Source organism: Streptomyces sp. 5-10, assembly GCF_014712245.1.
GTDB lineage: Bacteria > Actinomycetota > Actinomycetes > Streptomycetales > Streptomycetaceae > Streptomyces > Streptomyces violaceusniger.
Window position 1 is genome coordinate 1 of the sequence record NZ_JACVYG010000058.1, and the last position, 57,671, is coordinate 57,671.

The 57,671-nt window shown below is 72.3% G+C and carries 43 protein-coding genes (1 of these 43 running past the window's edge); 8 read left to right on the plus strand and 35 right to left on the minus strand.

Annotated features, from left to right (window positions below; translation table 11 throughout):
• From IEJ02_RS39900 to IEJ02_RS40025, 26 genes are all read right to left on the minus strand, one after another.
• Nucleotides 1-300 (minus strand): flavodoxin-dependent (E)-4-hydroxy-3-methylbut-2-enyl-diphosphate synthase (locus IEJ02_RS39900; protein WP_223865227.1); only part of this gene is annotated, 300 nt, incomplete at its 3' end.
• A 4-nt stretch (nt 301-304) separates the two neighbouring features.
• Nucleotides 305-1,330: an adenosyl-hopene transferase HpnH gene (hpnH, locus tag IEJ02_RS39905; protein WP_137980246.1), complete on the minus strand. Its 1,026-nt coding sequence runs from the start codon at nt 1,328-1,330 to the stop codon at nt 305-307.
• On the minus strand, nt 1,281-2,057 hold the full coding sequence (locus tag IEJ02_RS39910; RefSeq protein ID WP_191069265.1) for a phosphorylase family protein: 777 nt from the start codon (nt 2,055-2,057) through the stop codon (nt 1,281-1,283). Before IEJ02_RS39910 ends, hpnH begins: the two co-directional genes overlap by 50 nt.
• Complete coding sequence (shc, locus tag IEJ02_RS39915; RefSeq protein WP_191069266.1) at nt 2,057-4,003, minus strand: squalene--hopene cyclase; 1,947 nt, start codon at nt 4,001-4,003, stop codon at nt 2,057-2,059. The genes IEJ02_RS39910 and shc overlap by 1 nt, the downstream gene beginning before the upstream one ends.
• A 105-nt stretch (nt 4,004-4,108) precedes the next feature.
• A complete protein-coding gene (locus IEJ02_RS39920) occupies nt 4,109-5,206 on the minus strand; it encodes a polyprenyl synthetase family protein (RefSeq protein ID WP_191069267.1) in 1,098 nt (365 codons plus the stop codon).
• On the minus strand, nt 5,203-6,678 hold the full coding sequence (gene hpnE / locus IEJ02_RS39925) for a hydroxysqualene dehydroxylase HpnE (RefSeq protein ID WP_275562269.1): 1,476 nt from the start codon (nt 6,676-6,678) through the stop codon (nt 5,203-5,205). Before hpnE ends, IEJ02_RS39920 begins: the two co-directional genes overlap by 4 nt.
• Entirely contained in the window at nt 6,675-7,637 is a 963-nt protein-coding gene (gene hpnD, locus IEJ02_RS39930; protein ID WP_191069268.1) for a presqualene diphosphate synthase HpnD, read from the minus strand. Before hpnD ends, hpnE begins: the two co-directional genes overlap by 4 nt.
• Nucleotides 7,634-8,497: a squalene synthase HpnC gene (gene hpnC, locus IEJ02_RS39935; RefSeq protein ID WP_191069298.1), complete on the minus strand. Its 864-nt coding sequence runs from the start codon at nt 8,495-8,497 to the stop codon at nt 7,634-7,636. Before hpnC ends, hpnD begins: the two co-directional genes overlap by 4 nt.
• Nucleotides 8,498-8,941: 444 nt before the next feature.
• Nucleotides 8,942-9,682: a TetR/AcrR family transcriptional regulator gene (locus IEJ02_RS39940; RefSeq protein WP_137980242.1), complete on the minus strand. Its 741-nt coding sequence runs from the start codon at nt 9,680-9,682 to the stop codon at nt 8,942-8,944.
• 731 nt (nt 9,683-10,413) lie between these two features.
• Nucleotides 10,414-11,847: a cytochrome P450 gene (locus IEJ02_RS39945; RefSeq protein WP_191069269.1), complete on the minus strand. Its 1,434-nt coding sequence runs from the start codon at nt 11,845-11,847 to the stop codon at nt 10,414-10,416.
• A complete protein-coding gene (locus IEJ02_RS39950; protein WP_191069270.1) occupies nt 11,844-12,770 on the minus strand; it encodes an SDR family NAD(P)-dependent oxidoreductase in 927 nt (308 codons plus the stop codon). The genes IEJ02_RS39945 and IEJ02_RS39950 overlap by 4 nt, the downstream gene beginning before the upstream one ends.
• Nucleotides 12,767-13,204: an ester cyclase gene (locus IEJ02_RS39955; RefSeq protein WP_162001940.1), complete on the minus strand. Its 438-nt coding sequence runs from the start codon at nt 13,202-13,204 to the stop codon at nt 12,767-12,769. Before IEJ02_RS39955 ends, IEJ02_RS39950 begins: the two co-directional genes overlap by 4 nt.
• Before the next feature lie 11 nt (nt 13,205-13,215).
• Entirely contained in the window at nt 13,216-15,618 is a 2,403-nt protein-coding gene (locus IEJ02_RS39960) for an SDR family NAD(P)-dependent oxidoreductase (RefSeq protein WP_191069271.1), read from the minus strand.
• On the minus strand, nt 15,615-21,668 hold the full coding sequence (locus IEJ02_RS39965; RefSeq protein WP_191069272.1) for an SDR family oxidoreductase: 6,054 nt from the start codon (nt 21,666-21,668) through the stop codon (nt 15,615-15,617). Before IEJ02_RS39965 ends, IEJ02_RS39960 begins: the two co-directional genes overlap by 4 nt.
• Before the next feature lie 36 nt (nt 21,669-21,704).
• Nucleotides 21,705-23,279: an acyltransferase domain-containing protein gene (locus IEJ02_RS39970; RefSeq protein ID WP_191069273.1), complete on the minus strand. Its 1,575-nt coding sequence runs from the start codon at nt 23,277-23,279 to the stop codon at nt 21,705-21,707.
• A 234-nt stretch (nt 23,280-23,513) separates the two neighbouring features.
• The gene (locus IEJ02_RS39975; RefSeq protein ID WP_191069274.1) at nt 23,514-24,887 is read right to left on the minus strand and encodes an NAD(P)/FAD-dependent oxidoreductase; all 1,374 of its coding nucleotides are present in this window, start codon (nt 24,885-24,887) and stop codon (nt 23,514-23,516) included.
• Between the two features lie 81 nt (nt 24,888-24,968).
• Complete coding sequence (locus IEJ02_RS39980; RefSeq protein WP_137980234.1) at nt 24,969-26,432, minus strand: MFS transporter; 1,464 nt, start codon at nt 26,430-26,432, stop codon at nt 24,969-24,971.
• Nucleotides 26,433-26,524: 92 nt separating this feature from the next.
• The gene (locus IEJ02_RS39985) at nt 26,525-26,827 is read right to left on the minus strand and encodes a response regulator transcription factor (protein ID WP_191069275.1); all 303 of its coding nucleotides are present in this window, start codon (nt 26,825-26,827) and stop codon (nt 26,525-26,527) included.
• Nucleotides 26,828-27,017: 190 nt separating this feature from the next.
• Nucleotides 27,018-27,791, minus strand: a complete 774-nt coding sequence (locus IEJ02_RS50060) for an IclR family transcriptional regulator (protein WP_275562264.1) — start codon at nt 27,789-27,791, stop codon at nt 27,018-27,020.
• 214 nt (nt 27,792-28,005) lie between these two features.
• Nucleotides 28,006-28,839 (minus strand): ABC transporter ATP-binding protein, encoded by an 834-nt coding sequence (locus IEJ02_RS39995; protein WP_317986038.1) that lies wholly within the window; start codon nt 28,837-28,839, stop codon nt 28,006-28,008.
• Complete coding sequence (locus IEJ02_RS40000; protein ID WP_191069277.1) at nt 28,832-29,767, minus strand: ABC transporter permease; 936 nt, start codon at nt 29,765-29,767, stop codon at nt 28,832-28,834. Before IEJ02_RS40000 ends, IEJ02_RS39995 begins: the two co-directional genes overlap by 8 nt.
• A 79-nt stretch (nt 29,768-29,846) precedes the next feature.
• On the minus strand, nt 29,847-30,719 hold the full coding sequence (locus tag IEJ02_RS40005) for a glycosyltransferase family 2 protein (RefSeq protein ID WP_137981022.1): 873 nt from the start codon (nt 30,717-30,719) through the stop codon (nt 29,847-29,849).
• An 11-nt stretch (nt 30,720-30,730) separates the two neighbouring features.
• On the minus strand, nt 30,731-31,522 hold the full coding sequence (locus IEJ02_RS40010; RefSeq protein WP_191069278.1) for a CDP-alcohol phosphatidyltransferase family protein: 792 nt from the start codon (nt 31,520-31,522) through the stop codon (nt 30,731-30,733).
• Nucleotides 31,488-32,561 carry an iron-containing alcohol dehydrogenase family protein gene (locus IEJ02_RS40015; RefSeq protein WP_191069279.1) on the minus strand — a complete coding sequence of 358 codons (1,074 nt, stop codon included), beginning with the start codon at nt 32,559-32,561 and terminating at the stop codon, nt 31,488-31,490. The genes IEJ02_RS40010 and IEJ02_RS40015 overlap by 35 nt, the downstream gene beginning before the upstream one ends.
• Nucleotides 32,549-33,286: a phosphocholine cytidylyltransferase family protein gene (locus tag IEJ02_RS40020; RefSeq protein ID WP_191069280.1), complete on the minus strand. Its 738-nt coding sequence runs from the start codon at nt 33,284-33,286 to the stop codon at nt 32,549-32,551. The genes IEJ02_RS40015 and IEJ02_RS40020 overlap by 13 nt, the downstream gene beginning before the upstream one ends.
• Nucleotides 33,283-35,640 carry a DUF5941 domain-containing protein gene (locus IEJ02_RS40025; protein WP_317986039.1) on the minus strand — a complete coding sequence of 786 codons (2,358 nt, stop codon included), beginning with the start codon at nt 35,638-35,640 and terminating at the stop codon, nt 33,283-33,285. Before IEJ02_RS40025 ends, IEJ02_RS40020 begins: the two co-directional genes overlap by 4 nt.
• A 346-nt stretch (nt 35,641-35,986) precedes the next feature.
• Between IEJ02_RS40025 and galE the strand changes: the two genes are divergently transcribed.
• The 3 genes from galE to idi all read left to right on the plus strand — a co-directional run bounded on the left by galE (nt 35,987) and on the right by idi (nt 38,649).
• Entirely contained in the window at nt 35,987-36,973 is a 987-nt protein-coding gene (gene galE / locus IEJ02_RS40035; protein ID WP_191069281.1) for a UDP-glucose 4-epimerase GalE, read from the plus strand.
• Between the two features lie 73 nt (nt 36,974-37,046).
• Nucleotides 37,047-37,970, plus strand: coding sequence for a cation diffusion facilitator family transporter (locus IEJ02_RS40040; RefSeq protein WP_191069282.1), 924 nt, complete (start codon nt 37,047-37,049; stop codon nt 37,968-37,970).
• A 64-nt stretch (nt 37,971-38,034) separates the two neighbouring features.
• Entirely contained in the window at nt 38,035-38,649 is a 615-nt protein-coding gene (gene idi / locus IEJ02_RS40045; RefSeq protein ID WP_191069283.1) for an isopentenyl-diphosphate Delta-isomerase, read from the plus strand.
• On the opposite strand, the gene IEJ02_RS40050 is transcribed toward idi, so the two are convergent.
• Entirely contained in the window at nt 38,624-39,124 is a 501-nt protein-coding gene (locus IEJ02_RS40050; protein ID WP_137980229.1) for an ATP-binding protein, read from the minus strand. The two genes, idi and IEJ02_RS40050, sit on opposite strands and share 26 nt — an antisense overlap.
• Before the next feature lie 379 nt (nt 39,125-39,503).
• On the opposite strand from IEJ02_RS40050, the gene IEJ02_RS40055 reads away from it, so the two are divergent.
• From IEJ02_RS40055 to IEJ02_RS40070, 4 genes are all read left to right on the plus strand, one after another.
• Nucleotides 39,504-40,262 (plus strand): enoyl-CoA hydratase/isomerase family protein, encoded by a 759-nt coding sequence (locus tag IEJ02_RS40055; protein WP_191069284.1) that lies wholly within the window; start codon nt 39,504-39,506, stop codon nt 40,260-40,262.
• Between the two features lie 419 nt (nt 40,263-40,681).
• Nucleotides 40,682-41,545, plus strand: a complete 864-nt coding sequence (locus IEJ02_RS40060) for an SCO6745 family protein (RefSeq protein ID WP_191069285.1) — start codon at nt 40,682-40,684, stop codon at nt 41,543-41,545.
• 900 nt (nt 41,546-42,445) lie between these two features.
• Nucleotides 42,446-42,586, plus strand: coding sequence for an LPFR motif small protein (locus IEJ02_RS40065; RefSeq protein WP_162001938.1), 141 nt, complete (start codon nt 42,446-42,448; stop codon nt 42,584-42,586).
• 141 nt (nt 42,587-42,727) lie between these two features.
• Nucleotides 42,728-45,106 carry a Tex family protein gene (locus IEJ02_RS40070; RefSeq protein WP_191069286.1) on the plus strand — a complete coding sequence of 793 codons (2,379 nt, stop codon included), beginning with the start codon at nt 42,728-42,730 and terminating at the stop codon, nt 45,104-45,106.
• Nucleotides 45,107-45,744: 638 nt separating this feature from the next.
• Here IEJ02_RS40070 and IEJ02_RS40075 read toward each other — a convergent pair.
• The 4 genes from IEJ02_RS40075 to IEJ02_RS40090 form a co-directional block, all read right to left on the minus strand.
• Nucleotides 45,745-46,788: an oxidoreductase gene (locus IEJ02_RS40075; RefSeq protein WP_191069287.1), complete on the minus strand. Its 1,044-nt coding sequence runs from the start codon at nt 46,786-46,788 to the stop codon at nt 45,745-45,747.
• A 285-nt stretch (nt 46,789-47,073) separates the two neighbouring features.
• Nucleotides 47,074-48,831 carry a BCCT family transporter gene (locus IEJ02_RS40080; protein ID WP_317986040.1) on the minus strand — a complete coding sequence of 586 codons (1,758 nt, stop codon included), beginning with the start codon at nt 48,829-48,831 and terminating at the stop codon, nt 47,074-47,076.
• A gap of 254 nt (nt 48,832-49,085) precedes the next feature.
• Entirely contained in the window at nt 49,086-50,408 is a 1,323-nt protein-coding gene (locus IEJ02_RS40085) for a M14 family metallopeptidase (protein ID WP_191069289.1), read from the minus strand.
• A gap of 107 nt (nt 50,409-50,515) precedes the next feature.
• Nucleotides 50,516-52,561: a Xaa-Pro dipeptidyl-peptidase gene (locus tag IEJ02_RS40090; RefSeq protein ID WP_317986041.1), complete on the minus strand. Its 2,046-nt coding sequence runs from the start codon at nt 52,559-52,561 to the stop codon at nt 50,516-50,518.
• A 185-nt stretch (nt 52,562-52,746) separates the two neighbouring features.
• On the opposite strand from IEJ02_RS40090, the gene IEJ02_RS40095 reads away from it, so the two are divergent.
• Nucleotides 52,747-54,237, plus strand: a complete 1,491-nt coding sequence (locus IEJ02_RS40095; RefSeq protein ID WP_191069290.1) for a M1 family metallopeptidase — start codon at nt 52,747-52,749, stop codon at nt 54,235-54,237.
• A 183-nt stretch (nt 54,238-54,420) separates the two neighbouring features.
• Here the strand turns inward: IEJ02_RS40095 and IEJ02_RS40100 are convergent, their stop codons facing one another.
• The 4 genes from IEJ02_RS40100 to IEJ02_RS40115 form a co-directional block, all read right to left on the minus strand.
• Complete coding sequence (locus tag IEJ02_RS40100) at nt 54,421-55,230, minus strand: ABC transporter permease (protein ID WP_191069291.1); 810 nt, start codon at nt 55,228-55,230, stop codon at nt 54,421-54,423.
• Nucleotides 55,227-56,216 (minus strand): ATP-binding cassette domain-containing protein, encoded by a 990-nt coding sequence (locus tag IEJ02_RS40105; RefSeq protein WP_191069292.1) that lies wholly within the window; start codon nt 56,214-56,216, stop codon nt 55,227-55,229. Before IEJ02_RS40105 ends, IEJ02_RS40100 begins: the two co-directional genes overlap by 4 nt.
• A 79-nt stretch (nt 56,217-56,295) precedes the next feature.
• Entirely contained in the window at nt 56,296-57,132 is an 837-nt protein-coding gene (locus IEJ02_RS40110) for a DUF4097 family beta strand repeat-containing protein (protein ID WP_191069293.1), read from the minus strand.
• Nucleotides 57,133-57,215: 83 nt separating this feature from the next.
• On the minus strand, nt 57,216-57,671 hold the 3' portion of the coding sequence (locus IEJ02_RS40115) for a hypothetical protein (RefSeq protein ID WP_191069294.1). Its footprint extends 114 nt past the window's final position; 456 of the gene's 570 nt are visible here — the last part of the coding sequence; the start codon falls outside the window, past its right edge; the stop codon is at nt 57,216-57,218.

A 57,671-nucleotide genomic window follows, 5' to 3' on the forward strand; every position in this document is an offset into this window, starting at 1 on the left:
ATGAATGTCCGCGATCACCGGAATCTGCGACTTCTTCGCGATCACCGGCAACGCGTCCGCGTCATCCTGCGACGGACACGCCACCCGCACGATCTGGCACCCCGACGCCGTCAACTCCGCGATCTGCTGCAACGTCGCACCGATGTCCGCCGTCACCGTCGTCGTCATCGACTGCACCGAGATCGGCGCGTCGCCACCCACCGCCACCGACCCGACCTGGATCTTCCGGCTGACCCTGCGCTCGGCGAGCCTGGCCGGTACGGACGGCAGGCCGAGTGCGACCGGTTCCACCGCGCTCATCCCGTCACCCATGGCTTCCGGCGGCGGTGTCCCGGGCGGCGCGCAGCGACTCCTTGAGGGAGCCCATGGTCGCCAGGACCGCGGTGGGCTCATAGCCGCAGTGGGCCATGCAGTTGTCACAGCGCGGGTCCTTGCCGCGGCCGTAACTGTCCCAGTCGGTCTCCTCCACCAGCTGGCGGTAGGTCGGGACGTAGCCGTCGCTCATCAGGTAGCAGGGGCGCTGCCAGCCGAAGAGGGAGTAGTTGGGGATGCCCCAGGCGGTGCACGGGAAGTCCGTCTTGCCCTCGAGGAAGTCGAGGAAGAGCGGGCTGTGGTTGAGCCGCCAGCGGCGCCGGTTGCCCCCGGCGAACGCCTTGCGGAACAGCTCGCGGGTCTGCTCGACGCCCAGGAAGTGCTCCTGGTCGGGCGCCTTCTCGTAGGCGTAGGCGGGCGAGATCATCATCTCGTCCACCTGGAGCTCGTCATTGAGGAAGTCGAGCACGTCGATGACGGTCTGCGGGGTGTCGGTATTGAAGAACGTGGAATTGGTGGTGACCCGGAAGCCGCGCCGCTTGGCCTCCTTGATGGCCTCCACCGCCTCGTCGAACACCCCCTCCTTCGCCACCGACTCGTCATGCCGCTCCCGCAGTCCGTCGATGTGCACCGCGAAGGCGAAGTACGGGGAGGGCTTGAACAGATGCATCTTCTTCCGCAACAGCATCGCGTTGGTGCAGAGGAAGACGTACTTCTTCCGCGCCACCAGCTGCCGTGCGATCTCGTCGATCTGTGGATGCATCAGGGGTTCGCCGCCGGCGATGGACACCATCGGCGCACCCGACTCCAGCACCGCGCCCACCGCCTGGGCGACCGGCATGCGCTGCTTGAGCACCCCGGCCGGATGCTGGATCTTTCCGCAGCCCTCGCATTTGAGATTGCACGCGAACAGCGGCTCGAGCTCGACGATCAACGGGAACTTGTCCCGTCGCTTGATCATTTTCTGTTCAAAGAGATACGTCGCGACCCGGATGGTCTGGCGGAGAGGCATGGCCATCTAGCTCACCTCCTGGGAGCAGCGAAGAACGGTGCCAGTGAAAGAAAGCGGGAAGAACGGTCCTCAAGACCCGGAAAGCCGATATTCCACCGCGTAGTGTGCCGATTCGGACGAGTTCATGTTCAGGAGCGTCCACGACCACCCGGACGGCCGCAACCGGACGGATGCCGTGGCCGACGGCGGTGCGCAGGGTCGCGGCGGACTCCATGTCCACCGCGATGGCGCCGGTGCTGTGCAGCGCGGCCCGCTCCGCGCCGCGCACCACATGGTCGGAGCCCACCACCGGGCCGATGTGGACGGCCCGGCGGGGGCCGCCGGAGAGGGGATGTGACAGGGCGTGGGCGAGGATCCGGGTGCCGGTGCACACCGTGCGGCCCGCCGGATCGCGGGTCTCGTCGGCCACGACGAGGTCCCCGGGGTGCATCCCCGGGGCCAGCCCGGCGCAGAAGCCGGTGGCGATGACGGCGGTGGCCCGCTCCCCGGGCGCGGCGGGCCGCTCCCCGGGCTCACCGGGCTGACCGGGTGCCCCGGCCTCACCGGACCTCCCGGTGAGCGCCCGGGTCACGGCGCGCTCGGCCGACCGCGGCCCCATGCCCGTGCGCAGCACGGTCACGGCCCCGGCGGCGGCGCCGAGGTCGGCGCCGCGCAGGGCGAACCGCTCGATGCCGAGCGCGCAGGCGATCAGCAGCGCCGCACCGCCGGCCTCCGCGGCCGAATCGGCGGACATCAACTGCTCCGCGGTCGCGCCCCGGTGGGCTCGCCGTGGACATACCGGCCCAGTGCCGTGACCGGGAAGACCTGCCGGTACAGGTGGTAGTTGATGGAGAAGTCCCAGGGGAAGCCGGTGCCGGTGAAGTACGGCTCGTCCCAGGAGCCGTCCTGCCGCTGGGTCCGGGCGAGCCAGGTGATCCCGCGCTCGACGGCCGCGCCGTCCCGCTCCCCCGCCGCCAGCAGCGCGAGCAGCGCCCACGCCGTCTGCGAGGCGGTGGAGGCGCCCCGGCCCATCCACTCGGCGTCGAGGTAGGAGCGCTGGTCCTCGCCCCAGCCGCCGTCCTCGTTCTGGACGCTCTCCAGCCAGCGGACGGCCCGGCGGACCGCCGGGTGGGAGGCGGGGACGCCCGCGGCGATCAGCGCGGGGACGACGGAGCCGGTGCCGTAGACGTAGTTGGTGCCCCAGCGGCCGAACCAGGCGCCGCTCGGCTCCTGCTCGGACAGCAGCCAGGAGATCCCGCGCCGGGTGCGGGCGTCGTACGTCCGCCCCTCGTGCGCCAGCATCTCCACGACATGCGCGGTGACATCGGCCGACGGCGGGTCGATGACCTCACCGAAGTCGCAGAACGGCAGCTTGTTGGGGAGTGGACTGGTGTTGTCGACGTCGAACGCGCCCCACGCCCCGTTCTTCGACTGCATGCCCAGGGTCCAGCGCATGGCGCGCCGCACGGCCGCCTCGATCCGCTCGGGCTCGGGGTGGTCGATCCGGCGCAGCGCCAGGATGACCTCGGCGGTGTCGTCGATGTCGGGGTAGTTGTCGTTGTGGAATTCGAACGCCCAGCCGCCGGAGGGCAGCCCGGGCCGCCGGACCGACCAGTCGCCGGGCCGGTCGATCTGCTCGGTCAGCATCCAGTCGGCGGCCTTGACCAGCGCCGGGTGGTCCGGGGCGAGACCGGCGTCGGCGAGCGCGATGGCGGCCAGGCAGGTGTCCCAGACCGGGGACTGACAGGCTTCGATCATCCGGCTGCCGTCCTCGCGCCACACCGCGAACCGGTCCAGCGACTCCAGACCGGCGCGCATCACGGGGTGGTCGAGGTCGTAGCCGAGCAGGTGGAGGGCGATGACGGAGTAGACGGCGGGTGGCTGGATGCCGCCCCAGCAGCCGTCGTTCTCCTGCCGCTCCACGATCCAGCGGGCACAGGAGCGCAGCGCGGCCCGGCGCAGCGGGCGGAAGGCGACCTTGTGGTAGGCGTGCAGCGCCCGGTCCAGCCGCTGGAAGACCCCGTCCCAGGAGGCGACGGGGGCGAGCGGGCGCGGCGGATTGGGCCTGCGGGGGTCGGTGTGGAGCTCGTCGAGGGGGAAGGGGGCCGGGCGCACGGGGCGCTTGGCCGAGACGATGGTGAGGGGCACGATGGTCTGCCGGGCCCAGCAGCCGAAGTCGTAGATGTTGAGCGGAAGCCACTTCGGGAAGTAGATGATCTCCGGTGGCAGCTCGGGCAGGTCCTCCCAGCGCCACCAGCCGAAGAGGGCCAGCCAGATCCGGGTGAACACCCGGCTGCTCGCGATCCCGCCCCGGGAGCGCACCCAGGCGGAGGCGGCGGCCATATGGGGCGCGTCGGGCTCATCGCCGGCCAGCCGCAGGGCGACGTACGCCTCGATGGTGGCGGAGAGTTCGGGCGGCCCGCCGTGGAAGGTGGCCCAGGTGCCGTCGGTGGCCTGCTGGGAGCGCAGATAGCGGGCCGCGGCGTCGAGGGTGTCGGGGTCCTGGACGCCGAGGAACTGGCGGAGCATCAGGTCCTCGGCGTCCATGGTGACGTTGGTCTCCAGGTCGCCCTTCCACCAGCCCCGCTCGTCCTGGCGGGACAGCAGGTGGTCCACCGCGCGGGCCATCGCCTCACGGGCGACGCTCAAGGTCTTGGACTCGGATGACTCGGAGGGTTGGACGGTCGGTGTCGCTGTCAATGGCTTCCCCTCTGCAGTGTGCTCATCTGCCGTCTTTGGGGCTTCCGTCGGCCGACACCCCGGCTGGGTGCCGGCCGGCGACTGCGAACTAGCGGTCCATGGCGATCATCTCTTTCGTACGACGACGAAGTCGGCGAGCGCCACGAACCGCGCCCGGATCTCGGCGGGCATGTCCACCGAATCCAGCGCCTCCATGGCGGTCGCATGCTGTCTGCGGGCCTCCTGAGAGGTCCAGTCCCGGCCACCCGCTTGCTCGATCAACGCGGCGCGCACGGCGAATTCTTCCTCCGAGAAGTCGGCGAACTCCTCCTCCGGCTTGTGCGCGTCGGCCGCGAGGATCTCGGCGAGCCGCTTGGAGTCGGGGCCGCCGGCGTCGAGCGCGGCGACCACGGGGAGGGACTTCTTGCGCTGGCGCAGATCGCTCCAGGTCCGCTTGCCGGTCGCCTCCGGGTCGCCCCAGATGCCGAGCAGGTCGTCGACGGCCTGGAAGGCGAGGCCCAGGTGGTGGCCGTAGCGCTCCAGGGTGTCGGCGGTGCGGTCGTCGGCGCCGCCGAGCACGGCGCCGATGGAGGCGGCGCAGGCGAGCAGGGCACCGGTCTTGTTGCCCTCCATCTCCAGGCACTCCGCGACGGTGACCCGCTCGCGGTGCTCATAGGACATGTCCTGGGCCTGGCCGTCGATCAGCTTCCGGGTGGCGGCGGTGAGCCGGCGGGTGGCCCGCCCGGCCTCGGCGGTGCCGATCTCCAGCAGTATCTCGTTGGCCAGCGCGAACAGGGCGTCACCGACCAGGATGGCCTGGGCCGGGCCGTGCACCCGCCAGACGGTGTCGCGGTGGCGGCGCTGCTCGTCCCCGTCCATGAGGTCGTCGTGGAGCAGCGAGAAGTTGTGCACCAGCTCGACCGCGACCGCGCCGGGCACCCCGGTCTCGGGGGCGGCGCCCGCCGCCTCGGCGGACAGCAGGGCGAGCGCGGGGCGGACGGCCTTGCCGCCGTCGCCCGCGGCCGGGTTGCCCGCGGCGTCGATCCAGCCGAAGTGGTACGCGGCGACGGTGTCCATGGGCGGGGCCAGCCGGTCCACGGCGGCGCGCAGCACCGGCGTGGTGAGCGTACGGCCGCGCTCCAGCAGCGCCATGACGCCTGCGGTGTCGACAGCGGGGGTCGCCGGAGTCACGGTCTCTCCTCTGTTTTTGGTGGTGGTGCTCATGCCGCCTCCTTGGGCGTCCCCCCGCCCGGGGCGGGGAGAGGGTTCACATGCGGGCGGCCCAGGGCCGCGCGGGCGGCGGAAAGCCCGCTGCGCACGGCGCCCTCCATGGTCGCGGGCCAGCCGGTGGCGGTCCACGCGCCGGCCAGGTAGAGGCCGGGCGCGTCGGTCGGGGCGGAGGGCCTGAGGCGGCCGACGCCGGGGACGGGGGCGAAGGTGGCGGTGCGCTCCCGGGTGACGAAGAAGTCGCGCACCCGCGCCCCTCGGGCGACCGGGAGCAGCCGCTCCAGCTCGGGCAGATAGCGGGCGCGCAGCTCGGCCACCGGGCGGTCGATGTCGTCGTACGCGGCGGACTGCGAGACCGCCAGGTACTGGCTGTCCCCGGCCCCGGGCGCGTCCCTCAGCCCCGAGGCGTCCGTACGGTCGAAGACCCACTGGACGGGGGAGCCGATCGCGGCGAAGAAGGGGCGGCGCAGCACCGTGCGGTCGTAGACCACGTGCAGGTTGAGGATGGGCGCGGTGCCAATGCGCAGCAACCGGTCGGGGTCCTCCAGGGCGCCGTCGGGCAGCAGGGCGTGCGCCTCGCGCTGCGGTACGGCCAGCACGAGAACGTCCGCCTGGACCTGCGGCTCCTCCCCCGGCCGCCCGGCGGTGGCCGCCCTCCAGCGGCCCTCGGGGGTACGGGTGACGGCGGTCACCCGGGTGCGCAGCTCGGTGGTCACGCCCGCCGCGTCCAGGGCGCGGCGGGCGTGGGTGTGGTGCAGCTCGCCGAGCGGGGCGCGGGCCCAGCCGATGTCGGCGGCGCCGGGCCGGGAGAGCAGCCCGGTCTTGAAGACCATCGCGGCCAGGCCCAGCGAGACGTTGGGCGCGGTGGCGTTGAGCGTGGCCACGCCGACCAGGTCCCACAGCGCCTCGACGGCGCGTGGCGACTGGCCGTGGCGGCGCAGCCAGCCGGCGAAGTCCACCCCGTCCAGCGCCGGGTCCTCGGGGTCCAGCCGCCCCAGGGCGAGCGCGGCGCGGCCCACCTGGGCGCGCTCGGCGAGGGAGAGATGGGGGTAGGTGGCCAGGCTCGCGGACAGATGGAGCGGCACCGGCAGGCCGGTGCGGCGCAGCCGGCCGAGCCGCCGCCCGCTCCGCCCCCGGGCGTCGAGGACGGGGACGTCCAGCCGGCCCTGGAGCGGGGCGAGCCGGGCCGCGCCGACCCGCTCCAGGAACCACTGGTAGGCGGTGCAGCAGCGCAAGTGCACATGCTGGCCGTTGTCGACGCTGAGCACGCCAGCCGGGGAGGAGCGGTGGAAGGAGAAGGCGAGGCCACCCAGGCGGGGGCGGCCCTCGACCAGGGTGACCCGCAGCCCGGCGTCGGCCAGCGCGAGCGCGGCCGTCGTACCGGCGAGCCCACCGCCGACCACCAGCGCGCTCCGCCCGGCGGGGCGTCGCCCGGCGGCCGGGGCGGGGTCCAGGGTCGAGTGGGTCACACCGGCCTCCCGGTGCCCCGGCGCTCCACGGCGCGGGCGTCGAGACCGGCCAGCCCGCGCACCGCCACATACGCCTTCTCATGGCCGGGCAGCGAGACGCGGCCGCGCAGGACGGCCGCGGGGTCCTTGGCGATCCGGTCCAGCAGCCTGCGGTAGATGCCCGCCATGGCGGACACACACGCGCCGCTGCGGCGGTCCAGCAGCGGCAGCAGCCGGAAGCCCTCGGCGAACAGGGCCCTGGCCCGCCGCACCTCGAAGTGGACCAGACCGGTGAAGTCGGCGTCCGGCGGTGCGGTGGAGCCGTGGAACGCGGCGGTGCAGCCGAATTTGGCCAGGTCGTCGGCGGGCAGATAGGTGCGCCCGGTGGCGGCGTCCTCGCGGACGTCGCGCAGGATGTTGGTCAGCTGGAGGGCGAGCCCGAGGGTGTCGGCGTAAGCCGGGGCGCGCTCCAGCTCGTCCTCGCTGTGGCCGGTACGGGGGGCCGTCCCGAAGACGCCGAGCGAGAGCCGTCCGATGGCGCCCGCCACACAGCGGCAGTAGCCCTTGAGGTCGTCCCAGGTCTCGTAGGTCTGCCCGGCCACGTCCATCAGCACGCCGTCGATCAGCTCGTCCAGCGCGTCCAGCGGGATCGGGAAGCGGTGTGCGGCATGGGCGAGGGCGACGGCGACGGGGTCGGTGTCGTCCTCCTCGATGCCGCCGCGCCGCATCCGGTCCAGCAGGGCGCGGGTGTCCGCCAGCCGGGCGCGCTTGGCCTCCGGGTCGAGGGGGCCGTCGCCGATGTCGTCGACCCGGCGGGAGAAGGCGTACAGGGCCGACATCGCATGGCGCTTCTCCGTCGGCAGCAGCCTGATGCCGTAGGCGAAGTTGCGGGCCTGGTGGCCGGTCACGGCCTCGCAGTAACGGTACGCCGCGAGCACTGGTGCGGACGCGTGCGGAGATCCCTTCACGGTCCGGCTCACCCCTCTCTTCGCAGTGTCGCCCCCACCTCGCGCAGCAGGCTGAGCTTGGTGGGCCTGGGCGGTCCAGGGAGTACGTCATGTCCCGCGGCCGCGACCGCCCGCAAGGCGGCCCGCCCCCCGGCCACGAATCCGGCGAGCAGCACCTTGAGCCTGCCGTGGACGCTACCCACCAGGGGGGTGCCTTCATTCAGCAGGGCCGCGGCGCGTTCCGCCTCCTTCGCGACCAGCGCGCGCAACCGTACGCCGCCCCTGGGGGCGGCGAGGTCGGCCTCGGTCACACCGAAGCGTTTCATGTCCTCGGCGGGCAGGTAGACGCGGTCCCTGCGAAGGTCCTCGGCCACGTCCTGAAGGTGCTCGATGATCTGCAGGGCGGTGCAGATGGCGTCCGAGCGGCGGATCCGCTCGGGGCTCGCGGTGCCGGTGATGCCGAGGACGAGCCGCCCGACCGGGTTGGCGGACAGCTCGCAGTAGTCGAGCAGATCCTGATAGGTGGCGTACCGCCGGATCCGCTGGTCCTGGCGGTTGGCCTCGATCAGCCCCAGGAAGGGCTCTTGGGCAAGCCCATGGCGCTGGACGGTGGGGCGCAGCGCCCGCAGCAGCGGATGGCGCGGCTCCGCGGCGGGCCGGAAGACCCGGCGGAGGTCGGCCTCGAACGCGTCCAGCATCGCGAGCGCGTCGTCCGCCCGGTGGCGGTCCAGTCCCAGCAGCTCGGCGTCGGCGCCACCGGGGGCCAGATCGCCGTCGCCGATGTCGTCGACCAGCCGGGCGTAGCCGTAGACGGCCATCAGATCGGTGCGCCAGGCGCGGGGGAGGAAGAAGGGGGCCACGGGGAAGTTCTCGTGGGCGGCCTTGGCGAGCACGGCGCGAGCGGCTTCCTGCCCGCCGCTCCGGCTGCCCGACGTGGTATGGGACCCGCTGCGCTCGTCCTCGACGGTCACCGTGGACAGCCAGGCGTACGGGCGAGACCCAGGACGCCACGTGGGTCCCGGCGACCGGGCCCCCCGGGAGCGCTGGAGATGGGCCGTGTAGCCAATGCCGTCACATCCCCCGTTCTACACCGGTTACCAGGGTCGGCACGATCCGGACACGCCGCTCCGTCTTGTCAACGGGCCCCGGCCCCTGACCCCCGAACAGGCGACAAGGGCCCGGCTCCGGCATGATCCGGACGGGCATTGCCACAGCTTACGCCTCTCGGTGTACACATGTACGGAGCGATACCCCGATGTGACCTTCGACGGGGCGCCGGACGGGTGACCGGCGAAGGCCCCCCCGGGCCGGTGTCCCGGGGGGGCCTTCGGACGACCTCAGACGACCTCTTCGTAGAACTCGGAGATGTCCAGCACCCGGCACAGGTCGCGGAGCTCGAACTCGAAGAAGTGCTGGCCCTCGGAGAGCGCGAAGGACATGTGGCCCAGCGCCTCCATGGAGATCACCCCGTACAGCCGCACCCAGCAGCGGAGCATCACGGCGATGGCTCCGGGGGGCATGTCGACGTCCTGGTCCTCGCTGAGCGCGGTGAGGGTCCGCGCGAGGCCCGGGTCGAGCTCCTCGACCTCGGGGGCGGGGAAGCCCCGCACCCGCCACAGGTCGGAGACCAGATCCGAGTAGACGGAGCCGAAGACCCAGCTCATATGGCGCTCGGGCTTGGTCTCCTCACGGCCGAGTCCCGGGGCCCAGGGGCCGAGGATGAGCCCGAACTCATGGGGGTGCTTGATCGCCCAGACGCGCAGCGCGCGGGCGCCGCTGATCCACCGGCGGCCCGGCTCCTCCTCGGGATGCTGGCCGAGGACACCGCGCATGAAGCGGGCCATCTCCTCGAAAATGTCCACACGCAGCTGAAGGATCAGCGCATCCCGGCTACTGAAGTAGCGGTAGACGGCCGGCGCGGTCATGCCCATCTCACGGGCGATGGCCCGGATGGTCACATTCTCCGGGCCCTCCTGGACCAGGAGCGTCCGGGCGACGTCCTTGATCTCACGGATGGTCGCGATGCGCAGCCGCTCGCGCCGTGAGTACGGTGCGACGTGCGCTTCCCCTGGCGACACGCGTCCCCCTCCCTGATGCTGCGCCGTTCGACAACCCGGCGTACACGCACACGATACAGCGCCTCCGTTTAGTGAACAGCGGCGGCGACAGTGCCTCTGGTTCAACTGCTGGCCCCCTGACCCTGCCACAGATCCGCGGGGATGCCCCGCCGGATGGCTCAGCGACCACCATCCGGGTCACTCGGGGGCGCGGGGGAGCGTCCGCACATACGTCGGACATTCATTCGGAGGCATTGTGCGCGAGTGATCTCGGGGGCGGAAGGGGGACGGGGGACGACCGCACTCGGCGCCGCCTGGGAGTAAACGGCCTTAGCGATCGTGAAATGACGTTCCTGCCCGCCCCGGCGCACCCGGCGAAAGGGGCCGCCCCACCCTTCCACCAGGAGCGTCAAGAAAACCGACCGGTCGGCGCGGTGGATTTCCGGCCCCGGCCCGGGGACGGATTCCGCGGCTCGCCGGAGGGCGTCGTCCCGGCGCCGGAGCGCTGTCGCGCGGTCGGCCCGGGCCTCGTCCTTCGCGTCCCGCCGCGCACCTTCCGCATTCTCGTGCGGATCACCACGGGACGCGTTTTCGTTGAAAAGCGCCCGCGTCCCGTGGATAACGCCCCACCGCCACGGACCCCGGCTTCTGACGGTGTGCCGGGTTTCCCGGACGGGGTCGCGCGGGCGAAATCGGGAAAGGCGACGGAGCCGACCCGGCCCGGAGCTCCGATTCCGCTTCCGCCCTCCGGACTACGGGTGATGGGGGCAGGCGGCGGGGGCGGCCGGAGCGGTCCGGCGGGACGGGCGGGGCGCGGCGGTGGAGCGCTCGCGCGGAGTCACCGTCACCATCACGTCCTCGAGCGGCCGCAGCGAGATCACCGGTGAGCCGTACCGCAGTTCGGTCCCCGGGATCCGGCTGACCCGGAAGCGCTGGTTCACCATGGCCACGATGGTGCGCAGCTCCAGCAGCGCCATGAAGTTGCCGACGCACTGCCGGGGCCCCGAGCCGAACGGGAGGTACGCCATCCGCGGCCGCTCCTTGATGGCCTGCGGGGTGAACCGGTACGGGTCGAAGGCCAGCGGGTTGTCCCAGTGGCGCGGGTTGTGGTGGGAGACCAGCGGGGACAGCAGGATCGAGGAGCCCGGCTCGATGTCGTAGCCGCCGAGGGTGTCCGCCTCCACCGCCGCCCGGGGGAAGATCCAGATGGGCGGGTGCATCCGCAGGCTCTCGTCGACGACCATCTTGGTGTACGTCAGCCCCTCGGCGCTCTCCGCGTCCGGCAGCCCGCCGCCGAGCACCGTGGCGATCTCGGCGTCCAGCTCCTCCTGGACCGCGGGGTGGGCGGCGACCGACAGCAGCGTCCAGCACAGGGCGACGGCGGTGGTCTCGTGGCCGGCCAGATAGACCGTGAGGAGTTCGTCCTTGATCTGCTGATCGGTCCAGGGCTCACCGGTGGCCGGGTCGGTGGCCCGCTCCATCAGCGCGATCAGCGGCCCCTCCCCCGTCTCGGCGTAACTCCGGCGCACATCGGCCACGATGCGGTCGAAGACCCGGTGGATCCTGAGGATCTTGCGCTGACGGTCCGTCGGTACCCAGGAGGGCAGCATCTCGGTGGCGGTGCCGCGGCGGAACATCACCTCCACCACATCGTCCACGATCGTCTTCAGCAGGGCCGAGTCCGGCTTGATGTCGTAGGCGAACAGCGAGCGGGAGAGGGTGACCAGGGTCAGCCGCAGCATGTCGGTCATCAGGTCGACCGGCTCACCGGCGGCGGCCTTGCGCTCCCAGGTCTCCAGCATCTCCTCGGTGGCCCGGACGATGTTGGGGATGATGTCGGTGATGGCGTTCTTGAGGAAGACCGGCTGCACCGCCCGCCGGTGGGCGCGCCAGAACTCGCCGTCGGTGGTGAGCAGTCCCTTGCCCATGACGACGCCGAACTGCTCGTAGAGCGGGCCGCGGACGTAGTTGCCGTTGTTCTCCACCAGCACCCGGCGCACCGCCTCGGGCTCGGTCACCTGGTGCACCAGGAACGGGCCGAGCCGCATCCGGACGATCTCGCCGTGGTCGCGCTGCAGACCGAGCAGGAATTCGGCGGTGTTCCGCTTCCAGGGGCCCAGGCTGCCCAGCAGCGGGGCGCCCTTGGGGCCGGGTGCGATGCGCGGCGCGGAGGTCGCTGTGGTCATCGGTGGTCTCCTTGCTTTCGCGGCCGCGGCCCGCGGGGCACCGGAAACAGGCGGCGCACGAAGAGATGGTCGAAAAGGACGTCGGAGGTGAGGCGCCGCAGGGCGATCGTGCTGTGGGCGAGGAGTCCGACGGGGTAGCGGGCGCGCGGCCGGGAGCCGCGGGCGCCCTTGGCCACCACCTTCGCCACCCGGCGGGCCACATCGTCCGACTGGATCGCGAAGGTGCCCGCCAGGGTCCGGCGGCTGCCGGTGTAGATCGCCTCGAAGTACTCGGCGCTCTCCCGGCGGAAGGTCTCGTACGTCCGGCTCACCGGCCGCAGATTGGCCACGTAGGTGGCGCCGAAGCGGGTGGTGCGCACCGGGCCCGGCTCGACGAGCACGACCCGCACCCCGAAGTCGGCCACCTCGTTGCGCAGGGAGTCGCTGAGCGCTTCCACGGCGTGCTTGGTGGCGTTGTAGAACCCCGACCCGGGGACGGCGTAACGGCCGAAGATGGAGGAGATGTTGACGATGGTGCCGCCGCCGTGGGCGCGCATCGCGGGCAGCACCAGCTGGCTGAGCCGGACCAGGCCGTACACATTGGTCTCGAACTGCTCGCGCACCTCGGCCAGGGAGGCCTCCTCGATACAGCCCGACATGGCGTAGCCCGCGCTGTTGACCAGCGCCCCGACCGCGCCGTGTTCCGCCTCGACCTTGGCGACCGCGGTGGCCATGGACTCCTCGTCGGTGACGTCGAGGGCCATGGTGCGGATGTCGAGCGCCGCGAGCTCCGCCAGCGTCTCGGGCCGCCGCGCGGTGGCGTACACGGCGTGTCCGGCCCGGTGCAGCCGCAGCGCGCACGCGCGGCCGATTCCGGAGGAGCAGCCGGTGATGAGGACCGGGATGCCGGCCCCGGAGCCCGGGGCCGGCTCGTGGCCGGTCACGCGGGGGGCGCGTCGAACGCCCCGAGCTGGGTGGCGAGGTCGTAGGAGTCCATGGAGAACCAGCTCTCCACGATCTTGCCCTCGTCGTTGAACTCGTCGATGACGATGCCGGGGATCTCCAGCTTGCGGCCCTGCGCCGGGATGAGTCCCGCGTAGTCGTCGCCGGTGTGGGTGCCGCGCGCGGTGAAGCGGCTGACGACCTTGTTCCCCTCCAGGATCCAGTCGTCCACGGTGACGTGGAGGTCGGGGAAGGAGGCGCGCTGCAGCCGCACCCACTCCTTCAGGTGTTCCACGCCCTCCTTGCCGTTGGCGGCGGTGCCGTGGCTGATGTGGTCCTCGGTGGCGCCCTCGTAGATGACGTCCAGGTTGCCCTTGTTGAGGCACTCCTCGTAGTAGCGCTCGAGGACGGCCTTGTTCTGCTCGGGAGTGGACATGAACTGCCTTTCTATTCCGTCGTGTTTCCCAGCGGGCCGGAGAGTCCCGAGACGGTCGCCACGGGGTCCCCGGAGTCTGCGTCGGTGATCCGCCAGACGCCGAGCGAGGGATCGCCCTCGACACGGGTGGGTCCGCGCTCGGCGGAGTGCGGTGCGATCCGGCCGAGGATCAGGGGGTCGGCGGTGACCGAGAGGCCGTCGCCCCGGGTGGTGCACCGCCGCACCACGTTCTCCAGCGCGGCGATCGGAAGGGCGGTCCCGGGTACGTACGGCGTCGCCCACAGGTCGACCGGCAGGCAGCGCGGGACCTCGGCCACCAGGCGGCCGCCCTCCGGCGCCGCCGACCCCGCCGACCCCGCCGTCCATGCGCTGAGCGGCACCACGGCGCCGCGCCAGTGCAGGAAGGGCGGCCCGGAGCGGAGGGTGGTGGTCTGCTGGACGTCGGGGCGCGGCGGCGCGGGCGGCCGCGGCGCGCCGGTCTCGTGGACGATGCGCAGGCTCGCCTCCGGGCCGCCCTCCGCGCCTTCGTGGCGGTAGCGGACCTCCACGATCCAGTCGTGCCCCTCGTGGAAGCCGCGGATCTCGCGGACCAGCCGGATCGCGGGGCCGTCGAGGCGCAGCAGCGCCAGCGGCACCACGATCTCCTCCAGCGCACCGGCCCGCAGCGCGGGGAAGTCCTCCGGGACGATCCATTCGGCGGCCCGCAGGGCGTTCTCCAGCAGGAGGGAGGGCGGCAGTGCGGGGGCGCCGTCGATGCGGAAGTCGCCGAGCGCGGGGGTGTGTTCGGGGTCGAGGACGACGCGTGCCGTCAGATGGGCGTGCGGCTGGTAGGAGGTCACCTCGCCGAGGTGGAAGATCTTCGGATAGGCGGTGGCGAAGCCGGGCAGCGCGGGCACCACCGGATAGCCGATGGCCTGCCCCGGGTCGATGGCCTTGCCCAGCGGCCCGACGAAGGTGACCTCGCCCTCGGACCCCGCCAGCAGTTCGGCCCGCCAGCGCTCAAGACCGTCGGCCACGTCGATCGCGGCCATGTAGCGCAGGGTGGCGGCGAAGTTGGCGATCAGCCCGATGCGGTCCCAGGTGGGCCAGGCGAGGGTCATCACGGGGAACGCGGCGCGGCGGGCGGCCCACTGGCCCAGCCGCGCGAGACCGTCGTTGGCCGCCGCGTACTCGAGCTGGCCGACCATGCCGCCGAGCCGTCCGGTGAGGGAGCCGACGCTGCAGAAGAACTTCAGGTCGCGCCCCCGCACCTCCTCGAAGACGTTGAGGAAGCCCTCGATCTTGACCTCGACGGTGCGCAGGATCTCCTCGTCGGTCTTCTTCGGCAGCCGGGCGGAGGTGTCCACCCCGGCGTTGTGCACCACTCCGGCGAGCCGGCCGCCCTCCAGCGCGTCCTCGCGCCGGAGGAGCGCGCGCACCTGGGCGCGGTCGGTGAAGTCGCAGCGCGCGTACTCGATGCGCAGCCCCTCCCGCCGGGCGGAGGTCACATGGGTGGCCAGCTCCCACAGCCGGCGGGTGCGGGCCAGCCGGCCGCGGACCACGGCGGGTGACTCGCCCTTGGCGCGGCCCGCCCAGACCTGCTTCTCGTAACGCCTCCACCCGGCCTCGTCCACGCCGAACCAGGGCTCGTCCCCGCTGGGGAACGGCTCCCGGCCGGTCACCACGACCCGTACGCCGTGCCGGGCGGCCAGCGACCGGGCCAGCTCCCAGCCGATGCCGCGGCCGCCGCCGGAGATCAGCACGGTGTCCTCGGGGCCGAGGGTGAGGGCGGGCGCGGCCACGGGCCGGTCCTCGGGGGTGAGGGTGTACCGGCGGCCGTCGCGGTAGCCGACCTCGATCTCACCGGTGCGTCCGAGTTCGGCGGCGACGATGCCGGGGAGTTCGGCGGAGGCGGCCAGGTCGATGTCGACGACGCGGGCGGCCACGTTGGGGAACTCCCGGTGCAGGGTCTTGGCGAGCCCCGCCCAGATGCCGCCCAGCGGCTGCTCGAGACCGTCCCGCGGATGCTGGCCCATCCCGCCGCCGAGGTAGCTGACGGCGAGGTAGCACAGCCGGTCCGCGGCGGTCTCGGCCGCCCAGTCGTCGTAGACCCCGCGCAGGGCGGTCACGGTCTCGGTCAGCGGCCGCCGCCAGGACCCGGCGGAGGCGGCCCGGTCCGGGTCGTACGCCCGGCCCACGGTGAGGTCGACGACGGCGTCCACGGGGCCGGGGCCGTCGGGCCCCCGGCGCACCAGCGCGCCGTGCTCCTTCAGCTCGCGCTCCACACCGGCGGCGATGTCCTCCTCGCCGCCGATCAGCAGCACCCGCAAGCCCACCAGCCGGGGGTGCGGCCCGGCGGGGCGGGGCAGCTCGGTGAGCCGCCACACCATCCGGGTCACCGGCTGGACCGGCGCGTCCTTCTGAGTCGCGGTCATGTCCGGTCCTCCCCCGCCGGTGCCTGCTCCAGGGGGACGGCCTCGCCGGTCTCGGCGTCGATGTAGCCGATGAGGGTGGCCCGCATGTCCTTCATCTGGAGCAGCATCCGGCCGTCGGGCCGCACCGCCACGAAGCGGTTGCTGATGGTGTCGGCCGTCAGATCGAAGCCGGGCGGGGTGACGAAGAGGTCGATGCCCTCCCCGGAGGCGGCCAGGTCGTGGTCGCTGATCTCCTCGTACAGATCGATCCGGCGGATGGACAGCGGCGCGGCCACCGGCACCAGATGGCCGTCGACCAGGTCCAGCACGCCCACCCGGGCCAGCCCGTCGAGCAGGATGCTCGGCACGGTGAAGCGGGACCACACCGGGTCGCCGGCCGGGATGCCGGGCGCGTAGCGGGCGCGCTTGCCCCGGGGGTGGATCCGGGTGTCGGTGGTGGAGACGAAGGGGCCCGTCAGCCGCACCGGGGAGCCGGGCTGGTGGTACGGGTCGGGCACCGGGGTCTCCTCCCCCGTCGGCCACTCCTCCCAGCGCGGCGCGGTGGGCGACTCGCTGTCGAGCAGCACCCGGGCCAGGAAGTGCACCCGGTCCTTGACCAGGACCACCCCGCTGGGCGCGACCACGTCCTCGGTGATCCGCACCTGGACGACGGTCACGTCCCCGGGGGTGTCCACCAGCTCGGCGCGGATGCGCCTGGGGCCGGCCGGGATGTCGCGGTAGACCCGCAGGAAGTGCTCGAAGCGCAGGTCCTCGAAGGCGATCACCCGCTTGCCGGGGACCAGGGCACGGGCGGCCTCGGCGGCCAGTTCGGTGACGAAGGTGCCGGGCAGGGTGGCCTCGCCGCGCACCGTGTGGTGTTCGAGATAGCCGTCGGTGTCCAGGTCGAAGGGGCACTCGTAGACCACGGACCGCTCGTCGGACTCCACCAGCCGGCGCAGGAAGAACCCGGGCCGCTCCGCCTCGCCGGTGGTGCCCAGGTAGCCGGGGTAGAAGCGCTCCACCGTGGCGCGCTCGGCATCGCCGAGGTGGACCACGGAGGGGCGCCGCACGGGGGCGTGGAGCTCCTGGACGAAGTGGTGGATGCCCTCGGCGATGGCCATGTTGCTGTACGAGCCCGCGCGCTCGTAGTACGCCTTGGTCAGCTCGTTGGCGCCCATGCCGACGCCTTCCCACAGCGTCCAGCCGATGGTGAACTCGTCCGTCGGCGCGTCGGTGGCGCGGGTGTGGGTCGCGGCGGCGGCCAGGAAGTCGTTGGCCGCGGCGTAGTCGGCCTCCCCCAGCTGTCCGAAGTAGCCCAGCAGCGAGCCGAAGTTGCACCACAGCCGGGGCGGTGCGGTACGCAGCGCGCGCTTGAGATGGAGGTAGGAGTCCAGCTTCAGATCGCGGATGGCGGTGAACTCGGCGAAGCCCTTGTCCTTGATCAGCCCCGAGCGCTGCAGCCCGGCGGCGTTGACCAGCAGGTCGACCCGCCCCCGCTCGTCCAGGACCCGGCCGATCGCCCGGTCCACCGCCGCGCCGTCGCGCATGTCGCAGGCGAGGTAGGTGACCCGGCCGGCGCCGCTGTGGGCGGCCATCTCGTCCAGGTTCCGCTTCGCCCGGCGGGCGTTGACCATGCGGTCGAAGGCGCGGTTGATGTCGGCCACGGTGCGGCCGTCGCGCCGCGCGATCTCCGTCTTGATGTAGCCGGCCCGGCGGGCGGCGAACTCCTCGTCGGTGCCCTGGTACGTCTCCGGCGGGTAGTCGTCGAGGGAGTTGCTGCCCAGGACGTAGATCCGGGGCCGGAAGTGCTCGGCCACCGCCTTGACCACCTCGGCCGTGATGCCCCGGGCGCCCCCGGCGACCACCACGACCGAATCCGGGCCGAGGACGGCGGGCGCCCCCGCTCCCAGGTCGTTCGGCTCGTCGGAGAGCAGATACGCCATCCGCGCGCCGTCGAGGTCGAACACCGCCGGGAAGACCCGCTCCGCCGTGCTCTCCTCCTCCGCGCGGGCCATCGCCTCGGTGAGGTCGGTGGCCGAGGTGCACAGCGTGAAGGCGAGGCAGGCGTCGCGCTCCAGGGCCGCGGTCTTCCACAGCCCGGTGAAGAGCCCGGTGTACGGATGCGGGATGCCGCCCGGCGCGGCGTCCAGCAGCAGCGCCACGGCCGAGGAGCCGGGGTCGCCGAGGTCGTCGTAGAGGTGCTGGAGCGTCAGATAGGCGGCGTCGTGCAGGGCGGTGAGGACGGGCGCGGGGCCGTCCGTGGCCGCCCGGCCGAGGTCACCCACCACCCTGAGGTGGGTGACCCCGGGGCCCGCGCCCGCCAGGGCCCGGCGGACCGACTCCTCGGTGACCTCCGGCAGGTGGTGCCAGCCGGGGCGCGGGGCCGCGAGCGGCGCCGTGGACAGGACGGTGAGGTCCGCGTCCGGCGGCGCGGCGGCGGCGAGCGGCCCGGGGGCGTCGGTGAGCACCACCGCCCCGGCGGGGAGGAACGGGACGCGCTCGCGCACGGTGCGCGCGGGCAGCTCGGTCAGGACGGGCACCTGGCGGCGGACCCGTACGGGGGTGCCGTCCGCGAGCCGGCCGTCGGTGGCGAACGCGGCGGGCAGCGCGGCCGGGACCGCCTTGGGACCCTCGGACTCCGGGCCATGGGACTCGGGGCCGTCACCCGGGATGGTCAGCCGGAGCCGGGCACCGGCGGCGCCCTCGCTCTCGTCGGTGGCGATCTCCACGGTCCCCGAGGGCCGGTGCAGCGCCTTGAGGACGGCGAGGCCGCCGGCCGCGCCCAGGTAGCGGGCGTGCTCGGGCGCGGGCGCACCGCACAGCAGGATCTCCTCCGGGGCGGCCTCCCCGCGCCCCGCCTCGACGGCGCCGAGCGGTTCGTCCACGTACGCGAGCACGTCGAGCCCGGCGGCGCGGGCCCGCTCCTCGGTGGTGAGCGCGAACAGGAAGGCGCCCTCGGCGAGTTCCCGGGCCTCCGGCGGCAGCAGCTCGCCGATCAGCGTCCGGTACTCGGGGAGGCTGTTGCCGTTGATCCCGCCCGCGAGCGCGAAGTCCAGCTCACCGGTGCGCAGATAGCGGCCCGCGGAGGTGATGGAGGAGACGGCGGAGGCGAAGCCGGAGTCCATCGTCATGTTCGGGCCGTTGAGGTCGAAGTAGTTCGCCACCCGGGCCGAGATGATGTTGGGCATCTGACCGGGGAAGGAGTCCTCGTTGGAGGCCGGGATCATGCCGCGCACGCGCTCGCCGAGCCGTTCCAGGACACCGGGCAGGGCGTCGGAGGACAGCTCGCCCAGCGCCTCGGCGATGTCGTCGAGGTAGCAGCGGTTGGCGTAGAGCATCGCGGCGCGGGTCGGGCCCATATGGCCGACGAACACCCCGGTCTTGAGCGCCCGCTCCCGCCAGAAGTCCGGCATCTGGTCGCGCAGTTGATGGGCGCACTCCACGATCATCAGCTGGCAGCGGTCCAGGGCGCGGATGGTCTTCGGAGGCAGCCGGACCTTGCTGAACGGCGGCGCCGGGTACTCGTCGCCGAAGCTGTCGCGGGGGCGCGGGCCGCCGCCCAGCCAGCGGGTGACCTCCTCGCGGCCCTCCAGCCCCGGCAGATGGGCCGACCAGCCGACGATCGCCACCCGGCTGCCGGTGTCCGGGACCTTGGTGACGGTCGCGGGGGCCCGGTCGGCGGCGGCGTTCTCGGCGGCGGGGCGCGCCCGGTGCTCGGAGACGATCAGATGGGCGTTGGTGCCGCCGAAGCCGAAGCCGGACACCGCGGCCAGCCGCGGGCCGCCCGTCCGCTCCGGCCAGCCCTTGTGCTCGGGGGTGATCTCCAGTCCGGTCTCGGCGAGCCGGAAGTCCTCGCGGGGCCTGGAGAAGCGGAACTGACCGGGGATGGTGTGCTCGGCCAGGCCCAGCAGGTTCTCGATGAGCGAGACCACGCCCGCCGCCCAGCCGGTGTGGCCGATCAGGGACTTGTTGGAGGTGACCGCGGCGGGCCCGGCCGTGCCGTAGTACTCCCGCAGCGTGGTGAACTCGGCGAGGTCTCCGGCCGGGGTGCCGGTGGCGTGGGCGTTGACCCAACTCACCGCGCCGCCCTCGACCTCGCCCGCCTCCAGGGCGCGCCGCACCGCCAGGCTCTGACCGGCGGCGTTGGGCGCGTAGATGGCCTTGCCCTTGCCGTCGGAGGACGAGCCGAAGGCGCGGAGCACGCCGAGCACCTGGTCCCCGTCGGCCCGCGCCCGGCTCAGCCGCTTGAGGACGACCAGCGCGGCGCCGTCGGCGAAGATCACGCCATCGGCGTCCTCGTCCAGCGCGTGCACCTCACCGCGCTTGGAGAGCCCCTGGAGCTTGGAGAAGAGCACGGTGCCACGCGGCGCGAGCGCGAAGGCGCCGCCGCAGACGGCGATGTCCTGCTTGCCCATGAGCAGGCCCTTGGCCGCGATGTCGATCGCGTACAGCGACGAGGAGCAGGCGGTGTCCACCATGTGCAGCTCGGTGGAGGGCGGCAGCAGACCGCGCATCGCCAGCTCTCCGACGCGGTGCGGCAGGAAGCGCGAGCGGTCCTGCTCCGCGCGCCAGTAGCGGCGGTTCAGGGCCGCCTCGATGTCGCCGCCGAGGGCGGTGCGCTCGCCGTCGTCCAGCGGCAGGTCCTCAAGGATGTCGTGAGTCATCCGGGTGACGCTGTCCAGCACCCCGGCCTCTTCCAGGTGCTGGCTGCCGTCGGGGGTGTAGCCGACGACGAAGGAGCAGCGGTCGGAGTCCTGGTGGCGCACCCCGTCCAGGGCCTGGACCAGGCTGTGGCGCAGCCACATGGTGGTCAGCTCGTGGTCGTCCGGGCCCTCGGCCATGCTGTCGACGGAGCCGGGGGCGGCCTGGAAGTCGGTGATGAAGACGCAGCGGTCGGCGTACGCCTTGTCCTCGGCGGCGGTGTCGACGGCGTGGAAGTTCTCGTGCCGCCAGCGGTCCCGGGGGATCTTGACGAACAGCTCGTCACCGGTCGTACGGAGCTTCCAGAACTCCTCGGGGCTGTTCGCCCCGGCGACCGCCAGGCCCATGCCGACGACGGCGATCGCGTCGTCGGGGACGTCGGGGACGTCGGGGACGTCGGGGACGTCGGCGGGCAGCTCGGGGGCCGGAGCGGGCTGGGCCGCGACGGGCTCGGGCGCCACGACGGGCTCGGGCGCCACGACGGGCTGGAGCCCGGGCGTCACCACGGGCTGGGGCTCGGGCGCCAGGACGGGCTCGGGGGCCGCGACGGGCTCCGGCTCCGGTGCGGCCTCCTCCCGTACGGGGGCCGCGGCGGGCGGCGACATGAGGGCGGCGCCCAGCGTCAGTCCCCCGTCGGCGAGCACCACCTGTCCGGTGATCCACCGCGAGGCGTCGGAGGCCAGGAAGGCGACGACGTCGGCGAACTCCTCCGGGGTGCCCAGCCGTCCGAACGGGGTCGCCCTGGCGATCACCTCCTGCATCTCCCGGGCCCGCGGGAACTTGTCCGCGACCTCGCTCTCCAGCATGGCGGCCGAGGCGGTGTTCACCCGGATGCCCAGCGGGGCGTACTCCACGGCGAGATAGCGGGTGGCCGCCTCGGCGGCCGCCTTGGCGGGGGCGCAGGCCGAGTAGTTGGCCATCACCATCTGCGAGCCGCCCAGGGCCGAGACGGTGACGATCGACCCGCCGCCGCCCCGCGCCATCAGCGGGGCCGCGGCGCGGGCGCAGCGCAGTCCGCCCTTGTAGTTGGTGTCGATGGCCTTGGCGATGTCTTCGTCGGTCACCTCGGCCAGGGGCAGCAGGGCCCCGTTGGCGGCGCTGTTGACCAGGATGTCCAGCCGCCCGTGGCGCTCCTCGATCTCGGCGAACATCCGGTCGACCTGCTCCTGCCGGGCCACCGAGGCCCGTGCGAGCTCGACCCGGGCGCCGCTTGCCACCAGTTCGTCCCTGGTGCGCTTGGCCTGGTCGTGCGAGTGGAAGTAGTTGAGGACGATATCGGCGCCCCGGGCCGCGAGGGTCCGCGCGATCGCCTTGCCCACGCCCTTGGAGCCTCCGGTGACCAGGGCCACCTTCCCCGTGAGGTCTTTCATGGAACGACTGACTCCTTCCGCGACGAGGGGGGCGCTTCAGCCCGTGGCGGAGGCCGGTGTGTGGGCCCCCCGGTCGTTGAGCTGCTGGAGCACAAAGTCGGTGATCTTGCCCATGGTGTTGTAGGTGGCCAGCCGGAAGCCGGACTCGCGCGGCGGCAGCCCGTAGCGGCTGGAGACCCTGGACAGCAGTTCGACCTGCTTGACGGAGTCGACGCCCAGCTCGGCCTCCAGCTGCACCTCGTCCTCGAAGACGTCCTCGGGGTATTCGAGCGCCTCGGCGTAGAGGGTCCGCAGCTCCCCGAAGAGCTGGTCGCGGCCGTACCCCTCGGGCCGCGCACTGGACGCGGGGGCCGCCGGGGCCTCCGGCGCGGGCGCGGGAGCGGCCTCGGCGGCGGGCTCCGGCTCGACGGCTGCCGCGGGCTCCGGCTCGACGGCTGCCGCGGGCCGCGACTCGGGCTCGGTACCGCGGCCCTCGGTGGACTTGCGGAAGGCGTCAAGTTCGGTGCGGACCAGCTCCAGCACCATGTGGCCGCGCTCGCTCCAGTACGCCGCGAAGACGTCCGCGGGCACCGAGGGGGCCAGCAGCTCGGCGAGCCCGCCGCGCTCCGGCGCCGCCAGACCGGCCTCGCGCAGCGCGTCGAGGGTGCCGTCGAGCGCCAGCCGCCCGCCGGTCAGGGCCAGCGTGGGCAGCGACCGCACCGCGGAGCCGTCGGTCACCTTGGCGACCAGCTTGGAGAGCGCGGCGCGCCCGCCCGCCTCCACGAACACCTCGGCACCGGTCTCCCGCAGGTGCCGTACGGCCGCGGCGAACCGCACCGGCCGGGTGAAGTGCTCGGCCAGCAGGTCGGCGAGGGCGTCGCCCGGCTCGTAGTAGCGCTGGAGGATCGGCGAGTAGACCGGGCGGTTCAGCGGGCGCTGGTCCAGCTTCCGCACGTACGCGGCGAACTCGGGGGCGGCGGGGGCGAGCGCCGGGGTGTGGAAGGGGAAAGGGGTGTCGATCTCGATGGCGCCCACGTCCAGCTGTCCGGCGATCGCCACGACCCGGTCCAGGATTCCGGCGGGGCCGCTGACCACGGTCTGCTCGTCGTGGTTCTCGGTGGCGACGGCCAGCAGCGGCTCGTCCACCAGCTCCAGCAGCTTGCGGGTGCGCTCGGCGCTCGCGGCCAGGGCCACCATGCGCCCGTCCACCCCGCCCTGCCGCTCGATCACGGCCACGCGCCGGGCGACGATCCGGACCCCGTCCTCGACCGAGAAGGCCCCGGCCGCCACCAGGGCGGTGATCTCGCCGAGGCTGTGCCCGGCCAGGACGTCGGGGGCGACGCCCTGGGCGGCCAGGATCTCGTAGGCGGCCAGACCGGCGCCGTAGATGGCGACCTGGGAGGCCCAGGGGTCGTTGTCGAGCAGATCGCGCAGATCGGCCTTGCGCTCCCCGAAGAGCACCTCGGAGACGCGGCTGCCGTAGAGCTCCTCGGTCACGGCGTCGAGCCGTGCGAAGACCCGGCCGATCTGGGGATGGCGCTCCTTGGCCCGGCGGAGCGCCTCGCCGTCGAAACCCCCTTGTCCGGGGAAGAGGAACGCCGTCGTGACGTCGGGGGACGGATTGCTGGACATGCCGATGCCTCCATGGCTGTGGTGGTGACGGTGGGTGAGGTGCGCCACCCGCGCGGGTGGCGCGGCGCTGTGGACGGCCGAAGGCCGTTTGTGGACCCCGGGGTCTGGGGCGGAGCCCCACGCGGCGGAGCCGCATATCGTCAGGTGCCGGGAAGGGGCGGGGAGGGGGGAAGCACCGGTATGCGGCTCCGCCGCGTGGCCCGCCGCAGGCGTACGCGTACCGTCGGACACCCCCTAGGCCACGCGGGCGACCGGGGAGTCGAGCAGGAAGGTGCCCATGCTCCCGAGGTTGGCGGCGATCAGCCGGTCGGCGAGCCGGGTCGCCGGGGGCAGGTGCCGGGGGGCACCGCGGACGAGCCAGCGCACCATCCGGATCTTCCAGCCCGGCTCGGAGCCCGGCGGGATGTGGTCGAAGAGGGCGTGGATATTGGCCGGGGAGTAGAACTCGGCGGGCGGGACGATGGTGGCGAACATCCCGACCATGCCGCTGCCGTGGTGCGGGCTGCGGGCCATCGCCCGGATGAACTCCAGCTCCTCGCGGTTGTAGTCGGCGATCGCGGCGTGGTCGCGGGTGTACCGGAAGTGGCCGCTCACCAGGGCGTCGCGGCGCCGGGCGTAGTCGGCGAGCGCGGGGGCCAGGTCGCGGTCCCCGGCCAGGGCCGGCTCCACGGCCTCCACCAGCAGTTCGGCACCGCGCAGCGAGTCGGTGATACCGGCGGCGGTGATGGGGTCGCGGGTGTAGCCCGCGTCGCCGGCCAGGGCCCAGCCGGGGCCGTGGCAGTGGCGCAGGAAGTTGGGGACCGCGCCGGTCATCCACTTGTCGACGCGCCGGGTCTCCCGCAGCCGCGCCGCGAACTCCGGGTCGACCTCCTCGAAGGCGGAGATGACCGTGGCGTCGCGCTCCCCGTCGGCGGACGCCTTGAAGTCCTTGACCGGCAGGGCCAGTCCGACGATGGTCAGGCCGTCGTGGGTGGGCCAGGTGAAGGCGTGCTGCTGGCGGTGGCGGTAGGTGCGCACCTTGCCGTCGTGCGGCAGATCGGCCCAGTACGACCAGTGGCTCTTGTTGAGCACCGGATGGGAGTCGTACTTCTCGGCCCCCACCAGCCGGGCGACGGTGGAGTTCGAGCCGTCGGCGCCCACCACCAGCCGCGCGTGCTCGACGATGGGGGTGCGGTCCTCGGTCTCGGCCCGGACGCCGATGACGGTGCCCTGGGCGTCCGTCAGCAGCTCCCGCAGCGCGACCTGCTCCCGCAGCTCCGCCCCGGCCTTGACGGCGGCCTCCAGCAGGATCTCGTCCAGCTTGCGGCGCTCCGGGGAGTACGCCTCGGCCACGCCCTCGACGGCGGGCAGCTTGGCCATCAGCTGAACCGGGCCGCTCTGGAGACCGTAGGAGTGAATGGGCGGGCAGCCGGTGGCCGCCACCTCGTCCAGTAGTCCCCAGCGCTTCAGCCGGAGAATTCCCGGAGGGTGGACGAGATTGGTGGCGGCCCCCTTACCGCCGGGGAATTTCGCCCGGTCGAGGAGAAGGACCCGGTACCCCGCTCTCGCCAGGAGCATCGCGGTCGATGCCCCGCTGATGCGCGCTCCTACCACAATGACGTCGTACATAGCGTCCCCCATACCCAACGGTCACCCGGGGTCCGGGGTCCGTTGGATCATCTTGTTCGCTCTGACTTCGCTCTCTCGAAATTAGTTGCGCGACCGGCTCGGGAGGTTTCCCTGGTATGAATCCTCGACGGCACCCGAAGAAATCACCTTCGTCTCGGCCGGTGCGGTGCGGCCGCGCGGTGCCGTGAGAATGGCCAGACAGCCGACGGCGGCGATTCCGGCGCCGATCCAGGCGGCGGGCCGCAGCCCGTCCACGAATTCCTGGGGCGAGCCGTATCCGCCCAGCGTGGTGAATACGGAGGTGAGCACCGCGACGCCGAGTGCGCCGCCGAGCTCCCGGAAGGTGTTGTTGGCGCCCGAGGCGATTCCCTGGTCGCGGGGCGCGACGACGTTCATCGCCATTTCCGCGACGGGCGAGAAGAACAGCCCCAGGCCGATTCCGCCGAGCACCAGTCCGGGCACCTGGTCGGCGTAGGCGGTGTCCGCGCTCACCACGGACGCCAGCCAGCCAAGCCCCGCGGCCTCGAACAGCAGGCCCGCGGCGACCACCAGACGGTTGCCGAGCCGTGCGGTCAGCAGCGCCGCCAGCGGAGCGACGACGACCGGCATCGCCGTCCACGGCAGCATCTTCACGCCCGCCTCCAGCGGCGAGAAGCCCTGGATGTTCTGCATGAACTGGGTGAGCAGGAAGACCAGTCCGAACATCGCCGCGAACATCAGCAGGCTGGCCGCGTTGACCGCGCTGAACGCGCGGTTGCGGAACAGCCGCATCGGCAGCATCGGTTCGGCCGTGCGCAGCTCCCAGCCGACGAAGAGCGCGAGCACCACCAGGCCGCCGGCCAGGAAGCCGAGCACCCGGGCGCTGGACCAGCCGTGTTCGGTGGTGGACACCAGCGCGTAGACCACGCCGAACACCCCGAGGCTGACCAGGACGGTGCCCACCGGGTCCAGTGAGGTGTCCGGGCGGGTGGACTCGGCCAGCTTCCACAGGCCGAGCACCAGCACCACCACACCGATCGGCACATTGACCCAGAAGATCCACTCCCAGGAGATCTTCTCCACCACGGCCCCGCCGATCAGTGGGCCGAGCGCGACCGCGAGCCCGCTGAGGGCGCCCCAGACGCCCAGCGCGACACCGCGCCGGCGCTCGGGGACGGCCACGGTCAGCAGGGTGAGGGTCAGCGGCATCACCACGGCCGCCCCGAGTCCCTGTACGGCCCGGGCGGCGATCAGGGCGTCCGCGCTGCCGGACAGCGCTGCGGCGGCGGAGGCCCCGGTGAAGACGACGAGGCCGGCCAGGAACACCCGGCGGCGCCCGAACCGGTCACCGGCGGCCGCACCGGCCATCAGGAAGACCGAGAAGGTGAGGGTGTAGCCGTTCACCGTCCACTCCAGGTCCTGGAGGCTGGTGCCCAGGTCCTTCTGGATGGCGGGCAGCGCGGTGATGACGACGAGGTTGTCCAAGGCGGCCATGAAGACGGTGAGTCCGGACACCACCAGCGTCCACACGGGGTTCATACCGCTCGGGCCGGAACGGTCAGTCATGAATACCTTTCCAATTGACGGCGCGATTGCTGTGCGACAGGTTGGTTCACGTCGATATCCGGCCGACGGATAAACGGGCAGACGGGGCAACGCTAACCGGCCACGACCCGCCCCGGAACTGTACTTTGGTACAGGTGGCGGTAGCTGAGCGCGACCAGACCGGCCTGTAGCCGCGATTCCACCTGCAGTTTCGCGAGTATTGACGCCACATGCGCCTTCACCGTGCGCTCGGTCACTTGCAGCCGCAGCGCGATACGGCGGTTGGACCAGCCCGCGCCGAGCAGCGCAAACGTCTGACCCTCCCTGACTGATAACAACGGCACACGTTCCAGCTCCCGCGCCCAGTTGGGTGCGGGAATATCGGGCACGACGGCGAGACCGCCCCTGTCGGACACGGTGACATTTCCCCCTAGTTGCGCGGCTCTTCGAGCCGCCGCTCATGCAAGAATCAGGCTGGTTTGCCCTCTTGATTATTGCGGCCGCACACAGGTACGAGTCAAGGATTTCCGACCCTTTCTCACCTCGCGAGAAATGCCAGGTGAAGCACGGGGAATGCGCTTGACGTTTACTCCTGTTACCGTAAATTTACTTCATTCTCGAATCATCGCCATCCGAACCGGCGGGACCGCCCCGCCCCAGGTCGGCAAGGGCCGCCGCCGTCCGCTCCACCGCCTCGATGACGGTCACCGGACACCGCGTCATGACCTGTTTGGGCTTCATCACCAGCACCGAGCCCATCACCAGCCCGTCCCAGGTGACCGGCGCCGCGCACTCGTTCCACCCCGCCGCGCACTCCTCGTGCCCCAGGGCGTACCCCCGCGCCCTGATCCGCTCCAGCGAGGCCAGGAGCCGCACGTCGTCCTGGTAGGCGCCGGGACCGGCCTCGGCGGGCACCGGCCGGTCCAGCACCTCCGACTGGATGGTCTCCGGCAGATACGCCAGGATCGCCCGCCCCGCGGCGCCCACCCGCAGCGAGTGCTCGACGGTCTGCACCGCACGCGGCGTCATCCCCAGCTCCGTCAGATCGGAGTCGCCGACGGCCATGTCGACGCACTGCCGGTGCGCGCCGCCGAACGGCGCCAGCAGATAGAGGAAGGCCAGCCCCCCGGTGGCCCGGCGCAGCGCCTCCAGGAGGGCGTGTGCGGCCTCCGGGGCGGGCGAGTGGGCCAGGGCCTTGAGACCGAGCTGCGGGGCCGCCGAGCCCAGCCGGTAGAGACCCCGGCCCTCGCGGACGAAGATGCCCTGGTGCACCCCGGACTGGAGGATCCGGTAGACGGTCGAGTCGTCCAGATCCGCCGCTCTGGCCAGCGCCCCGGGCCCATGGGCCCGCCCGCCGAGCTGGGTGAAGGCCCGCTGCACGCGGAAGACCCTCTCGGCATGCCCGCTTCCGCCCACGGCACCACTGTTGGCCACCCCGTCAGCCCCCCGTGCAGATTCCCCCGTCGCTCTGCCCAACGCGCCACGGTTCCACACCCATTCCCATCCGGGGTACATGGTCCGCTTGTGGACAACAAGGCCCCGCCGGGTTGCCCGGCGGGGCCTGATGGTTTATGGGACGGCGTTCGCCGTAGCGCTACTTGCCGGTCTCCTTCTCGTACGCCTTGATGACCTCGTCGGTCGGGCCGTCCATCAGCAGCTCGCCCTTCTCCAGCCACAGCACCCGGTCGCAGGTGTCCCGGATGGACTTGTTGTTGTGGCTGACGAGGAAGACCGTGCCGGCCTCCTGACGGAGCTCGCGGATCCGGGCCTCGGAGCGCTTCTGGAACTTCCTGTCACCGGTGGCCAGCGCCTCGTCGATCATCAGCACATCGTGGTCCTTGGCCGCGGCGATGGAGAACCGCAGCCGGGCCGCCATACCGGAGGAGTACGTGCGCATCGGCAGGGTGATGAAGTCACCCTTCTCGTTGATGCCCGAGAAGTCCACGATGCCCTGGTAACGCTCCCGGATCTGCTCACGCGACATGCCCATGGCCAGACCGCCGAGGATCACGTTCCGCTCACCAGTGAGGTCGTTCATCAGCGCCGCGTTCACACCGAGCAGCGACGGCTGGCCGTTGGTGTAGACCTTGCCGCGCTCGGTGGGCAGCAGCCCCGCGACGGCCTTGAGCAGGGTCGACTTCCCCGAGCCATTGGACCCGATCAGACCGATCGACTCGCCCTTGTACGCCACGAAGGTGACCCCGCGCACGGCGTGCACCTCGCGCATGCCAGGCGCGTTCTTGCGGCCCAGCATGCGGCTGAGGGCGGCGGTGGCGCTGCCCTTCCCCTTGGGGCCGCCGTTGACCCGGTAGACGATGTGGACGTCGTCGGCGATGACGGTGGGCACCCGCGTCGGCGCGGAAGCCACCTGAGCGGCCTGGTCGGCCTGCTCCGCCTGGGCACCTTTGTCGAGGGTTTGCTCAGCCACGGCCGTACTGCTCCTCTGCCTTCCAGAAGTACACGAATCCCCCGACGCCGAAGAGGACCGCCCAGCCCAGGGCCAGCGCCCACACATGCGGCGGCAGGTTGGCCCCGGTGTAGTCGTCGATCAGCGCGTACCGCATCAGGTCCATGTACACCGCCGCCGGGTTCCCCAGCATGGCGTCCGAGATCCACTTGCTCGCCCCCGCGTGTTCGAGCGTACGGGCCAGCGGGAACATCACCCCGGACGCGTACATCCACGTACGGAGGATGAAGGGCAGCAGCTGAGCGAGGTCCGGGGTCTTGGCCCCCAGCCGGGCCATGATCAGCGAAAGCCCGGTGTTGAAGACGAACTGGAGCGCCAGCGTGGGCACGATGAGCAGCCAGGCGAAGGACGGGTAGTGACCGAAGCCCAGTAGCACGATGACCAGCACGATCATCGAGAAGAGCAGCTGCTGGAGCTGCTGGAGCGCGAAGGAGATGGGGAGCGAGGCGCGCGGGAAGTGCAGGGCCCGCACCAGCCCGAGGTTTCCGGAGATCGCCCGTACGCCCGCCATGGCGGATGCCTGGGTGAAGGTGAAGACGAACACACCCGTCACCAGGAACGGAATGTACATGTCGTTCGGCATACCGCGACTGCTCTTCAGCAGCATGCCGAAGATGAAGAAGTACACCGCCGCGTTGAGCAGCGGGGTCGCCACCTGCCACACCTGACCCAGCTTGGCCTGGCTGTACTGGGCGGTGAGCTTGGCCGACGAGAAGGCCATGATGAAGTGACGCCGGCCCCACATCTGGCGGATGTACTCGCGGAGGCTCACCCGGGCGCCGCTCACCGACAGCTCGTACTTCCGCGCCAGCTCGGCCGGGGACAGTCCGTCGTCGGCTGATGGCGGGCCACTCACGGCTACCGCACCGTCGTGCGTAGTCTCGCTCACAGTTGACACTTTCGTCTTCAGGGTGCGCTGAGCGGGGCCGCGCCCCGGGTCGCGCCCGATGCTCTTCGTTACGAGCTTGTCAGATGACAGGAGGTCGGCCCAGTCGGGTCAGGCGCCATACCGTACGCCACTTCATGGGCCGGCGTGGACCACACGGTGTCTTCCAGCCTTCCCGGAACCCTCCGAACCAGGCCCGAAGTGCGGTTTTCGAGGGACGCCTGGCCAGTGTGAGCAGCAGCCAGACGCCCAGATAGACGGGGACGAGCAGCGCAGGAAGGTTACGCCGGGCCAGCCAGACCCGGTTGCGCGCCACCATGCGGTGGTAGACCGCGTGCCTGCTCGGGGCGGTGGTCGGATGGTGCAGCACCATGTCCGACCGGTAATCGATCATCCATCCGGCGTCCAGCGCCCGCCAGGCCAGATCGGTCTCCTCATGGGCGTAGAAGAAGTCGTCCGGCAACCCTCCGACCTGCTGGAACACCGTGGTACGCACCGCGTTGGCACCGCCCAGGAAAGTGGTCACCCGGGAGGACCGCAGGGGGTCGGAGGCGCGCAGCCGGGGCACATGGCGACGCTGGGTGACGCCGGTGTCCGGGTCGGCGATGCGGAACGAGATGATGCCCAGCTCCGGGTCGGCGGCGAACGCCTGGCGGCACAGCTCGGCCGTGTCGGTGCCCGGCAGCAGCCCGTCGTCGTCGAGGAACAGCAGCACATCGACGTCCGACCCGCCGGGTCCGAACGCCTCGATGCCCACGTTGCGGCCCGCCGGAATGCCCACGTTCTCGGGCAGCTCGATGGTCCGGACGCCCTCGGGCAGCGGGGGCAGCGGCGAGCCGTTGCCCACGACGACCACCTCGACCGGGTCGCCGTCCTGCTTGGCGACCGAGTCGAGGAGTGCGCGCAGCTCCTCGGGGCGGTTGCCCATCGTCAGGACGACCGCTCCGAGCTTCATTGTGCTCATGCTCACTTGAGCCTGCTCGACGCGAGGATGGACACGAGGTGAAGCAGGGTTTGCAGCAGGGCGATAGCGGCCAGTACGGCAACGCCCAGCCGGGTGAAGAACAGGTCGCCGCGCACCTGGTCCACGATCGCCACCACGAGGATGAGCAGCGACGCCTCGACCCCGAGGACCAGCCGGTGGAACTTCAGCGCCGCGGCCGCCCTGCGGGCCAGCGCCACACCGGACGAGCGCGGCTCGGCGGCCGCCTCCTTGACCGGCGGCAGACCGCCCTGGTGCCGGGCGACCCCGACGAGGTCGGTCTCGGCCTTGATCAGGATGGCACCGAGCGCGGCGAGGGTGCCGAGGAACGCCCACAGCCAGTCGATCCGCCCGGAGCCCCACGGGTCGGCGGCGCGCAGACCGAAGCCGACGAGCACCGCGGCGTCGCACAGGTAGGCGCCGACCCGGTCCAGATACACACCGCTCAGCGAGAACTGCTGCTTCCAGCGGGCTATCTCGCCGTCCACGCAGTCCAGCAGCAGGTAGAGCTGGACCATCAGCACCCCGAGCACGGCGCCCGCGATCCCCGGCACCAGCAGGGCCGGGGCGGCGAGGGCGCCGAAGACGGTCATCAGATACGTCAGCTGGTTGGGCGTGACCCGCGTGTTCACCAGGTGCCGGTCGCAGCGGAGCGAGATCTCCCGCATGTAGAGGCGCCCGGCCCAGTGCTCACCGCTCCGCCGGTCCTTCACCCCCGCGGGGTGGACGACCGGGCGGAGTTCAGCCACTGATGGCTTGACTGACTGCTTTGGCATAGTCGGCGTATGCGTCCCTGATCGCGTCGGATGAGAGGTCGAGGTGCTCGAGGATCGTGTAGCGGCCGGGGCGCGTCTTCGGAGCGAACTCCACGACCTGGACGAACTCGTCCACGGTGAAGCCGATCTCCTCGGGCAGCACGGGCAGCCCGTGCCGGTGCAGCACCTCGGCCATGTGCTCCGACTCCTCGTGCGCCCCGCGCAGACGCATCGCGAAGGCGGCGGCCAGGCCGCACTGCTCGCCGTGGCTGGCGGCGCGCTTGGGGAAGAGGAGGTCGAAGGCGTGGTTGATCTCGTGGCAGGCACCGGAGGCCGGGCGGGAGTCCCCCGCGACCGACATCGAGATGCCGGTGAGCACCAGTCCCTCGGCCAGCACCTGGAGGAAGCCGTCGTCGCCGACCCCGCCGGGGTGGCGCAGCACGGCCTCACCGGCCTGGCGCGCCATCGCGGCCGCGAGGCCGTCGATCTGCTCGCCGGTCTCCCGGTTGGACAGCTCCCAGTCGGCGACCGCGGAGATGTTGGACAGGGCGTCGCCGATACCGGAGCGGACGAAGCGGACCGGGGCCTCCCGGATCACGTCGAGGTCGATGACCACGGCGATCGGGTTGGGCACCCCGTACGAGCCGCGGCCCGCGTCGTTGTCGAGGGTGGCGACCGGGGAGCACAGACCGTCGTGCGAGAGGTTGGTGGCGACGGCGACCAGCGGGAGGCCGATGCGCGCCGCGGCGAACTTCGCACAGTCGATGATCTTTCCGCCGCCCAGCCCCACAACCGCGTCGTAGTGCCCCGACTTCATGCGGTCGGCGAGCTTGATCGCGTCATCCAGGGTGCCGCCGCCGACCTCGTACCAGCTCGCTCCCGGCAGCGCCGACGCCAGCCGCTCGCGCAGCAGGGCGCCGGAGCCGCCGCTGATGGCGATGGCCAGCTTTCCGGAGGAGGAGATCCGCTGGTCGGCGAGGACCCCCGCGAGATCGTCCAGGGCGCCCGCGCGGATGTCGACGACGAGCGGCGAGGGGATGAGCCTCGTCAGTACTGGCACGCGATCTCACGGCCCTTCGACAGATCGTCGTGGTTGTCGATCTCGACCCACTTGACGTCGCCGATGGGGGCCACGTCGACCTTGAAGCCGCGGTTGACCAGCTCCTGGTAGCCGTCCTCGTAGTAGAGGTCGGGGTCGCGCTCGAAGGTGGCCTTCAGCGCGTCCGCGAGGTCCGCGGCGGCCTCGCCCTCGATGAGGGTGACGCCGATGTACTCACCGGTCGCCTCGGCCGGGTCCATCAGCTTGGTGATCTTCTGGACGCCCTTGTCGGGGTCGGCGACGACCTTCATCTCCTCGTCGGCGAGCTGCTTGACCGTGTCCAGGGCGAGGATGATCTTCTGGCCGTTGCCGCGCGCGGCCAGCAGGGTCTTCTCGACCGAGACCGGGTGCACGGTGTCGCCGTTGGCGAGGATCACGGAGTGCTGGATCGCGTCACGGGCGCACCAGAGGGAGTAGGCGTTGTTCCACTCCTCGGCCTTGTCGTTGTCGATCAGCGTGAGCTTGAGGCCGTAACGCTGCTCCAGGGCCTCCTTGCGCTCGTACACGGCCTCCTTGCGGTAGCCGACGACGATGGCGACCTCGGTCAGACCGATCTCCGCGAAGTTGCCGAGGGTCAGGTCGAGGACGGTGGTCTCACCGTCCACGGGCACCAGGGCCTTGGGGAGCGTGTCGGTGTAGGGGCGCAGACGCCGTCCGGCGCCGGCCGCGAGCACGAGGCCGATCATGCGGGTTCTCCTGATTCGTCGTGTACAGCGGGTGCTCCTGAGGACACCCAGAAGCGGATGCTCTCGATGAGCACCGCCAGCGCGAGGGCCGCCGCCAAAGCGGTCAACGCGATGGTGAAACCTTGGTTCTGGTGGTGCAGCAGGGCAGCGGCGGCCGTGACCGCCACCGTCCGCCCCTCGTGCCCGCCGATCGCCCGCACCAGCCGGTGCGGGGGCGCCCCGGTGCCGCCGCGGATGCGGTACACCGTGTCGTAGTGATGGTAGGCGACCGCCGCGACGAGCCCGAAAGCCGCCGGCAAGGCGCCGTTCACCTCCGAGCAAGCCGCCAGTATCAGGATGGTGCCGTATTCGGCCGCGCGGAAGAGCGGCGGCACCAGCCAGTCGAGGGGGCCCTTGAGGGGCGCGGTGACGGCGACGCCCGCGAGCACCGCGTAGAGCACGGCGCAGCCGACGGGCACCCAGGAGCCGAAGCCGGTGGCCGCGGCGCCGGCCAGGACGGCCGCCGTGCCGAGCGCGGCCGAGACCGGGGCGAGGTACGAACTCGCCCCGCGTGGGGCGGCCTTGGCGACCAGCTCGGCCAGCGGGCCGGAGTCGGCCAGCTCGGCGAGGGCGCGGGCGGCCCGGTCCGTGCGCCCGGCCCGGCGGGTCAGCGAGCGCAGCACCCGGCCCGCGGTGGTGTAGCAGGCGGCCAGCGCACAGCCGATGAGAGTCGCGTAGAAGGTGATACGGGGCGTGGTGAACGCGGTCAGCACGGCGATCATCGCCCAGCGCTCGCCGATCGGCAGCACGATCATGCGGCGCACCCAGACCGTCCAGCCGACGCTGTCGAGGCGGCCGGAGAGGGCGGCGGTGGGGCTGGTGTTGCCGGTGGCGTCGTGGTTGGCCTCGTTGAAGGCGAAGTCCACGACGTGGCGGCAGGTCTGGAGCACCATCGCGCCGAGTGCGAGCGCCCAGATGTCGTCGCCGTCGGCGCGGGCGGCGCCGAGCGCGAGACCCGCGTAGTAGGCGTACTCCTTGGCCCGGTCGAACGTGGCGTCCAGCCAGGCGCCGAGCGTGGAGTACTGGAGCGAGTAGCGGGCCAACTGCCCGTCGGTGCAGTCGAGCACGAACGAGGCGATCAGCAGCACACCGGCCGAGACGAAGCCGGGCCGGGTGCCGGTGGCGGCGCAGGCCGCGGCGATGAGCGCGGTGAGGAGGGAGGCGGTGGTGACCTGATTGGGGGTCAGCCCGCGCCGGGCGCACCAGCGGGCGATGTAGCGGGAGTACGGGCTGATGCAGAAGGTCGTGAAGAAGCCGTCCCGCGCCTTCACGGCCGACCGCAGCCGCACTCGCTCGTCGTCCACCGCGTCCACGGCGTCCTGTGCCTTCGCCCGCGACAGGGCGTCCGCGGGCACGGCGGCCACGAGCACCCCGAGCTCGGGCCGGTGAAGGGCGACGCCTCCGGCGTCGAGGGCCGCGGCGATGTCGTCCACCCAGGAGTGGGCGTCGGCGGCGCCGTGCATGGCCGCCACCTCGGCGGGGGCCCCGGACCGCGACGGTGCGGCGAGGCCGTCGGCGGTACGGTCCGGCGAGGCCACGTGGGCGGCCTCGCCGGGCGCGGCGGCGGTGGGCGCGTTGGCGGCGCCCATGGCCGCCACCTCGGCGGAGGACTCGGAGGGGGACCGCGTGGCGAAGCTGTCGGCGGCGTGTGCCGCGCCGCCCGCACGCACGCCTGTGCCGGCAGCGCGGTCCGGCGCGGTCGTCCCGGCGGCATCGGTGCGGGTCGCCCGCCCGACAGCACCGGCGGTGGTGGGCGCGGCGGCGGCGCCGAGGGCGGTGGCGGCTCCGGACGGCCGCGTCCGGCTCCGGCTTTCGGCGTACTCGCCCGACGCGTGTGCCGCGTCGGACGCATGCACGGCGGCGTCCGCCCGATCGGCGGCCCCCGAAGCCACAGCCGCTCCGGGCGCGCCTGCGTCGCCGCTCCTGTCGTCCGCACCAGGGCCCGGGGCCGAGCCCACGGGCGGCTGGGTCTCCTCCGCCCGGTCGGGCACGGTGGTGGGCACCACCGTTGACGCGGCCGCGTGCTCCGGACTCTCGGCGGAGCCGGGAGCGGGGGCGGCGGTAGGCGCCCCACCGTCACTGGTCCGCGCCGTGGCGGCGGCAGCCGTCACCGCGCGGACCAGGGCCGCCCGCGCCTCCGGCTGGGCCGTCAGCGCACCGCGCACCGTGGCGGCCGGGAAGCGGGGGTCGGTGAGGGCCAGCCGCAGGGCATGGGCATGGCCGACGAAGCGGGAGTCCACGAGGGCCACCCGCTCATGCGCCGGGACGGCGGCGAGCTCCGCCGTGACCCCGGCGGCGTCGGTCGCCGTACGCACGGCGAAGCCCAGCGACCGCAGGTCGTCCTCGAGGGACGAGCCGGCGACCGGCGCACCGGTGAGAATCGCGGTCGACAGACGAACTCACTCCTTGGCAGCTGACATGGTGGCCGCGCCGCTGATGGCACTGGCCTGGGGCCCTCCGGGCCATGGGCATCGCACGCCCTGGCCCCATGGGCTGGCGGCACGTCCGGCAGAGGCTATCGGATCGATGGAAGCCGCCGTTCACCGCACATTCACCACACCATCGGGGGAACGACCACTTCCGCGCGCCGCCGATCATCATGGTGGATGGCGGCTGTCCTCCACAAACGGCGACCGCCCCGCCATGGATAGGGTGCGGGGCATGACATGGCTGATCACAGGTGGTGCCGGATATATCGGGTCGCATGTCGTGCGGGCCATGGCCGAGGCGGGCGAGTCCGTGGCCGTGCTCGACGACCTGTCCAGCGGCGTCCGGGCGCGGCTGCCCCAGGACGTGCCCCTGGTGTGCGGCTCCACCCTGGACCGTGAGCTGCTGGACCGCACGTTCGCCGAGCTGGGGGTGACCGGTGTGGTGCATCTCGCGGCGAAGAAGCAGGTCGGGGAGTCCGTGGAGCAGCCGCTCCGCTACTACCGGGAGAATGTGCACGGGCTCACGGTGCTGCTCGAGGCGGTGGTCGCGGCCGGTGTCAGCCGCTTCCTCTTCTCCTCCTCCGCCGCCGTCTACGGCATGCCCGATGTGGAACTCGTCACCGAGGACACCCCGTGCCTGCCGATCAATCCGTACGGAGAGACCAAGCTGGCCGGAGAATGGCTGGTCAGGGCGGCGGGCGCGGCCCACTCCCTCTCCACGGCCTGTCTGCGCTACTTCAATGTGGCGGGTGCCACGCGCCCCGAGATGGCCGACACCGGAGTGTTCAACATCATCCCGATGATGTTCGAGCGGATCACCGAGGGAGAGCCGCCGCGGATCTTCGGTGATGACTACGACACCCCCGACGGCACCTGTGTCCGCGACTACATCCATGTCGAGGATCTGGCCTCCGCCCATCTGGCCGTGGCCCGTCGGCTGGCCGCACAGCCGGAGCCGGGCGATCTCACGGTGAACATCGGCACCGGCCGGGGCGTCTCGGTGCGGGAGATGTCCGACCTGATCGGCGAGATCACCGGCCGCCCGGACCTCACCCCCGTGGTGGGGCCGCGCCGGGCGGGCGATCCGGCCCGGGTCGTCGGATCCACCGAACTGATCGCCAAGGAGCTGGGCTGGAGCGCCCGGCACGATGTGCGCGCGATGGTGGAGTCGGCCTGGGAGGGCTGGTGCCTCCACCACCCGGAGGCCCGGCGCGGCTGACCCGGCGCCGTCCCGGTGCCGTAGTTCACTGGTGGGCAGGGGACCGCGTCGCCGGGAGGAGGCCCCTACGCACATGGGCGCAGGTCATGACCACGCCGGCGGCCGGACCACCGCGGGCGCCGCCCACCGGTGGCGGCTGCGGATCGCCCTGGCCATCACCCTCACGGTGATGGCCGTGGAGATCGTCGGCGGTCTGCTCGCCGGCTCCCTCGCCCTGCTCGCGGACGCCGGCCACATGGCGACAGATGCGCTCGGGCTCGCGATGGCGCTGCTGGCGATCCACTTCGCGGGCCGCCCGCCGAGCCCGCACCGCACCTACGGCTACGCCCGCGCCGAGATCCTGGCGGCCCTGGCCAACTGTCTGCTGCTGTTCGGCGTCGGCGGCTACATCCTCTGTGAGGCGGTGCTGCGGTTCCTCACCCCGACCGCCACCGAGGGCGGGCTGACGGTCGTCTTCGGCGCCGTCGGCCTGGCGGCGAACCTGGTGTCGCTGGCCCTGCTCCGGGGCGGGCAGCGCACCAGCCTGAACGTACGGGGCGCCTTCCTGGAGGTCGCGGCGGACGCGCTCGGCTCGGTCGCGGTGCTGGTGTCCGCCGGGATCATCCTCGCGACCGGCTGGCAGACGGCCGATCCCATCGCCTCCCTGGTGATCGGCCTCATGATCGTCCCGCGGACGTACAAGCTGCTGCGCGAGACGCTGAACGTGCTCCTGGAGGCGGCGCCGCGGAATGTCGACATGGCGGCCGTACGCGCCCACATCCTCGGCCTGCCCGGGGTCGAGGGGCTGCACGACCTCCATGTGTGGACCATCACCTCGGGAATGCCGGTGCTCTCGGCCCATGTGGTGGTCGCTCCGGGGGCCCTGGACGCGATGGGGCACGAGCGGATGCTGCACGCACTCCAGGAATGCCTGGGGGAGCACTTCGACGTCGGGCACTGCACGTTCCAGCTGGAACCGGGTGGGCATGCTGATCACGAAGCCAAGCTGTGCCACTGACACGCGCAAGAGGCACATGTGCGGCAGACTTGGACGCTCACGATCCGGAACTATGAGGATGGTCATGCCGATCACACCTGCCAACGGCGGCTCCGCCGAGACCGCCGCGCCCTCCGCGCCGAGCGGTTCCGCCGAACCGATCATGCTCGAGCTGGTCGACGAGGACGGTACGACGATCGGCACCGCGGAGAAGGTCTCCGCCCATCTTCCGCCGGGGCAGCTGCACCGGGCGTTCTCCGTCTTCCTCTTCGACGACGAGGGGCGGCTGCTGCTCCAGCGCCGCGCGCTGGGTAAGTACCACTCCCCCGGGGTCTGGTCCAACACCTGCTGCGGCCACCCGTACCCCGATGAGCCGCCGTTCGTGGCCGCCGCCCGGCGCACCGCCGAGGAGCTGGGCCTGGCGCCCGCGCTGCTACGGGAGGCGGGCACGGTCCGCTACAACCACCCGGACCCGGCCTCGGGCCTGGTGGAGCAGGAGTACAACCACGTCTTCGCGGGGCTGGTGCGGGCGACCCCGCGCCCGGATCCCGAGGAGATCTGCGACATCGCCTTCGTCACCCCCGATGAGCTGGACAAGCTGCTGCGCGACGCGGGGCCGTTCTCGGCGTGGTTCCTGACCGTGCTGGACACGGCCCGCCCGGTGGTCCGTGAGCTCACCGGTTCGGCGGCCGGCTGGTAGCGGCGCCGGGCAGCGGAAGGGCGGCCCAGACCACCTTGCCGCCGCTCGCCGTGTGATCGACGTCGTAGACCCCGCCCGCCTCCTCCGTGATCGCCGTCACGAGCAGCAGTCCACGCCCGCCGGTCCCGCCATGGTCCGCCATCAGCGCGACGGGCCGGTAGGGATGGTTGTCCTCGACGGCGATCCGGACCCAGTCCCGGCTCAGGGAGACCTCGACGGCGATCTCGGGAGAGAGCAGCGCGGCGTGCCGTACCGCGTTGGTGACCAGCTCGGAGGCGATCAGGAGCAGACTCTCCACCAGTTCGTCGGTCACCGGCACCCGCTGATCGACCAGCAGCTCGCGCACCGCGTGCCGGGCCTGGGGCACGGAGGAGTCCAGGGCGGGTGCGGTGAACCGCCAGGTTCCCTCGTAGGCGACCGGGGGCGCGGGCGGGGCGTGTCCCGCTTCGGAGGGGACTCTCCCGACGATCTCCATGTGCGATACCCACCCCTCGCCGCGGCCCGACCACTCGTATCGAGTGTTGGGAAGCTCTGGTACTGACCGATGGACTACGCAGAACTTGACGCTTATCGAGCGTTTTTGATCGTTGGCGTATGCCAGGGTCACGCGCTCGACTGTTCCTGCTCGCGTGGATTCCGAGCATTGACTCTGTGGATTCCGGGCCTTGACTCCGCCGTGACCGACTCGAACGGCCGGGGCCCAGCCGGGCCCCGCCCCGCATGCCGTCGGAGGCGCCGCCGCGCGGCCCGGACACGAGGGGCCCGGATCGAGCGACCCGGACACGAGCGACCCGGATACGGGCGGCCCGGATACGGGCGGCCCAGACACAAGCGACCCGGATACGATCCGCCGCATGGAGCCCTCTCTGGAGCACGAGGTCGCCGACGGCATAGCGACCGTCGTCATCCGCCACCCCGCCAAGCGCAACGCGATGACCCCCGGGATGTGGCGGGCGCTGCCCCCGCTGCTGGCCCGGCTCGCCACCGATCCCGCCGTACGCGCGCTGGTGCTCACCGGCGACGGCGACACCTTCTGCGCGGGCGCCGACATCGGCTCGCTGAGCGCCACGTACGAGGAGACCGCCGGGATCGCGCTGCCCGCCGAGGAGGCGCTGGCCGCCTTCCCCAAGCCGACCCTGGCCGCGGTGCGCGGCTATTGCGTGGGCGGCGGCTGCCAGCTCGCGGCCGCCTGCGATCTGCGGTTCGCCGAGGAGGGCGCCCAGTTCGGGATCACCCCGGCCAAGCTGGGGATCGTCTACGCCCCCAGCTCGACCCGCCGGCTGGTCGAGCTGGTGGGACCGGCCACCGCCAAGTTCCTGCTGTTCTCGGGCGAGTTGATCGATACCGAGCGGGCGCTGCGCACCGGTCTGCTGGACGAGGTGCTGCCGGCGGGCGGACTCGACAAGCGGGTGGCGGAATTCACGCGGGTGCTGGTCTCCCGGTCGCAGCTCACCCAGGCCGCGGCCAAGGAGTTCGCGGCCGGGCCCGTCGAGCCGGACCGGGTCGCGTACTGGCAGGAGCAGGCGGGCGAGAGCAAGGAGGCCGCCGAGGGCATCGCGGCCTTCTTCGAACGCCGCCCACCGCAGTTCCGCTGGACCCCACCGGCCGAATGACGGCGACGGGACGCGGCCGGATCGGGCGGGTCCATGGGATCCGTAAGGGCGTCACGGCGCCGGGGTGCGGCCGGATCCGGCGGGGCCAACGGGACCCGTAAGGACATCACGACGGCCGGGGGTGACCGGACCGGACGAACCGACGGGACCCGTAAGGACATCACGACGGCCGGGGGTGACCGGACCGGACGAACCGACGGGACCCGTAAGGACATCACGACGGCCGGGGGTGACCGGACCGGACGAACCGACGGGACCCGTAAGGACATCACGACGGCCGGGGGTGACCGGACCGGACGAACCGACGGGACCCGTAAGGACATCACGACGGCCGGAGTGTGGCCGGATCCGGCGGGGCCGATGAGGACTGGTGAGACCCGGGCTACCGGGTGTGACTACCTGTCGGTAGCGTGCGGCCCATGACCACACTTCCCGAGCTTGCCGCCCGTCGCTGCTACAGCGTCATCAACCCCCTCCACTCCAGCATCTACTTCTCCCCGGACTTCGGCGAGGAACTCGCCGAGCTGGGGCTGAAGGATGGCGCGGCCGCGTACTTCGTCGGCCGCGCGGCGCCCCTGGGGCGGGTGGGCGCGGGCACCGTCACCGCGACCTTCTTCAACTTCAGCTACGACCTGGTCGCCCGCCACATTCCGGCCGCGTGGGACGTGGTCTCCCCCGAGGTCGCCCTGGAGGCCCGGCTGCGGGCCGCCGACTCGGTGCTGCGGCGGGTGCTGGGCGAGGAGGTCATCGCCTCCAAGGAGATGGCCGAGGCCGCGGAGCTGGCCCTGCGCGCCACGGAGGCGTGCTCGCGCCTGGCGCGCCCGCTGTACGCCGCCCACGCCGATCTGCCCGTCCCGGACGCCCCGCACCTGGCGCTGTGGCACGCCGCCACGCTCCTGCGCGAACACCGCGGCGACGGCCACCTGATGACCCTGGTCGGCGCCGGGCTGGACGCGGTCGAGGCGCTGGCCTCGCACACCGCGACCGGTCAGGGCATGTCCACCAAGTGGATCCTGCGGACGCGCGGCTACAGCGTCGAGGAGTGGGAGGCGGGCCGTCAGCGGCTGCGCGACCGCGGCCTGCTCACCGCCGACAACGAGCTGACGGAGGCCGGTGAGCGGCTGCGCCAGGACCTGGAGGCCGAGACCGACCGCCTGGACGCGGCACCGTACGAGCACTTGGGCGCCGAGGGCGTGTCCCGGCTCACCGAGCTGGCCACCGCCTTCTCCACCACCGCCCGCGAAAACGGCGCCTTCCCGGCCGACCTCCGCGGCAAGAACTGACGGGCGGCCCCCTGGGCCACCCGTCCTGGGTCGAGCCTCCTGGGAGGCTCGACCCAGGACCCGCACCCGACGCGCGCTCGGAGCCGCGCGGCGAAGCCGCGTATCGATGCCGCGGGAACGGGCGAAGCCCCCGGTACGGGGCCTGGGGCGCAGCCCCGATGCGGGACCTGGAGCGCAACCCCGATGCGGGACCTGGAGCGCAACCCCGATGCGGGACCTGGAGCGCAACCCCGATGCGGGACCTGGGGCGCAGCCCCGATGCGGGACCTGGGGCGCAGCCCCGATGCGAGGCCTGGGGCGCAGCCCCGATGCGAGGCCTGGGGCGCAGCCCCGATGCGAGGCCTGGGGCGCAGCCCCGATGCGAGGCCTGGGGCGCAGCCCCGATGCGAGGCCTGGGGCGCAGCCCCGATGCGAGGCCTGGGGCGCAGCCCCGATGCGAGGCCTGGGGCGCAGCCCCGATGCGAGGCCTGGGGCGCAGCCCCGATGCGAGACCTGGGGCGCAGCCCCGATGCGAGACCTGGGGCGCAGCCCCGGTTTCGGGAAGGGGCGGGGTGGGGAGCAGGCCGCCGCAGGCGTCACGGTCCTCCGGACGGCACACCCAGGCGCTGTAGGCCCGGCGCCGGCGGGCCCGCGAGGGCCCGACGCGAGAACCCGCCGGCGGCCCGGCACGGGGCCCAGTCGGGGTCGGCGGACGCCGGCGTGGGTCCCGGGTCCGCGGCCCCGCCGAGGTCGCGTTTGGCAGGGGCACATCGGGATACCCGCCCTTCGTGCGCGATCGGCCGTCTGACAACCGGGCGCCCACACCGCGCGCCGCGTACGCCGGCAACAGCCCGTGCGCCGCGTAGCGAACGGTGCCCGGCGGCCGCCGCCGAGCCGCCACCGACCGACAGGAGGTATCCCGTGTTCCGCGCCATCGCCGATGTGCTCCGTGCCATCGGTGCCGCCATCGCGACCGTGGTGACGCTTCCCTTCCGCGCCGTGGCCCGCCTCTTCGGCGGTGCCGCCGACGCGGCGAGCGGACCGCGCCGCAGGCGGGTGTGATGACCGTTTCCGGCTGATACCGGTGTCCGCCCGGCCCCGTACCCGGGCCTCCCGGCCCGCCGAAAGCGTCGGCCGCGACCGCTTCGTCAGTGCCACCTGCCACAATGCAGGAGCAGTGCAGACCGAAAGCGGAGCGTGATCGTGACGACGTCCATCGAAGGCAGGATCGCCGAGGAACTCGGCGTACGGGAACGGCAGGTCAAGGCCGCCGTCGAGCTGCTCGACGGCGGCTCCACCGTGCCGTTCATCGCGCGCTACCGCAAGGAAGCGACGGAGATGCTCGACGACGCGCAGCTGCGCTCCCTGGAGGAGCGGCTGCGCTATTTGCGGGAGCTGGAGGAGCGGCGCACCGCGATCCTCGACTCGATCCGCTCCCAGGGCAAGCTGGACGAGGCCCTGGAGGCGCAGATCCTCGCCGCGGACTCCAAGGCCCGGCTGGAGGACATCTACCTCCCCTACAAGCCCAAGCGGCGCACGAAGGCGCAGATCGCCCGCGAGGCCGGGCTCGAGCCGCTCGCCGAGGGGCTGCTGGGCGATCCGACCGTGGAGCCCACGGCCGCCGCGGCGGCCTTCGTGGACGCCGAGAAGGGCGTCGCGGACGCCGCCGCCGCGCTGGAGGGCGCCCGGGCCATCCTCACCGAGCGGTTCAGCGAGGACGCGGACCTCATCGGCGAGTTGCGTGAGCGCATGTGGGAGCGCGGCCGGGTGGCCACTAAGGTGCGCGAGGGCAAGGAGGAGGCGGGCGCCAAGTTCGCCGACTACTTCGACTTCGCCGAGCCGTTCACCGAGCTGCCCTCGCACCGGGTGCTGGCGATGTTCCGCGGCGAGAAGGAGGAGGTCCTCGACCTCACCCTGGAGCCGGAGGAGCCCTCCGAGGAGACCGGCCCCACCTCCTACGAGCGCTCCATCGCCCAGCGCTTCGGCATCGCGGACCGCGGCCGCCCCGCCGACAAGTGGCTGGCCGACACGGTGCGCTGGGCCTGGCGCACCCGCGTCCTGGTCCACCTCGGCATCGATCTGCGGCTGCGGCTGCGGCAGGCCGCCGAGGACGAGGCCGTCCGGGTCTTCGCCGCCAACCTCCGCGATCTGCTGCTCGCCGCCCCGGCCGGGACGCGCGCCACGATGGGCCTCGACCCCGGCTTCCGTACGGGCGTCAAGGTGGCCGTGGTCGACGCGACCGGCAAGGTGGCGGCCACGGACACGATCTATCCGCACGTCCCCCGCAACCAGTGGGACGAGGCCCTGGACAAGCTGGCCCGGCTGGCGCGTGAGCACAAGGTGGAGCTCATCGCGATCGGCAACGGCACGGCGTCCCGCGAGACCGACAAGCTGGCGGGCGAGCTGTGCGGCAAGCACCCCGAGCTGAAGCTCACCAAGGTGATGGTGTCGGAGGCGGGCGCCTCCGTGTACTCGGCCTCCGCCTTCGCCTCGCAGGAGCTGCCGGACCTCGATGTCTCGCTGCGCGGCGCCGTCTCCATCGCGCGCCGGCTCCAGGACCCGCTGGCCGAGCTGGTCAAGATCGATCCGAAGTCGATCGGCGTCGGTCAGTACCAGCACGACCTGTCCGAGGTGAAGCTCTCCCGCTCGCTCGACGCGGTCGTCGAGGACTGTGTGAACGGTGTCGGGGTGGACGTCAACACGGCCTCCGCCCCGCTGCTCAGCCGGGTCTCGGGCATCGGCACCGGCCTCGCGGAGAACATCGTCTCCCACCGCGACGCCAACGGCCCGTTCCGCAACCGTAAGGCGCTCAAGGACGTGGCCCGGCTCGGCCCCAAGGCCTATGAGCAGTGCGCGGGCTTCCTGCGCATCCGTGGCGGCGACGACCCGCTGGACGGGTCGAGCGTGCACCCCGAGGCGTATCCGGTGGTGCGGCGGATGGCCGCGACGGCGGGCGGCGATGTGACCACCCTCATCGGCAACACCTCGGTGCTGCGCGGCCTGCGGCCGGACGAGTTCGTGGACGACGCCTTCGGTCTGCCGACCGTCACCGACATCCTCAAGGAGCTGGAGAAGCCGGGCCGCGACCCGCGTCCCGCCTTCAAGACCGCGACCTTCAAGGAGGGCGTCGAGAAGATCGGCGACCTGTCGGCCGGGATGATCCTGGAGGGCGTCGTCACGAATGTGGCGGCGTTCGGCGCGTTCGTGGACGTCGGTGTGCACCAGGACGGTCTGGTGCACGTCTCCGCGATGTCCAAGACGTTCGTCAAGGACCCGCGGGACGTGGTCAAGCCCGGTGACATCGTGCGGGTGAAGGTCCTGGACGTCGACATCCCGCGCAAGCGGATCTCGCTGACGCTCCGGCTCGACGACGAGGCGGGCGCCCCGTCCGGCGGCGGCCGCGACCGCAACCGCTCCGACGACGGCCGCGGCCAGCGCGGCGGGGGCCGTCGCGGCGCCCCCCAGCAGCGCCAGGGCGGCAGCCGCGGCCAGCGCGGCGGCGGCCGCGACGCGGCTCCGGTGAACGGCGCGATGGCCGACGCCCTGCGGAGGGCGGGCCTCCTGGACCCGAAGAAGCGCTAAGCGGGTCGGAGGAAGTCCGCTCTGGTTCGGCAGCGCCCCGAAGGGGCGCGGGGCTGTGTCGAGGTGCGGCTCCGCCGCGCGGGCGCGACCCGCCACGACGGCGCCGCAGACGGCCGACGACGCCTCGCGGCACTTCCAGCGGAGCGCTGAGCCCGCCGGGCGGTTGGGCACAGGTTCCGCCCGTCCGCCCCTGCCCGGTCTCGCCATGGAGGCGGGACCGGGCGGGCCCGGTGCGGCGGGCGCGCTGTCCTCTCCCCTCGGCGGCCGCACACAGCGGATGTCCCCGCCGCCGCCCTGATCCGGGCCGCCCTGATCCGGGCCGCCCGCCCCGGGCCGGTCGCCCGGGCCCCCGGCCGCGGGGCGGGGCGCGCGGTGAGACCCCGTTCGTCCACGAGCGCGATCGCGCTCGTACGGGCACGGGCGCACACCGGGTCAGGGGCCGAGGCACCCGCGCGGTCGGCCGGGCAGGGGCGGGTGCGGGCCGGCCCCGGGGCGCAAGAACGGGCGCCGGGACGCGCGCCCCCGGCAGACACCGGGATGGGCGGTTCTCCACCGTCTCGGCGGCCCTGCCCGTCGCGGAGGACGTCCGGCCGGGTCCCGGTGCGCCCGGCGGGAACGGGTGGGGCCGAGGCCCACGCCTACCGTTCCACGGGTGTGACCCGGACCGCGTCGTTCGTGCGGGCCACCAGGTAGGAGCGGCCGCGGACGGCGCGGGGGTCCAGGGGAATGTGGTGGGTGCCCGGGTCCAGGACGGCGTCGAAGAGGTCGCGCGTACGGGGCCGGGACAGCCGGTCCAGGCGATGGGCCACAAGCGCCACCCGGCAGGTGGCCGCGACCTCGACCACCGCCTCGGCGCCGCCCGCCGCCGTCGTCAGGCCGAGGAGGCGGCGGCGGTCGTGGGGGGTACGGTCCAGGGCCTGCTCGACCTGGGCGACGAGCAGGGGGACGATCGGGGCGAGCGCGGTGACGCACACCGCGTCGGAGCGCGCCGCCGCGAAGGCGTCCCGGACCGCGTCACGCTCGCCCTGACCCACCGTCGGGCCGAAGACCACCGCACCGTATTTGCACAGCTCATCCGCGTGGGCGCCCGCCGCGTCCAGGGTGATCTCGGCGCCGATGCGGATGCGGCGCAGCGCGGCGGCCAGCTTGGCGAGGACGGCGGCGCGCGGCCCGATCAGCAGCGCCCTCGGGCCGGCCGGGATCTCGGGCGCGAGCGCGCCGTCGGCGGTCAGCAGCCCCTTCAGCGCGGTCCGGTACTGCTCGCCGTGGAAGCGGAAGGGGCCGAGGCCGGGGAAGCCGTCGCGCTCGACGTCCGGTGCCCCGCCGGTCTGCCGGACGAAGTCACGCCAGATGACGTCGGGACCGTCCCGCTCGATGACGGCGGTGACGGCCTCGCACTCCAGCCCCTCGCACTCCGGGCAGCCGTAGAGGACGAACCGGCTCCCGGCCGGCGGCGCCTCCGTCTCCAGCAGCAGCCCCCGCACCTGCTCGGCGAGGGCGGAGGGCCCGATGTCGGCGGCGAGCGGTGAGACCGCGTCGAGGTCGGCGAGGCGCGCCAGCAGGGGTCTGCCGTCCACCACGAAGTCCAGGAAGTCGCGGTGGGTTTGGTACGTGCCGTCGGCCAGCACACCGCCCGCGCGCATCGCCGGGGCCAGTCCGAAGGTCACGTACTCGGAGGTCATGCCCCAAGTATTCCCGGTTCGGGGCGGTATCAGGGGGTAACCGGCGGTGCGCCGCCCGGACCGGTGGGTCCGGGCGGCACGACACGGCCGCGTCCGGCAGGACACGGCCCGTCCGAAAGCGGCGGCCGAGGACGCTAAGCGCGTCGGGCGAAGTCCGCTACGGTTCGGCAGCGCCCCGAAGGGGCGCGGGGCTGTGTCGATGTGCGGCTCCGCCGCGCGGGCGCGACCGGCCACGACGGCGCCGCAGACGGCCGACGACGCATCGCAGCACTTCCAGCCGAGCGCTTAGCGGGCGTCGGCCACCGGGGCGCGATCGCCCGGCCCGGCCGCGCCGTCCTCGTTCTCGGCCGGGGTGTCGGAGCGGGAGTTCCCGGACGGGGAGTCGGCGTCGGGCGGGGTCGCCGGGCCGATGCGGATCTCGAACTCGCCCGCGTACTTCTCATGACCGGCGATGACCGCCATCTCGACGGCCTCCTCGCCCTTCTCGCCCCGGACGATCAGCGGATCGCGGCGCAGATCCTTCAGCAGTGCCCAGCACAGCCCCACCATCACCAGCGTGAAGGGGGCCGCCACCAGGATCGTCAGGTTCTGCAACCCGGTGAGGGCGTCGCCCCCACCGCCGCCGATCAGCAGCATGACGGCCGCCACCGCTCCCGTGACCACGCCCCAGAAGACGACCACGAAGCGGGTCGGCTCGAAGGCGCCCTTCTGCGAGAGCGTGCCCATCACGATGGACGCCGCGTCGGCGCCGGAGACGAAGAAGATGCCGACGAGGATCATCACCAGCACGCTCATCACCCCGGCGATCGGGTACTGCTCCAGCACTCCGAACAGCTGCCCCTCGGGGGTGGATTCCTTCCCCAGCCGCCCCGCGGCCTGCAGCTTCATCGACGAACCGCCGAAGATGGCGAACCAGATCAGGCTCACGGTGCTCGGGACCAGGATCACGCCGCCCACGAACTGCCGGATGGTGCGGCCGCGGCTGATCCGGGCGATGAACATGCCCACGAACGGCGTCCAGGAGATCCACCAGGCCCAGTAGAAGACCGTCCAGCTGCTCAGCCAGTCCGCGACCGACTTGCCGCCGGTGGCCTCGGTGCGGCCCACCAGCTGCGGCAGATCGCCGATGTAGGAGCCGATCGAGGTCGGCAGCAGATCGAGGATGATGATGGTCGGGCCCGCCACGAAGACGAAGACCGCGAGGAAGAGCGCCAGCACCATATTGATGTTGGACAGCCACTGGATGCCCTTGGCGACACCCGAGACGGCGGACGCGATGAAGGCCACCGTCAGGATCGCGATGACGGCGACCAGCAGCCCGGTGCCCACGTCGCTCTTCCAGCCCAGCACCTCCACACCGCTGCCGATCTGCAGCGCGCCGAGGCCGAGCGAGGCGGCGGAGCCGAAGAGCGTGGCGAAGATGGCCAGGATGTCGATGACCCGGCCGCCCCAGCCGTTGGCGTTCTTGGAGCCGATGAGGGGCGTGAAGACCGCGCTGATGGTCTGCCGGCGGCCGCGGCGGAAGGTGCTGTACGCGATGGCCAGGCCGACGACCGCGTAGATGGCCCAGGGGTGCAGCGTCCAGTGGAAGAGCGTGGTGGACATCGCGGTCTGCATCTTCTCGGCCGCGGTGCCGGGATCGGTCCCGGGCGGCGGGGTCATGAAGTGCGACAGCGGCTCGCTCACGCCGTAGAACATCAAACCGATGCCCATGCCCGCGCTGAACATCATCGCGACCCATGAGACGGTGCGGAACTCGGGTTCCTCGCCCTCCTTTCCGAGGGTGATCTTGCCGTAGCGGCTCATGGCCAGCCAGAGGGCGAATATCACGAATCCCGACGCGGCCAGGACGAAGGCCCATCCACCGTTGTGGATCAGCCCGGAGAGCATGCTGTTCGAGACGCTCTCCAGGGTGTCGGTGGCCACGGACCCCCAGACGACGAAGGCCAGCGTGAGCGCGGCGGAGACGCCGAAGACCACGCGGTCCGTCCGGGGGGTCCGATGGGGCCCGGCGGGGTCGGAGCCGGGAAGATCCACGGTCACCGGAGGATCGCCGCCGACGTCCCCCGTGGTTGTACCTGTCTGCGGCACGCAAGAGACCTTTCACTGGGGGTTTATCTGACGGACTTCCGGCTACCCAGTACCCGGAGATGCATGCCACCGGCCGTGGGGCCGGTGTTTTCGTGTGCCGTCAGGGCGTCAGATCAGCACCGTCGGGGCGACGGGTCGGCACCGTCGGGGCCACAGGTCGGCACCGTCGGGGCGACGGGTCGGCACGCGTCCACCGGCTGCGGCTCTCAGCACGCGTCCACCGGCTTCCCCTCGGTGAGGTGGTAGGCGGCGCGGCCGTCCAGCAGCAGCGGCACCAGCGCGCGGGCCGACTGGCGCAGCGGTACGAAGGCGCTTCCGTCGCCCTTGACGCGGCGCACGGTCACCCCGTGCAGGGCCAGCTCGTCCCGCACCTCGCCGTAACTCTCGGCGTCCAGCCAGTAGCCGCACGGCGGGTCCTGGAGGACCGTGCCCTCCTCCGGCGGTTCGTTGTCGGCGCCGCCGAGGTAGACCGGGCCCCGGTCGGCGTACCCGGCCAGCCGCGCCGCCGTCGTGGCCGCCTCGATCCGGGCGCGCCGCTGGGTGATGAAGTCGAAGGTGCCGTTCAGGGCCGCCAGGTGGGAGCCCACCCGGCGGCGGTTGTTGAGGGCGGGGTCGGCCTTCTCGGCGTCGGTGAGCGGATCGACCCGGGTCTCGGCCAGCAGCCCGACGGCGGCCTTGACGCCCGCGGTGTTGCGCAGGATCCGCTCCTGGCCGTCGCCCGCCACCTGCTTGACCGGTTCGCCGGTCTCGGGGTCGGTCCAGATGCCGTAGACGCCGGTGGTGTGGCCCGCGGCCTCGACGCTCGGGCGCACATAGGCGTCCGACAGGGTACGCGCCTCGCGGTGCACCGGGGCTTCGGTGTTGAGGTTGCGCGGCCACAGCGCCAGCAGATCCTTCACGTAGTACGGCTCGGTGGCACCGTATTCGTGCAGGTCGTAGACGGTGTCCGGGCGCCAGTCGCGGATGACGCCCGCCATCGCGCGGGACTCGGCGGTGGAGAGCGCGATGTGGTCGCGGTTGATGTCCACGCCGTCGGAGTTGCCGCGGGTGTCGGCGGCGCGGCCGTCAGGGTTGGCGGTCGGGACGACGAGCACCTGGGTGTGCTCCAGGAAGCGCCGGGTCCGGCCGTCCTTGGCGTAGGCGAGGTCGCGGATGGTGGTCAGACACGCCTCGCGGCCGGAGGGCTCGTCGCCGTGCTGGGAGCAGATCAGCAGCAGGACGTTGCCGCGCGCCGCCCGGGCCGGATCGGCGGGCGCGGCCGGTGCGCCGATCCGCACCAGCCGCAGCGGCCGCCCCTGCGCGGTGGCGCCGATGCGGTCGACGGCGACGCGCGGAGCGGCCTTGTCGACGGCCGTGAGGAAGTCCGCCTCCTCGGCCTGGGTGGTCCACCGTGCGCCATGGCTGACCTCGAACCCGGTACGCGGCGGGCGCTGTTCGGCCCGCGCGGGCGCGCTGAGGAACGACCCGGTCAGCAGCGCACCGATCGCGCCGCAGGTGGCGCTGCGGATGAGGGGTGACCGCGAGAACACGAAGGACCTCCTGGGGTGAGGGGATGGGGTGCGATATCGGTGATGGCGTCCTGCCGGGCCCGCCGCCGGTGGGCCCCCGCGCGGCGGCGGGGACCCACCGGCGCGGGTCAGTCGCGGGCGGACAGGGACGGGAGCGGGGTCCGGTGGTGCGGGGCCCGTACGCCCTTCAGGGGCGGTGTGGCCGCCGCGCGCGAGGGCGCGGCCGCGGCCTTCGGGGCGCCGCCGACCAGCGGCAGACGGGCCGAGGTGCGGGGCAGGTCCAGGGTCAGCCGCGGGGTGGTGGACGGCGGTTCGACGAGGCCCGCGTCCGTACCGGCGATGATCAGGCCGAGGCGGTGGCCGGCCGGGACGACATGGTCGGTCGCCGCGAGGTCGAGGGTGATGGTGTACGCCTTGCCCGCGGTCAGCGGGCGGCCCTTGCCGTCCTCCGCGAAGTGACCGAGGTCGGCCCAGCCCCGGCTGAAGACCGTGTAGTCCACGTCCTCCTTGTCGGCGGCGGTCTCCTTGAAACAGGCGCTGTCGCCCTCCGTGCCGCTGCCCCAGCAGGTGCGCCGGTCGAGGGTGGTGATCCCCTCGCCGGCCGCCGTGTAGTCGCGGATGGTGGCCGGGCCGAGGTCGACCAGGACCGCGGAGAGATGGGCGCTGGTGGTGGAGGGCGTGGCGGTGACGGTGACCGTGCCGGAGCCGGACAGCCGCAGGTCCTTCGTGAGCGGACCGGTGGTGAAGCCCGCCTTGCCGGGCGTCGAGGTGTCGATCGCCGAGGACCAGTCGGCCTCGCTCAGGGCGGGGTCGTCGGTGAAGGTCTCGGTCGCGCCGGGCTCGGCCCGCTCGGTGCCGAGGACGCCCACGCCCGCCGTGGCGCCGCCGCGCGGGCGCAAGGTGGTCTGCCGGGTGCCGGAGGGGGGCCAGACGCGGTCGGTGGACCACTGGTCGGGGGCGCGCTCGACATCGGCCATCGGCTCGCGCTCGACGCCGTTGTCGATACCGAGGAGGTAGTGGTCGAACCAGCGGTGCAGGGTGCGCACCCACTCCCCGCGCCGGAAGTCGAACGGGTCGACATGCCCGGCCTGGGAGAGCCAGATCTTGCGCTCGACGCCCGCGTCGGCGAGGGCGTTCCACCACTGGCCGAGGTGCTTGGTGCGGACGTTGAGGTCCTGCGCCCCGTGGACGGCGAAGACGCTGGCCCGCACCTTGTCCACGTCCGGGACGTAATCGCGGGCGGTCCACAGGCCGGTCCAGTCGCCGTTGCGCGGGGCGCCCTCGACGAGACGTTTCTGTATGGCGGCGCAGCGGGCGTGGGCGTCGTCGCTCTCGACGGCGTCCGAGAGCCCGTCGGGGCCGGAGTCGAAGAGCGCGGCGCCCTTGGCGAAGTAGTAGTCGTACCAGGAGGAGATGGCGCCGATGGGCACGATGGTCTTGAGCCCCTTGACGCCGGTGGCGGCGACCCCGTTGGCGATGGTGCCGTCGTAGCTCTTGCCGATCATGCCGGTGGCGCCGTTGGTCCAGTTCGCCTTGACCGTCTGCCCGCCGGTGCGGGTGCGGTACGCGGTCGCGCGGCCGTTCAGCCAGTCGACCACGGCCTTGGCGGAGAGGATGTCGGAGCGGCCGCCGATGTCCACACAGCCGTCGGAGCGGTTGGTTCCGGCGAGGTCGACCAGGACGGTGGCGTAGCCGCGCGGGACGAAGTAGTTGTCGTAGAAGAGCGGGAATCGGACCGGGTTCCCGGCCGCGTCATAGGTCTTGGTCTGGCTCTCGTTGCCGCGCCCGCAGCAGGAGTAGTACGGGCTGGCGTCCATGATGACGGGGATGCGGCGGCCCTGAGCGGCCGGTTCGCGCGGTCGCACGATGTCGACGGCGACCCGGTCGGTCCGTCCGTCCCCGTCGCCGTCGATCGTGGTGTCCACCCATACGGATTCGCGGATGGCGTTCTCGTAGGAGTAGACAGGTCTGCTTTCTGATGGGCCGTCCGCTTCACTGTCCGATCTGCTCTGCACGGCGGAGGCGGCGGAGGCGGCGGAAGCGGCGGAAGCGGCGTGGGCGGCCGGTGCGCCGAGCGGCGGCAGTAGCGATACGGCGGCGGCGACCAGCGCGGTGACCGCCGACAGCACGAGTGTGGTCCAGGGGATGCGGGATGTCCGCGTCGGTAGCAGCACGGGCGGACGGTAGCGCGAGTCAACTCCTGTACAGAAGAGGGCGATACGTGTCGTGGGCGGGTCCGAGTCGATACGCGTTGCGTCCGGATGTCGATTGGATGTCGGACGGCGTGATGGACGTGAGGTGCGTGTGAGGAGTACATAGGGTCACGAGTGATCGTTCTCCCCTACGAGTTGGAGGACTCGTGCGTCACCACAGACTCCTCGTACCGGGCGCGGCCGCGGCCTGCCTGCTGCTGGCGATCCCGGCATCGGCGGCCGATGCCACGCCGGGCGCCCCCGGCATCGGGGACTCCTACTACCCCTCGTACGGCAACGGCGGGTACGACGTCTCCCACTACGACCTGCGGCTGAGGTACCAGCCGAAGACGGACCGGCTGGAGGGCACGGCGACGATCGTGGCCGACGCCCGGCAGGATCTGTCCCGGTTCAACCTGGACTTCGCGCTCGATGTGAGCGAGGTGCTGGTGGGCGGGAAGAAGGCCGCCTTCAAGGCGACCGGCGACCATGAGCTGGAGATCACCCCGGCCGCGCCGCTGACCTCCGGCCGCCCCTTCACCGTGGTCGTGCGCTACAGCGGTACGCCCTCGAAGGTGGTGGCGAACGGCTTCACCTCCTGGCTGCGCACCCCGGACGGCGGGATCGCGGCCAATGAGCCGGAGTCGGCGTGGTGGTGGTTCCCGAGCAATGACCATCCGCTGGACAAGGCCACCTACGACGTGTCGGTGACCGTGCCGGACGGAACGCAGGCGATCAGCAACGGCACCCTCCAGTCGACCAGTTCGAAGCTGGGCTGGACCCGCTACGTCTGGCGCTCCAGCAAGCCGCAGGCCACGTATCTGGCCACGCTGGCGGTGGGCAAGTTCGACATCACGACGGACACCACCGCCAACGGTCTGCCGGTGATCAACGCCTACAGCAAGGACCTCGGGGACAACGCGGGGGCGGCGCGGGCGAGCGTGGAGCGGTCGGCGGAGATCGTGGACTGGGAGTCCACGGTCTTCGGCCCGTACCCCTTCGACGCGCTGGGCGGCTATGTGCCCAATGTGCCCACGGGCTACGCGCTGGAGACCCAGACCCGGCCGTTCTACAGCCCGAAGGGGTTCGCCAAGGGCGCGAACACCTCGCTGGTCGTGCATGAGCTGGCCCATCAGTGGTTCGGCGACAGCGTCTCGCTGAAGGACTGGCGCGACATCTGGATCAACGAGGGCTTCGCCAGCTACGCACAGTGGCTGTGGTCGGAGAAGGAGGGCGAGGGCACCGCGCAGGAGCTGGCGGACTACACCTACGCCTATTACCCGGCCGACGACCCCTTCTGGAAGGTCGAGCCGGGCGACCCGGGGCCGGAGAACCAGTTCCATGACGCGGTGTACGACCGGGGCGCGCTGGCCCTCCAGGCGCTGCGGAACCACATCGGCGACAAGGACTTCTTCGCGATCCTGAAGGGCTGGACGGCGGAGCACCGGTACGGGAACGCCTCCGTCAAGGACTTCGTGACCTATGCGGAGAAGGTGTCGGGCAAGCCGCTGGCCTCGCTCTTCGACACCTGGCTGTTCACCCCGTCGAAGCCGGCCGCGGCGCAGGCACGGGCGGCGGAGCCGAGCCCGGCCAAGGCGCCGGTGCGGCCGAAGTCGTGGCAGCGGATCCAGGACACGCACAACGCCCACGGACGCTGAGCCACCCGGGCCCCGGCCGGGTCCCCCCACCCCGGCCGGGGCCTGGCGCCTCCGGTCTGAGCAGGTCGGAGGAAGTCCGCTACGGTTCGGGCAGCGCCCCGAAGGGGCGCGGGGAACTGCGCGACCAGCCACGATGCGGCCGCAGACGCACGACGGCATTTCGCGGCACTTCCCGCGGAGCGCTTAGCGCTTGGCGGAGTGCTGGTAGGCCGTACGCGCCCAGAGGTAGCCGCCGACCGCCAGGGCGGTGCACCAGGCGAGGGCGATGAGGGCGCTGTTGCCGATCTCCGTGCCCATCAGCAGACCCCGCAGCGTCTCGATGACGGGGGTGAAGGGCTGGTACTCGGCGAACCAGCGCAGCCCGTCGGGCATGGACTCCGTGGGAACGATGGCGCTGCCCATGAAGGGGAGGAACTGCAGGGGCAGGGGTATGTTGCTCGCGGACTCGAGGGTCTTGGCCATCAGGCCGATCGCCGCCGCGACCCAGGTGAGCGCCAGCGTGACCAGGGCGAGCAGACCGGCGACCGCGAGCCATTCGACGGGGGTGGCATCCGGCCGGAAGCCGATGAGCAGCGCGACGCCGATGACGAAGGCGATGCTGATCAGCGTCTGGATCACGCTGCCCACGACATGCCCGGTGAGGAAGGACGCCCGGGAGATCGCCATGGTGCGGAAGCGGTTGACGATGCCCTCGGTCATATCGACGCAGATGCCCACCGCGGTGACCAGGGCCCCGGAGGTCGCGGCCATCAGGATGATGCCGGGCGCGACATAGTCGATATATCGATCGCTCCCCCCGCCGCCGGTGCCACCACCGGACATCCCGCCGATCCCGGCGCCGAGGGCCCCGCCGAAGGCATAGTTGAACAGCAGCAGCATCAGCACGGGCATCGCCACGACCGAGGCCGTCATGGAGGGATAGCGCTGTGCGTGCTTCAGATTGCGGCGCAGCATCGTCAGCGAGTCGCGGGCGGCATAGGACAGGGCGGTCATCGGATGCTCTCCTTCGCGGTGCCGACGCGCTCGCCGGAGCCGGAGTGGCCGGTGAGGGTGAGGAAGACGTCGTCGAGATCGGGGGTGTGCACGGTCAGCCCCTCGGGCTCGATCGACGCGTCGTCCAGGACGGCGAGGACGGCCCGCAGGGTGGGGATGCCGCCGTCGCTGGGGACCTGAAGCGTGAGCGCTTCGCGGTCGGGTGCGGCGACGCCGAACAGGCCGGTGGCCGCGTCGAGTCCGGCCGCATCGGCGAACCGGAGGCGGATGTGGCCACCGGGGATCCGGCGCTTCAGCTCCTCCGCGGTGCCCTCGGCGACCAGCGTGCCATGGTCCAGGACGGCGATCCGGTCGGCGAGTTGATCGGCCTCCTCCAGATACTGCGTGGTCAGGAAGATGGTGACGCCCTCGTCGGCGACCAGTCCGCGGATGATCTCCCACATGATGCGGCGGCTGCGCGGATCGAGCCCGGTGGTGGGCTCGTCGAGGAAGATGATGCGCGGATCGCCGACCAGGGTCATCGCCAGGTCGAGCTTGCGGCGCATACCGCCCGAGAAGGTGACGACGGGCTTGCGGGCGGCCTCGGTCAGGTCGAAGCGGCGCAGCAGTTCGGCGGCGCGCCGCCGTCCCTCGCGGCGGTCCAGATGGTGGAGATCCGCCATGAGGAGCAGGTTCTCCTCGGCGGTCAGCAGATTGTCCACGGCCGAGAACTGGCCGGTGACGCCGATCGCGGCGCGCACGGCATCGGCGTCGCGGACCAGATCGTGGCCCGCGACCCGGGCCTGGCCGGAGTCGGCGGATATCAGCGTGGAGAGGATCTGCACGGTGGTGGTCTTGCCCGCGCCGTTGGGCCCGAGCATGGCGAAGATCGTGCCCTCGGGGATGCTCAGGTCGATGCCCTTGAGCACCGGCTTGTCACCGTAGGACTTGGTCAGTCCGGTGGCCGTGATCGCCGCCGGAAGGGTGGCGGTGGAACGCGCGGTCATGGCGGTCCTGTCTCTTCCAAGGGTTGTCATGGGTTGTTGCGGGTGGTTATGGGCTGTGAGTCATCGAGGTGCGCGGGTGTCAGGCGCGGCGGATCACGATGTCGCCGAACGCGGTGCGGGCGCGGATCTCGACCGTCTCCTCGGAGGCCTCGGGACTCTCGGCCGGTCCGAGGGAGGTGTGCACGCTGCCGAACCGGGTGTGGACGTCGAGCCAGGCGGCGGTGGACTCGCGGACGCCGACCTCGACATCGCCCGTGGCGGCCTGGAGCACGATCTGCCCGCGCACCGCCTCGTCGATCCGGATGCTGCCATTGGCCGACTTGGCGTCCACTCCCGCATGGGCGACGCCGACGGAGATGAGCCCGTTGGAGGAGGTGGCCCGCAGCTCGCCGACGACCTCGCCGACGACGGTGTCCCCGTTGCCGTTCTTGACCGTGGCCGCGCCCGCGACCGTGCCTATCTCGACCCGGCCGGAGCCGACGACATCGGCCTCTCCCGTGGCGCGGGCCAGGCGGACATCGCCGTGCGAGGTCCGCAGATGGGCGGTCGCCGCCTCGTCGACCTGGATGTCGCCGAGCGAGGTCTTGAGCCGGCAGTCCCCGAGACGGCCCTCGCAGAGGAAGTCCGCCAGCGGGGAGGTGGCCTGGAGGTCCGAGCCCGCCGGGAGCTCGATGGCCACCTCGATCGAGCCGGGCTTGCCGAACAGGCCGCGCTTCTTGGGCCCCTTGACCAGCAGGGTGCCGCCCGAACAGCTGACCTTGGTCTGCTCGGCGGCCCGGATGTCGGCCTCCTCGGCGGCGTCGTGCGGCCGGACCTCGACGACCGTGTCCAGGCGCTTTCCGGCGGTGATCCGGGCGGCGCCCATGTCGAATTCCAGGGTCACGGAGAGCGGTTCGGGTGTGTCGAAAGCAGGCATGGCTGTCCCGTCCTCATGGCGGTGGTGCGCGTTCCCGCTGGTCGCGCGGGTGAGATGGAATGTGGTGCGCTACTGCTGCGGAGTCAGCGGACCCAGCCCTTGTAGCTCTGCCGGCCCTTGGGGCGGCCACGACCGGCCGCGGCCGGGCGGGCCCGCTCGGCGGGCTCGAGCGCGGCGGCGACGGCACGGACCAGCCAGGCGTTGACCGAGAGACCCTCGGCTCCGGCGGCCTCCTCGACCCGGGTCTTGAGATGGGTGGGGAGGCGGAGGTTGATGCGCGCCGTGCCGCCCTCGTCGGCACGCGCCGTGCCGCCCTCGTCGGCCTCGGCGGGGACCGGCGGTATCGGCGCCCGGGCGGCGCCACCCGGCAGCTCCTCCGGCTCCTCGGCCTCCTCGTACGCCACCGCGAGCGGCGGGGGTGTCACCACGAACTCGGGGTCGAGCCCGCGCAGCCGCACATCGACCGAGCCGGGCGCGAGCTCGCGGGTCACCTCGTCCATGGCGGCGGACAGGGCGTTGAGCAGGGTGAGCCGGACGGC

What these genes read in the sequence shown, in the direction of transcription:
- hpnH (WP_137980246.1), bottom strand. Translation starts at nt 1,330, where the DNA reads ATGGCCATGCCTCTCCGCCAGACCATCCGGGTCGCGACGTATCTCTTT.
- IEJ02_RS39910 (WP_191069265.1), bottom strand. Translation starts at nt 2,057, where the DNA reads ATGTCCGCCGATTCGGCCGCGGAGGCCGGCGGTGCGGCGCTGCTGATC.
- IEJ02_RS39920 (WP_191069267.1), bottom strand. Translation starts at nt 5,206, where the DNA reads ATGAGCACCACCACCAAAAACAGAGGAGAGACCGTGACTCCGGCGACC.
- IEJ02_RS39945 (WP_191069269.1), bottom strand. Translation starts at nt 11,847, where the DNA reads ATGACCACAGCGACCTCCGCGCCGCGCATCGCACCCGGCCCCAAGGGC.
- IEJ02_RS39955 (WP_162001940.1), bottom strand. Translation starts at nt 13,204, where the DNA reads ATGTCCACTCCCGAGCAGAACAAGGCCGTCCTCGAGCGCTACTACGAG.
- IEJ02_RS39960 (WP_191069271.1), bottom strand. Translation starts at nt 15,618, where the DNA reads ATGACCGCGACTCAGAAGGACGCGCCGGTCCAGCCGGTGACCCGGATG.
- IEJ02_RS39965 (WP_191069272.1), bottom strand. Translation starts at nt 21,668, where the DNA reads ATGAAAGACCTCACGGGGAAGGTGGCCCTGGTCACCGGAGGCTCCAAG.
- IEJ02_RS39970 (WP_191069273.1), bottom strand. Translation starts at nt 23,279, where the DNA reads ATGTCCAGCAATCCGTCCCCCGACGTCACGACGGCGTTCCTCTTCCCC.
- IEJ02_RS39975 (WP_191069274.1), bottom strand. Translation starts at nt 24,887, where the DNA reads ATGTACGACGTCATTGTGGTAGGAGCGCGCATCAGCGGGGCATCGACC.
- IEJ02_RS39980 (WP_137980234.1), bottom strand. Translation starts at nt 26,432, where the DNA reads ATGACTGACCGTTCCGGCCCGAGCGGTATGAACCCCGTGTGGACGCTG.
- IEJ02_RS40005 (WP_137981022.1), bottom strand. Translation starts at nt 30,719, where the DNA reads ATGAAGCTCGGAGCGGTCGTCCTGACGATGGGCAACCGCCCCGAGGAG.
- IEJ02_RS40010 (WP_191069278.1), bottom strand. Translation starts at nt 31,522, where the DNA reads ATGCCAAAGCAGTCAGTCAAGCCATCAGTGGCTGAACTCCGCCCGGTC.
- IEJ02_RS40020 (WP_191069280.1), bottom strand. Translation starts at nt 33,286, where the DNA reads ATGATCGGCCTCGTGCTCGCGGCCGGCGCCGGACGGCGTCTGCGCCCC.
- galE (WP_191069281.1), top strand. Translation starts at nt 35,987, where the DNA reads ATGACATGGCTGATCACAGGTGGTGCCGGATATATCGGGTCGCATGTC.
- IEJ02_RS40040 (WP_191069282.1), top strand. Translation starts at nt 37,047, where the DNA reads ATGGGCGCAGGTCATGACCACGCCGGCGGCCGGACCACCGCGGGCGCC.
- idi (WP_191069283.1), top strand. Translation starts at nt 38,035, where the DNA reads ATGCCGATCACACCTGCCAACGGCGGCTCCGCCGAGACCGCCGCGCCC.
- IEJ02_RS40050 (WP_137980229.1), bottom strand. Translation starts at nt 39,124, where the DNA reads ATGGAGATCGTCGGGAGAGTCCCCTCCGAAGCGGGACACGCCCCGCCC.
- IEJ02_RS40055 (WP_191069284.1), top strand. Translation starts at nt 39,504, where the DNA reads ATGGAGCCCTCTCTGGAGCACGAGGTCGCCGACGGCATAGCGACCGTC.
- IEJ02_RS40060 (WP_191069285.1), top strand. Translation starts at nt 40,682, where the DNA reads ATGACCACACTTCCCGAGCTTGCCGCCCGTCGCTGCTACAGCGTCATC.
- IEJ02_RS40075 (WP_191069287.1), bottom strand. Translation starts at nt 46,788, where the DNA reads ATGACCTCCGAGTACGTGACCTTCGGACTGGCCCCGGCGATGCGCGCG.
- IEJ02_RS40100 (WP_191069291.1), bottom strand. Translation starts at nt 55,230, where the DNA reads ATGACCGCCCTGTCCTATGCCGCCCGCGACTCGCTGACGATGCTGCGC.
- IEJ02_RS40105 (WP_191069292.1), bottom strand. Translation starts at nt 56,216, where the DNA reads ATGACCGCGCGTTCCACCGCCACCCTTCCGGCGGCGATCACGGCCACC.
- IEJ02_RS40110 (WP_191069293.1), bottom strand. Translation starts at nt 57,132, where the DNA reads ATGCCTGCTTTCGACACACCCGAACCGCTCTCCGTGACCCTGGAATTC.